The sequence below is a fragment of the Streptomyces sp. NPDC059852 genome (genome assembly GCF_042731455.1).
Taxonomy (GTDB): domain Bacteria; phylum Actinomycetota; class Actinomycetes; order Streptomycetales; family Streptomycetaceae; genus Streptomyces.
The window spans coordinates 114310-171660 of sequence record NZ_JBHWJK010000016.1 but is presented as its reverse complement, the minus strand read 5'-3'; the positions used below and the strand labels follow the sequence as shown (position 1 = coordinate 171660).

General features: G+C 71.7%; 54 protein-coding genes (2 of these 54 cut by a window edge). 38 read left to right on the top strand and 16 right to left on the bottom strand.

Annotation, left to right across the window (positions count from 1 at the left end):
* From ACFV46_RS21610 to ACFV46_RS21595, 4 genes are all read right to left on the bottom strand, one after another.
* Positions 1 to 146: the beginning of a DUF3488 and DUF4129 domain-containing transglutaminase family protein gene (locus ACFV46_RS21610; protein WP_385499269.1), read on the bottom strand. The gene continues 2239 nt to the left of window position 1, outside the view; 146 of the gene's 2385 nt are visible here — the first part of the coding sequence; it begins with the start codon at positions 144 to 146; its stop codon lies beyond the left edge, outside the window.
* A complete protein-coding gene (locus tag ACFV46_RS21605; RefSeq protein WP_361930259.1) occupies positions 143 to 1510 on the bottom strand; it encodes a DUF58 domain-containing protein in 1368 nt (455 codons plus the stop codon). The genes ACFV46_RS21610 and ACFV46_RS21605 overlap by 4 nt, the downstream gene beginning before the upstream one ends.
* Complete coding sequence (locus ACFV46_RS21600) at positions 1507 to 2550, bottom strand: AAA family ATPase (RefSeq protein WP_376729538.1); 1044 nt, start codon at positions 2548 to 2550, stop codon at positions 1507 to 1509. Before ACFV46_RS21600 ends, ACFV46_RS21605 begins: the two co-directional genes overlap by 4 nt.
* Before the next feature lie 281 nt (positions 2551 to 2831).
* Positions 2832 to 3380 carry a beta-class carbonic anhydrase gene (locus ACFV46_RS21595; protein WP_376729539.1) on the bottom strand — a complete coding sequence of 183 codons (549 nt, stop codon included), beginning with the start codon at positions 3378 to 3380 and terminating at the stop codon, positions 2832 to 2834.
* A gap of 421 nt (positions 3381 to 3801) precedes the next feature.
* Here ACFV46_RS21595 and rsmH point away from each other — a divergent pair, with 421 nt between their 5' ends.
* From rsmH to ACFV46_RS21515, 16 genes are all read left to right on the top strand, one after another.
* Positions 3802 to 4797, top strand: coding sequence for a 16S rRNA (cytosine(1402)-N(4))-methyltransferase RsmH (rsmH, locus tag ACFV46_RS21590; protein ID WP_361930252.1), 996 nt, complete (start codon positions 3802 to 3804; stop codon positions 4795 to 4797).
* 76 nt (positions 4798 to 4873) lie between these two features.
* On the top strand, positions 4874 to 5422 hold the full coding sequence (locus ACFV46_RS21585) for a septum formation initiator family protein (protein WP_376729540.1): 549 nt from the start codon (positions 4874 to 4876) through the stop codon (positions 5420 to 5422).
* Between the two features lie 5 nt (positions 5423 to 5427).
* On the top strand, positions 5428 to 7389 hold the full coding sequence (locus ACFV46_RS21580; protein ID WP_361930247.1) for a penicillin-binding protein 2: 1962 nt from the start codon (positions 5428 to 5430) through the stop codon (positions 7387 to 7389).
* A gap of 171 nt (positions 7390 to 7560) precedes the next feature.
* Complete coding sequence (locus ACFV46_RS21575) at positions 7561 to 9090, top strand: UDP-N-acetylmuramoyl-L-alanyl-D-glutamate--2,6-diaminopimelate ligase (RefSeq protein ID WP_361930244.1); 1530 nt, start codon at positions 7561 to 7563, stop codon at positions 9088 to 9090.
* Between the two features lie 4 nt (positions 9091 to 9094).
* On the top strand, positions 9095 to 10510 hold the full coding sequence (murF, locus tag ACFV46_RS21570; RefSeq protein ID WP_361930242.1) for a UDP-N-acetylmuramoyl-tripeptide--D-alanyl-D-alanine ligase: 1416 nt from the start codon (positions 9095 to 9097) through the stop codon (positions 10508 to 10510).
* Positions 10507 to 11580, top strand: a complete 1074-nt coding sequence (gene mraY / locus ACFV46_RS21565) for a phospho-N-acetylmuramoyl-pentapeptide-transferase (protein ID WP_062674947.1) — start codon at positions 10507 to 10509, stop codon at positions 11578 to 11580. The genes murF and mraY overlap by 4 nt, the downstream gene beginning before the upstream one ends.
* Complete coding sequence (murD, locus tag ACFV46_RS21560; RefSeq protein ID WP_361930239.1) at positions 11562 to 12986, top strand: UDP-N-acetylmuramoyl-L-alanine--D-glutamate ligase; 1425 nt, start codon at positions 11562 to 11564, stop codon at positions 12984 to 12986. The genes mraY and murD overlap by 19 nt, the downstream gene beginning before the upstream one ends.
* Positions 12987 to 13089: 103 nt before the next feature.
* Positions 13090 to 14451, top strand: a complete 1362-nt coding sequence (gene ftsW / locus ACFV46_RS21555) for a putative lipid II flippase FtsW (protein WP_385499266.1) — start codon at positions 13090 to 13092, stop codon at positions 14449 to 14451.
* 6 nt (positions 14452 to 14457) lie between these two features.
* Positions 14458 to 15552, top strand: a complete 1095-nt coding sequence (gene murG, locus ACFV46_RS21550; RefSeq protein WP_361930234.1) for an undecaprenyldiphospho-muramoylpentapeptide beta-N-acetylglucosaminyltransferase — start codon at positions 14458 to 14460, stop codon at positions 15550 to 15552.
* Positions 15553 to 15575: 23 nt separating this feature from the next.
* A complete protein-coding gene (locus ACFV46_RS21545) occupies positions 15576 to 16373 on the top strand; it encodes a cell division protein FtsQ/DivIB (RefSeq protein WP_376729544.1) in 798 nt (265 codons plus the stop codon).
* 287 nt (positions 16374 to 16660) lie between these two features.
* Positions 16661 to 17869 (top strand): cell division protein FtsZ, encoded by a 1209-nt coding sequence (gene ftsZ, locus ACFV46_RS21540; protein WP_151783585.1) that lies wholly within the window; start codon positions 16661 to 16663, stop codon positions 17867 to 17869.
* 10 nt (positions 17870 to 17879) lie between these two features.
* Entirely contained in the window at positions 17880 to 18608 is a 729-nt protein-coding gene (gene pgeF / locus ACFV46_RS21535; RefSeq protein WP_385499264.1) for a peptidoglycan editing factor PgeF, read from the top strand.
* 6 nt (positions 18609 to 18614) lie between these two features.
* Positions 18615 to 19334 carry a YggS family pyridoxal phosphate-dependent enzyme gene (locus ACFV46_RS21530; protein ID WP_385499263.1) on the top strand — a complete coding sequence of 240 codons (720 nt, stop codon included), beginning with the start codon at positions 18615 to 18617 and terminating at the stop codon, positions 19332 to 19334.
* Between the two features lie 129 nt (positions 19335 to 19463).
* Positions 19464 to 20105, top strand: a complete 642-nt coding sequence (locus ACFV46_RS21525) for a cell division protein SepF (RefSeq protein WP_055621612.1) — start codon at positions 19464 to 19466, stop codon at positions 20103 to 20105.
* Positions 20106 to 20164: 59 nt separating this feature from the next.
* Positions 20165 to 20452 carry a YggT family protein gene (locus ACFV46_RS21520; RefSeq protein WP_361930226.1) on the top strand — a complete coding sequence of 96 codons (288 nt, stop codon included), beginning with the start codon at positions 20165 to 20167 and terminating at the stop codon, positions 20450 to 20452.
* A gap of 55 nt (positions 20453 to 20507) precedes the next feature.
* Positions 20508 to 21653, top strand: coding sequence for a DivIVA domain-containing protein (locus ACFV46_RS21515; protein WP_361930224.1), 1146 nt, complete (start codon positions 20508 to 20510; stop codon positions 21651 to 21653).
* A gap of 206 nt (positions 21654 to 21859) precedes the next feature.
* On the opposite strand, the gene ileS is transcribed toward ACFV46_RS21515, so the two are convergent.
* Entirely contained in the window at positions 21860 to 25000 is a 3141-nt protein-coding gene (ileS, locus tag ACFV46_RS21510; protein WP_385499261.1) for an isoleucine--tRNA ligase, read from the bottom strand.
* 613 nt (positions 25001 to 25613) lie between these two features.
* Between ileS and ACFV46_RS21505 the strand changes: the two genes are divergently transcribed.
* From ACFV46_RS21505 to ACFV46_RS21480, 6 genes are all read left to right on the top strand, one after another.
* The gene (locus ACFV46_RS21505) at positions 25614 to 26558 is read left to right on the top strand and encodes a TraR/DksA family transcriptional regulator (RefSeq protein ID WP_385499260.1); all 945 of its coding nucleotides are present in this window, start codon (positions 25614 to 25616) and stop codon (positions 26556 to 26558) included.
* A 70-nt stretch (positions 26559 to 26628) separates the two neighbouring features.
* Positions 26629 to 27228 (top strand): signal peptidase II, encoded by a 600-nt coding sequence (gene lspA, locus ACFV46_RS21500; protein WP_283290415.1) that lies wholly within the window; start codon positions 26629 to 26631, stop codon positions 27226 to 27228.
* A 110-nt stretch (positions 27229 to 27338) separates the two neighbouring features.
* Positions 27339 to 28283 (top strand): RluA family pseudouridine synthase, encoded by a 945-nt coding sequence (locus ACFV46_RS21495; RefSeq protein WP_151783577.1) that lies wholly within the window; start codon positions 27339 to 27341, stop codon positions 28281 to 28283.
* Positions 28280 to 28756, top strand: coding sequence for a GNAT family N-acetyltransferase (locus ACFV46_RS21490; protein WP_385499257.1), 477 nt, complete (start codon positions 28280 to 28282; stop codon positions 28754 to 28756). The genes ACFV46_RS21495 and ACFV46_RS21490 overlap by 4 nt, the downstream gene beginning before the upstream one ends.
* An 81-nt stretch (positions 28757 to 28837) precedes the next feature.
* Positions 28838 to 30424 carry a Na+/H+ antiporter gene (locus ACFV46_RS21485; RefSeq protein ID WP_385499256.1) on the top strand — a complete coding sequence of 529 codons (1587 nt, stop codon included), beginning with the start codon at positions 28838 to 28840 and terminating at the stop codon, positions 30422 to 30424.
* 38 nt (positions 30425 to 30462) lie between these two features.
* The gene (locus ACFV46_RS21480) at positions 30463 to 31203 is read left to right on the top strand and encodes an SDR family oxidoreductase (RefSeq protein ID WP_361930210.1); all 741 of its coding nucleotides are present in this window, start codon (positions 30463 to 30465) and stop codon (positions 31201 to 31203) included.
* A 5-nt stretch (positions 31204 to 31208) separates the two neighbouring features.
* On the opposite strand, the gene ACFV46_RS21475 is transcribed toward ACFV46_RS21480, so the two are convergent.
* Entirely contained in the window at positions 31209 to 32330 is a 1122-nt protein-coding gene (locus tag ACFV46_RS21475; protein WP_376729551.1) for a mechanosensitive ion channel family protein, read from the bottom strand.
* A 93-nt stretch (positions 32331 to 32423) separates the two neighbouring features.
* On the opposite strand from ACFV46_RS21475, the gene ACFV46_RS21470 reads away from it, so the two are divergent.
* Entirely contained in the window at positions 32424 to 32993 is a 570-nt protein-coding gene (locus ACFV46_RS21470) for a dienelactone hydrolase family protein (RefSeq protein ID WP_361930205.1), read from the top strand.
* Positions 32994 to 33000: 7 nt separating this feature from the next.
* On the opposite strand, the gene ACFV46_RS21465 is transcribed toward ACFV46_RS21470, so the two are convergent.
* From ACFV46_RS21465 to ACFV46_RS21450, 4 genes are all read right to left on the bottom strand, one after another.
* Entirely contained in the window at positions 33001 to 34662 is a 1662-nt protein-coding gene (locus ACFV46_RS21465; protein WP_361930203.1) for an alkaline phosphatase D family protein, read from the bottom strand.
* Positions 34663 to 34776: 114 nt separating this feature from the next.
* Positions 34777 to 35616, bottom strand: coding sequence for a thioredoxin domain-containing protein (locus tag ACFV46_RS21460; protein ID WP_361930201.1), 840 nt, complete (start codon positions 35614 to 35616; stop codon positions 34777 to 34779).
* A 79-nt stretch (positions 35617 to 35695) separates the two neighbouring features.
* Positions 35696 to 36388 (bottom strand): hypothetical protein, encoded by a 693-nt coding sequence (locus tag ACFV46_RS21455; RefSeq protein ID WP_376729553.1) that lies wholly within the window; start codon positions 36386 to 36388, stop codon positions 35696 to 35698.
* A gap of 90 nt (positions 36389 to 36478) precedes the next feature.
* Complete coding sequence (locus tag ACFV46_RS21450) at positions 36479 to 37804, bottom strand: DUF2252 domain-containing protein (RefSeq protein ID WP_361930195.1); 1326 nt, start codon at positions 37802 to 37804, stop codon at positions 36479 to 36481.
* Positions 37805 to 38006: 202 nt separating this feature from the next.
* Here ACFV46_RS21450 and dnaE point away from each other — a divergent pair, with 202 nt between their 5' ends.
* Positions 38007 to 41546, top strand: a complete 3540-nt coding sequence (gene dnaE / locus ACFV46_RS21445) for a DNA polymerase III subunit alpha (protein ID WP_361930193.1) — start codon at positions 38007 to 38009, stop codon at positions 41544 to 41546.
* A gap of 90 nt (positions 41547 to 41636) precedes the next feature.
* On the opposite strand, the gene ACFV46_RS21440 is transcribed toward dnaE, so the two are convergent.
* Complete coding sequence (locus tag ACFV46_RS21440; RefSeq protein ID WP_192806081.1) at positions 41637 to 41804, bottom strand: hypothetical protein; 168 nt, start codon at positions 41802 to 41804, stop codon at positions 41637 to 41639.
* Positions 41805 to 42051: 247 nt separating this feature from the next.
* On the opposite strand from ACFV46_RS21440, the gene ACFV46_RS21435 reads away from it, so the two are divergent.
* From ACFV46_RS21435 to ACFV46_RS21420, 4 genes are all read left to right on the top strand, one after another.
* Positions 42052 to 43266, top strand: a complete 1215-nt coding sequence (locus ACFV46_RS21435; RefSeq protein WP_376729555.1) for an NYN domain-containing protein — start codon at positions 42052 to 42054, stop codon at positions 43264 to 43266.
* A 163-nt stretch (positions 43267 to 43429) separates the two neighbouring features.
* Positions 43430 to 44404, top strand: coding sequence for an ABC transporter ATP-binding protein (locus ACFV46_RS21430; RefSeq protein ID WP_361930188.1), 975 nt, complete (start codon positions 43430 to 43432; stop codon positions 44402 to 44404).
* Between the two features lie 88 nt (positions 44405 to 44492).
* Positions 44493 to 45317 carry an ABC transporter permease gene (locus tag ACFV46_RS21425; protein ID WP_385499251.1) on the top strand — a complete coding sequence of 275 codons (825 nt, stop codon included), beginning with the start codon at positions 44493 to 44495 and terminating at the stop codon, positions 45315 to 45317.
* 34 nt (positions 45318 to 45351) lie between these two features.
* Entirely contained in the window at positions 45352 to 46098 is a 747-nt protein-coding gene (locus tag ACFV46_RS21420; RefSeq protein ID WP_361930182.1) for an AAA family ATPase, read from the top strand.
* A 49-nt stretch (positions 46099 to 46147) separates the two neighbouring features.
* Here the strand turns inward: ACFV46_RS21420 and ybaK are convergent, their stop codons facing one another.
* The 4 genes from ybaK to ACFV46_RS21400 form a co-directional block, all read right to left on the bottom strand.
* Positions 46148 to 46648 (bottom strand): Cys-tRNA(Pro) deacylase, encoded by a 501-nt coding sequence (gene ybaK, locus ACFV46_RS21415; RefSeq protein ID WP_361930180.1) that lies wholly within the window; start codon positions 46646 to 46648, stop codon positions 46148 to 46150.
* Positions 46649 to 46674: 26 nt separating this feature from the next.
* Positions 46675 to 47412, bottom strand: coding sequence for an LON peptidase substrate-binding domain-containing protein (locus ACFV46_RS21410; protein WP_385499250.1), 738 nt, complete (start codon positions 47410 to 47412; stop codon positions 46675 to 46677).
* A gap of 11 nt (positions 47413 to 47423) precedes the next feature.
* A complete protein-coding gene (locus ACFV46_RS21405; RefSeq protein ID WP_361930176.1) occupies positions 47424 to 48470 on the bottom strand; it encodes a hypothetical protein in 1047 nt (348 codons plus the stop codon).
* Between the two features lie 169 nt (positions 48471 to 48639).
* Entirely contained in the window at positions 48640 to 50217 is a 1578-nt protein-coding gene (locus tag ACFV46_RS21400; protein WP_361930174.1) for an oxidoreductase, read from the bottom strand.
* 177 nt (positions 50218 to 50394) lie between these two features.
* Here ACFV46_RS21400 and hisD point away from each other — a divergent pair, with 177 nt between their 5' ends.
* From hisD to hisF, 8 genes are read left to right on the top strand one after another with little or no spacing between them, the layout of a single operon-like run.
* A complete protein-coding gene (gene hisD / locus ACFV46_RS21395; RefSeq protein ID WP_385499247.1) occupies positions 50395 to 51720 on the top strand; it encodes a histidinol dehydrogenase in 1326 nt (441 codons plus the stop codon).
* Positions 51717 to 52823 (top strand): histidinol-phosphate transaminase, encoded by a 1107-nt coding sequence (locus tag ACFV46_RS21390; protein WP_385499245.1) that lies wholly within the window; start codon positions 51717 to 51719, stop codon positions 52821 to 52823. Before hisD ends, ACFV46_RS21390 begins: the two co-directional genes overlap by 4 nt.
* Entirely contained in the window at positions 52820 to 53413 is a 594-nt protein-coding gene (gene hisB, locus ACFV46_RS21385) for an imidazoleglycerol-phosphate dehydratase HisB (protein WP_037623339.1), read from the top strand. Before ACFV46_RS21390 ends, hisB begins: the two co-directional genes overlap by 4 nt.
* 4 nt (positions 53414 to 53417) lie before the next feature.
* Positions 53418 to 53582: a hypothetical protein gene (locus ACFV46_RS21380; RefSeq protein WP_062675010.1), complete on the top strand. Its 165-nt coding sequence runs from the start codon at positions 53418 to 53420 to the stop codon at positions 53580 to 53582.
* The gene (hisH, locus tag ACFV46_RS21375) at positions 53579 to 54217 is read left to right on the top strand and encodes an imidazole glycerol phosphate synthase subunit HisH (protein ID WP_385499243.1); all 639 of its coding nucleotides are present in this window, start codon (positions 53579 to 53581) and stop codon (positions 54215 to 54217) included. The genes ACFV46_RS21380 and hisH overlap by 4 nt, the downstream gene beginning before the upstream one ends.
* A 4-nt stretch (positions 54218 to 54221) precedes the next feature.
* Positions 54222 to 54947 (top strand): bifunctional 1-(5-phosphoribosyl)-5-((5-phosphoribosylamino)methylideneamino)imidazole-4-carboxamide isomerase/phosphoribosylanthranilate isomerase PriA, encoded by a 726-nt coding sequence (gene priA, locus ACFV46_RS21370; RefSeq protein ID WP_385499240.1) that lies wholly within the window; start codon positions 54222 to 54224, stop codon positions 54945 to 54947.
* The gene (locus tag ACFV46_RS21365) at positions 54944 to 55348 is read left to right on the top strand and encodes a RidA family protein (RefSeq protein ID WP_361930162.1); all 405 of its coding nucleotides are present in this window, start codon (positions 54944 to 54946) and stop codon (positions 55346 to 55348) included. The genes priA and ACFV46_RS21365 overlap by 4 nt, the downstream gene beginning before the upstream one ends.
* Positions 55345 to 56100 carry an imidazole glycerol phosphate synthase subunit HisF gene (gene hisF, locus ACFV46_RS21360; RefSeq protein WP_361930159.1) on the top strand — a complete coding sequence of 252 codons (756 nt, stop codon included), beginning with the start codon at positions 55345 to 55347 and terminating at the stop codon, positions 56098 to 56100. Before ACFV46_RS21365 ends, hisF begins: the two co-directional genes overlap by 4 nt.
* Before the next feature lie 18 nt (positions 56101 to 56118).
* Here the strand turns inward: hisF and ACFV46_RS21355 are convergent, their stop codons facing one another.
* A complete protein-coding gene (locus tag ACFV46_RS21355; protein ID WP_376729562.1) occupies positions 56119 to 56754 on the bottom strand; it encodes a TIGR03085 family metal-binding protein in 636 nt (211 codons plus the stop codon).
* A gap of 73 nt (positions 56755 to 56827) precedes the next feature.
* On the opposite strand from ACFV46_RS21355, the gene hisI reads away from it, so the two are divergent.
* Entirely contained in the window at positions 56828 to 57235 is a 408-nt protein-coding gene (hisI, locus tag ACFV46_RS21350; RefSeq protein WP_376729566.1) for a phosphoribosyl-AMP cyclohydrolase, read from the top strand.
* A gap of 11 nt (positions 57236 to 57246) precedes the next feature.
* Positions 57247 to 57351 carry the start of an anthranilate synthase component I gene (locus tag ACFV46_RS21345; RefSeq protein WP_385499238.1) on the top strand. Its footprint extends 1371 nt past the window's final position, so only the first 105 of its 1476 coding nucleotides appear in the window; the start codon lies at positions 57247 to 57249; its stop codon lies beyond the right edge, outside the window.

Below are 57351 nucleotides of genomic sequence, written 5' to 3'. Positions count from 1 at the left end.
GTCAGCATGCCCACACCGGTCTGGATCGCCAGCAGCAGCGCGGACTGCACCAGCCAGCTCACCGACGTGACCAGCGGCAGCAGCGCGCAGGACGCCATCAGGGTGGCCGCCGCGGCGCACAGCGCCATCCGTGTCCGCCCGCTCATCGCCATGCCTCCCCGCCGCCGGCCGCGGTGAGCCCGCCGCGCTCCCGGTCCGCCTGCCGCCACATCTCTTCCAGCGAGACGCCGCGCGGCACGCCCAGCACTGTCCAGCCGGCGTCGCGCAGCAGATGCAGCCGCTCCTCCTGCCGGGAGGTCAGGGGCCCGGGGACGTCCGTCGCCTCCCGCATCCACGTCCCGCTGTCCAGTACGAAGGCGATCGCGCCGCCGCTGCGCTGCCGCATCCGGGCGGCCACCGCCGCCTGCTCCTCGTCGAGGTCCCCGAAGAAGGCGACCAGCAGTCCCTCGTTGCCGCCGCGCAGTACGTCGTACGCGCGCGACAGGCCGCTGCCGTCGGAGTGGTCGACCACCGCCAGGGTGTCCATCATCAGCCCGGCGGCGTCCGCCGACTCCTGGCTGGCACCGGCGAACCCGTCCGCGCCCTCGCCGGGCACCGACGAGCCGGTGTCGGTCAGCAGCCGTACGGAGAAGCCCCGCTCCAGCATGTGCACCAGCACGGAGGCCGCGCCCGAGACGGCCCACTCGAACGCCGAGTCGGGGCCGGCGCCCTGGTAGGCGTCGCCCCGGGTGTCCAGCAGCACGGTGCAGCGGGAGCGCTGCGGCTGCTCCTCGCGGCGCACCATGAGTTCGCCGTAGCGTGCGGTGGAGCGCCAGTGCACCCGGCGCAGGTCGTCGCCGTAGCGGTAGCCGCGCGGGATCACGTCGTCCTCGCCGGCCAGCGCCAGGGAGCGCTGCCGTCCGTCGCCGTAGCCCTTCGCCTCGCCGCCGAAGCGGACCGGCGGCAGCGGCTCCACGCGCGGGACGACGGTGAGGTCGTCGTACGCCGAGAAGGAGCGGGTCAGCTCGCACATGCCGAACGGGTCGCTCAGACGCAGCTGCAGCGGTCCCAGCGGATAGCGGCCGCGCAGGTCCGAGCGCACCCGGTAGGACACCTCGCGCCGCCCGCCCGCCTCCACCCGGTCCAGCACGAAGCGGGGCCGGGGCCCGAGGACGTACGGCACCCGGTCCTGGAGCATCAGCAGTCCGGTGGGCAGCCGGGAGACGTTCTCGATGCCCAGGTGCACCCGGGCCTCGCTGCCCGCCGGCACGCGCGCGGGGGACAGGCGCCGGCTGGCCGCGACCCGGTAGCGGGTGCGGTACAGCACGGTCGCGCAGACCAGCGGCAGCACGGCGAGCAGCAGCCCGACGCGCAGCAGATCGCTCTGGCCGAGCACATAGGCGCAGACGGCGGCCGCGACGCCCGCGGCGAGGAACGACCGCCCGCGCGTCGTCAGACCGGCCAGTGCCGTGCGGACCCCGCTGTGGTCACCGCGGTCCGCGTCGGCCGGGCCGGCCTCGCCGGAGGTCATCCCAGCCTCCGCGGCGGCTGCTGGCCGTACGCGGCGGCGCCGCGGCCGAGACCGCCGAAGCCGCTCTGCTGGTGGGGCGCCGCGGGCACCGGGGTGCGCTGCAGGATCTCCTGGACGACCTGCTCGGAGGTGCGGCGGTTGAGCTGCGCCTGGGCCGTGGGCAGCAGGCGGTGGGCCAGGACGGCAGCGGCGAGGGCCTGGACGTCGTCCGGCAGCGCGTAGTCCCGGCCGTGCAGAGCCGCGGACGCCTTCGCCGCGCGCAGCAGGTGCAGCGTCGCGCGCGGGGAGGCGCCGAGTCTGAGGTCCGGGTGGATGCGCGTGGCCGCGACCAGCTCCACCGCGTACCGGCGCACCGGCTCGGCCACGTGCACACCGCGCACGGCGTCGATGAGCTTGACGATGTCGTGCGCGTGGGCCACCGGCTGCAGGTCCTCCAGCGGGGACACCCCGCCGTGCACGTCCAGCATCTGCAGCTCGGCCTCCACGCTGGGGTAGCCGACGGACACCCGGGCCATGAAACGGTCGCGCTGGGCCTCGGGCAGCGGGTAGGTGCCCTCCATCTCGACCGGGTTCTGCGTGGCCACCACCATGAAGGGGCTGGGCAGCTCGTAGGTCTGCCCGTCGATGGTGACCTGGCGCTCCTCCATGGACTCCAGGAGCGCGGACTGGGTCTTCGGCGAGGCGCGGTTGATCTCGTCGCCGATCACGATCTGCGCGAAGATCGCGCCCGGTTTGAACTCGAAGTCCTTGCGCTGCTGGTCCCAGATGGACACGCCCGTGATGTCGGACGGCAGCAGGTCGGGCGTGAACTGGATGCGCCGCACCGAACAGTCGATGGAACGCGCCAGCGCCTTGGCCAGCATGGTCTTGCCCACGCCGGGGACATCCTCGATCAGAAGATGCCCCTCGGCGAGCAGTACGGTCAGCGAAAGCCGTACGACCTCGGGCTTGCCCTCGATCACACCCTCCACCGAACTGCGGACACGCTCCGCTGTGGCGGTCAGATCTGTGAGGCTCGCTCGATCGTCATAGGTCGTCACCCGGCCCTCCTCGGCCCGTTCTTCCCGGGCCGACACAAAGGCGGACCGGCCCTCCCCTGGAACACGGGCACCACGCGTGAAACGTTCCGCGTGCTGCCACACTCGCATTCTTGCTGCCGTTACCGATTCGTGTCACTCGACTGTGGACAACTGCCTGCGTTATGTCGGTCTTAGGGGGGTTTGTACGCGCCGAAGCGCGAAATCGACAGTGGAACGACAGGTGAAACCGATGGTCACCAGGGGTGCCCGCGGAATCACCGCGAGGTGGGCCGGGAGCCGGCTCAGGCCGCGTCGACCTCGCGCAGCAGGCCCGTCTTCACGTCGAAGACGAAGCCGCGCACGTCGTCGTTGTGCAGCAGGAACGGCGAGGTGCGCACCCGCTGCATCGACTGGCGGACGTCCTGGTCGACGTCCCGGAAGGACTCCACCGCCCACGCCGGGCGCTGGCCGACCTCCATCTCCAGCTCGTGCCGGAACTCCTCGGTCAGGGACTCCAGACCGCAGTTGGTGTGGTGGATCAGGACGATGCTGCGGGTGCCGAGCGCCCGCTGGCTGATGGTGAGCGAGCGGATCACGTCGTCGGTGACGACGCCGCCCGCGTTGCGGATGGTGTGACAGTCACCGAGCTCCAGGCCCAGCGCGGCGTGCAGGTCGAGACGGGCGTCCATGCAGGCCACGACGGCCACGTGGAGGACCGGTCGCGCGTCCATGCCCGGGTCGGTGAACTCGGCCGCGTAGCGCGCGTTGGCGTCGACGAGCCGGTCGGTGACCGTCCCGCTGCGGTCTATCGCGTCGTCGGAGCCGGCAGGTACCGATGCAGAAGTCGTCATACCCATGACGTTACTGGTCACCTCGGCGCCGGTCCTGTCGTGAGAGGGGACAAAGAACGCCATCGAGGCTTGTTGTGAGCTAACCCACAGGGGTGGTGTGAGTGCCCCCATACGGGCGGTTTCGCCGCCCGTGCGGCGCCACCCCGACCTGGGGCGGCGACGCGCAGGCCGGTTGATTGACCGCGCGACACCGTGGACTAAAGTGACGCGAAGCGGGAGGCGAGACTCCCCCTGCTGGACAGCAAACCCCGGAGGCTCCGGCGACTTTCCGGAGACCTCCCCGCGTGCGCGGCGCGTACGTACGGCTCGGCCTCCTCCCGCTCCCGGTCGGCTGACGCTCCAGGCGCCGGCAGACCTCCCCTTCATGAGCGGCGGGAGACCCGGCGGTGCGTGCGCCGCCGGATCTGAGAGGGCCCCAAGAGTGACAGGGCGCGAAGCGCTTCCGAACACGGACGGCGGGCGACGGGAGGACCGGCACGTCCCGGTCATGCTCCAGCGGTGCCTCGACCTGCTGGCCCCCGCCCTGGAGGAGCCGGGAGCCGTCGTCGTCGACTGCACCCTCGGGCTCGGCGGGCACAGCGAGGCCCTGCTCCGGCGCTTCCCCGAAGCCCGGCTCGTCGCGCTCGACCGGGACACCGAGGCGCTGCGCCTGTCCGGCGAACGGCTCGCGCCCTACGGCGAGCGCGCCCGCCTGGTGCACGCCGTCTACGACGAACTCCCGGACGTCCTCGCCCGCCTCGGCATCCCGCGCGTGCAGGGCGTCCTGTTCGATCTCGGCGTCTCCTCCATGCAGCTCGACGAGGCCGACCGCGGCTTCGCCTACGCCCAGGACGCCCCGCTCGACATGCGCATGGACCAGACCACCGGGATCAGCGCCGCGGAGGTCCTGAACACCTACCCGCCCGGCGAGCTGGTCCGCATCCTGCGCGCCTACGGCGAGGAGAAGCAGGCCAAGCGGATCGTGGCCGCCGTCGTGCGCGAACGCGACAAGGAGCCGTTCACCAACAGCGCCCGGCTCGTGGAGCTCATCCGCGACGCGCTGCCGCAGGCCGCCAAGCGCACCGGCGGCAACCCGGCCAAGCGCACCTTCCAGGCGCTGCGCATCGAGGTCAACGGCGAGCTGTCCGTCCTGGAGCGGGCGATCCCGGCCGCCGTGGAGGCCCTCGCCGTGGGCGGACGGATCGCCGTACTGTCGTACCACTCGCTGGAGGACCGGCTCGTCAAGCAGGTCCTCGCGGCCGGCGCCGCCAGCACCGCCCCGCCCGGGCTGCCCGTCGTGCCCGAGCGCTACCAGCCCCGGCTCAAGCTGCTGACACGCGGTGCCGAACTTCCCACGGAGGAAGAGGTCGCCGAGAACCGCCGTGCCGCACCGGCGCGGCTGCGCGGCGCCGAGCGCATCAGGGAGTCCATCGAATGACGGACGGCAGGCAGGAGCGGACGCCCGGTCCCGGACGGCACGCCGCCCGGCCGGAGCACCGCAGCGGGGAGGGCGCGTGAGCAGGAAACCCCAACTGAGGGGCCGGGCGGCCCGGCTCGCCCGGCTCCTGCCCGCCGGGGCCGGGCGGGCCGCCCGCGCCCCCTTCGTCCTGCTCGTCGTCCTCCTCCTCGGCGGCGGACTCATCGGGCTGCTCGTGCTGAACTCCGCCCTCAGCGAAGGCGCGTTCCGGCTGGACGACCTCGAACGGGAGACGAAGTCCCTCACCGACGAGGAGCAGTCCCTGCAACGCGACATCGACGCCTACTCCGCGCCCGACGCCCTCCAGCGCCGGGCCCGTGAACTCGGCATGGTGCCCGGCGGCGACCCGGCGTTCCTCGGCCCCGACGGCACCGTCAAGGGCGTCCCCAGCCCCGCCGCCGTCGATCCCGCCGCCGCCCGCGACCCGCTCGTACTCGCCCCCGAGGCCCTCGCCGGCGACCCCGCGACACCCGGCGCGGCACCCACCGAACCCGGCCCGGCGGACACCTCGCCGCAGGGCACGACCACCCCGGCCCCGTACCCCTTTGACGCACAGCCCTCCCCGTACCCGACCCCCGGCAGGTGACGGAAGTGTCCGACAGGGAACCACCGCGCCGCCGTGTGCCCGGACCCGCGAAGCCCGCCCGCTCCGGCGGCGCCCAGCGGCGCCCGGGGCCCGGCGGGCGCCCGGCCCGCCGCCCGGCCCGGCCCCGCCCCGGCGCCCAGGGCACCATCCGGCTCGGCAGCCCCCGGCCCCGGCTGCGCATGGTCGGCCTGGCCCTGACCCTCGTGCTGAGCGCCTTCGTGGTGCGCCTGCTCCAGGTGCAGGGCGTCGACGCGAGCACGTACGCCGCCAAGGCCCAGAAGAACCGCTACGTCGGCTACACCCTGGCCGCCGAGCGCGGCGGCATCACCGACCGCAACGGCGTGGCCCTCGCCACCAGCGTCGACGCCTACGACATCACGGCCGACCCCACCCTGTTCACCCGCGAGCAGCTCGGCGTCGACGACGGCCCCGAGCAGGCGGCCGCCCTGCTCGCGCCGATCCTCGGCCAGGAGCAGGACGCGATCGTCAAGAAGCTCCGGCCCGCGAACAGGAACCTGCGCTACACCCTCCTGGCCAGCCGTCAGACCCCGCAGGTCTGGAAGCAGATCAAGGACCTGAAGACCGCGCTGGCCACCAAGTCCGAGGCCGACAAGGCCACGGTGAACGTCCTCGGCGGCGTCCTGTCGGTCGCCAGCAGCAAGCGCGTGTACCCCAACGGCGACCTCGCCGCCGGGATACTGGGCTGGGTCAACGCCGACGGCAAGGGCGGCGGCGGGGTCGAGCAGCAGCTGAACGGGGAGCTGTCCGGCAAGGACGGCGAGATCCGCTACGCCCAGTCAGGCGGGCGTCAGGTCCCCACCGTCAACGCCACGGAGACGCCGGCCGTGCCCGGCAGCGACGTCGAGCTCACCATCGACCGCGACATCCAGTGGGCCGCGCAGAACGCGATCACCGAACAGGTCGCGAAGTCCAAGGCCGACCGCGGCTACGTGATCGTCCAGGACACCCGTACCGGCGAGGTCCTCGCCATGGCCAACGCGCCCGGGTTCGACCCCAACGACCTGTCCGAGGCGAGCGGCGCCAACATGGGCAACGCGGCCCTGCAGGACGCCTACGAGCCCGGCTCCACCGCGAAGATCATGTCGATGGCCGCCGTGCTGGAGGAGGGCGTCGCCACCCCCGGCACCCACGTCGTCGTACCCAACCGGCTGCACCGCGGCGACCGCCTCTTCAAGGACGACATCGACCACGAGACCTGGCACCTCACGCTCAACGGCGTGCTCGCCAAGTCCAGCAACATCGGCACGATCCTCGCCACCGGCCAGCTCGGCAGGACCCAGCCGCAGGCCAACAAGGTCCTCTACGACTACCTGCGCAAGTTCGGCCTCGGCAGCTACACCGGGCTCGGCTTCCCCGGCGAGACACCGGGCATCCTGGCCGCCCCCGGCAAGTGGTCGACGTCGCAGCAGTACACGATCCCTTTCGGCCAGGGCCTCTCCCTCAACGCCATGCAGGCGGCGTCCATCTACTCGACGATCGCCAACGGCGGCGTCCGCGTCGAACCCACGCTCGTCCGCGGCACCAAGGGCCCCGACGGGCAGTTCACCGAGGCGCCCGAGCCCAGGAAGACCCGGGTGATCAGCGCGAAGACGGCGAAGACGCTCGCCCGGATGCTGGAGTCCGTCGTGGACGACCGCGAGGGCACCGGCACCAAGGCGCGCATCCCCGGCTACCGCGTCGCGGGCAAGACCGGTACGGCGAACCGAGTGGATCCGGCCACCGGCAAGTACCGCGGCTACACGTCGTCGTTCGCCGGCTTCGCGCCCGCGGACAAGCCCCGGATCACCGTCTACTGCGCCATCCAGAACGCCACCCAGGGCAACTACTTCGGCGGCCAGATCTGCGGCCCCATCTACAAGCAGGTCATGGAGTTCGCGCTGAAGACCCTCCAGGTCCCGCCGACCGGGGCCAAGCCCGCCAGCCTTCCGGTCTCCTACAAACCCTGACCATCTGATCAGCACCGAGCAGCCAGGAACCGCCCCGTGACAACGATCACCCCCGACCCCGGGAACCACGGCACCCCCCGCCCCTCACTTCGCCCGCAAGGGGGTACGCCCGGTACGCTCACCGCCGTGCCACACGCTGATCAGTCCCAAACCACCCAGAAGGGGCACCCCGTGACGTATCCGGGACCGCCCAGGCCGGTACAGGTCGCCGCCACACCCCTGGCGGAACTCGCCGATCAGCTGGGTGCCGCCACGCCGGCACAGCAGGACGGCTCCGTCGAGATCACGGGCATCACCCATGACTCGCGTGCCGTCCGCCCCGGCGACCTGTACGCCGCCCTCCCGGGCGCCCGCCTGCACGGCGCCGACTTCGTGACCCAGGCCGCCGGCCTCGGCGCGGCCGCCGTGCTGACCGATCCGACCGGCGCCGAACGCGCCGCCGCGACCGGCCTGCCGGTCCTCGTCGTCGACGATCCGCGCGGCCTGATGGGCGAACTCGCGGCCACCATCTACGGCCACCCGGGCCGCGATCTGCTCCAGATCGGCATCACCGGCACCTCGGGCAAGACCACCACCGCCTACCTCGTCGAGGGCGGCCTCAGGACGGCCCGCTCGACCGGCCTGATCGGCACGGTCGAGATGCGCATCGGCGACGAGCGGATCAAGTCCGAGCGCACCACCCCGGAAGCCACCGACCTGCAGGCCCTGTTCGCCGTCATGCGCGAACGCGGCGTCGAGGCGGTCGCCATGGAGGTCTCCAGCCACGCCCTGGTGCTCGGGCGGGTCGACGGCTGCGTCTTCGACATCGCCGTCTTCACCAACCTCAGCCCGGAGCACATGGAGTTCCACTCCGACATGGAGGACTACTTCCAGGCCAAGGCGCAGCTGTTCACCCCGGCGCGCAGTCGGCTCGGCGTGGTCAACCTCGACGACGAGTACGGCCGCCGGCTCGTGAAGGAGGCCGGTGTCCCGGTCGTCACCTTCTCCGCCGAGGGGCACCCGGACGCCGACTGGCGTGCCGAGGACGTCCGGATCGGCCCCATGGACGCCCGGTTCACCGTGATCGGCCCGAAGGACGAACGGATCGCGGCCACCTCGCCGCTGGCCGGCCCCTTCAACGTGGCGAACACCCTCGCCGCGATCGTCGCCCTCGCCGCGGCCGGCCTCGACCCGCAGACCGCCGCCGACGGCATCGCCGCCGTACCGGGCGTGCCGGGTCGGCTGGAGCGGGTGGACGAGGGGCAGCCGTACCTCGCGGTCGTGGACTACGCCCACAAGACCGACGCCGTCGAGTCCGTCCTCAAGGCCCTGCGCAAGGTCACCGAGGGCAAGGTGCACGTGGTGCTCGGCTGCGGCGGTGACCGGGACAGGACGAAACGGGAGCCGATGGGCGCGGCCGCCGCGCGGCTCGCCGACACCGCCGTCCTGACCTCCGACAACCCCCGCTCCGAGGACCCCCTCGCGATCCTCGCGGCCATGCTCCGGGGCGCCGCCTCGGTGCCGGCGCACGAGCGCGGCGAGGTGCAGGTCTTCGAGGACCGGGCCGCCGCGATCGCCGCCGCCGTCGCCCGCGCCCGGCCCGGGGACACCGTGCTGATCGCGGGCAAGGGCCACGAGCAGGGCCAGGACATCGCCGGGGTGGTCCGTCCCTTCGACGACCGCCAGGTGCTGCGCGAAGCCATCAAGAAGACCCAGGGATGAACTTGTGATCGCCCTCTCTCTCGCCGAGATCGCAGAAGTCGTCGGCGGGCAGACGTACGACATACCGGATCCGTCGGTCGAGGTCACCGGATCCGTCGTCCGGGACTCCCGTGAGGTGGAGCCCGGCAGTCTCTTCGTCGCCTTCGTCGGCGAGCGCGCCGACGGCCACGACTACGCCGAGGCGGTGGTGGCGGCCGGCGCCGCCGCCGTCCTCGGCTCACGCCCGGTGGGCGTGCCCGCGATCGTCGTACCGGACGTCCAGAAGGCCCTCGGCGCCCTCGCCCGCCATGTCGTCCGCCGGCTGGGCGCGACCCTCGTCGCCCTGACCGGCTCCGCCGGCAAGACCAGCACCAAGGACCTCATCGCCCAGGTGCTCCGCCACAAGGCGCCGACCGTGTTCACGCCGGGCTCGCTCAACAACGAGATCGGGCTGCCCCTCACCGCTCTCAGCGCCACCGAGGAGACCCGCTTCCTGGTCCTGGAGATGGGCGCGCGGGGCATCGGCCACATCCGCTACCTGACCGAACTGACCCCGCCGAAGGTCGGCCTGGTGCTCAACGTCGGCACCGCGCACATCGGCGAGTTCGGCGGGCGCGAGCAGATCGCCCAGGCGAAGGGCGAACTGGTCGAGAGCCTCCCCCCGGCCGAGGAGGGCGGCACCGCGGTCCTCAACGCCGACGACCCCCTCGTGCGGGCCATGGCCTCCCGTACGAAGGCGAAGGTGGTCCTTTTCGGAGAGTCCGACGAAGCGGACGTTCGCGCCGAGAACGTGCGACTCACGGACAGCGGACAGCCCTCCTTCGTCCTTCACACACCCTCCGGGTGCAGCGATGTGACCATGCGCCTGTACGGTGAGCACCACGTGTCGAACGCGCTCGCCGCGGCCGCCGTCGCCCATGAGCTGGGCATGTCCGCGGAAGAGATCGCCACCGCGCTCTCCGAGGCGGGCTCCCTCTCCCGCTGGCGGATGGAGGTCACCGAGCGCCCGGACGGCGTGACGGTCGTCAACGACGCCTACAACGCGAACCCCGAGTCCATGCGAGCCGCTCTGCGCGCCCTCGCGGCGATGGGCAAGGGGCGTCGTACGTGGGCGGTGCTCGGCAAGATGGCCGAGCTCGGGGACGAGGCGCTCGCCGAGCACGACGCGGTCGGACGGCTCGCCGTCCGGCTCAATGTCGGCAAGCTCGTCGCGGTCGGGGGCAGGGAAGCGTCCTGGCTGCAACTGGGCGCATATAACGAGGGTTCGTGGGGTGAGGAGTCGGTGCACGTGTCCGACGCACAGGCGGCGGTCGACCTGTTGCGCAGCGAGTTGCGCCCAGGGGACGTCGTGCTCGTGAAGGCGTCCCGTTCGGTCGGTCTGGAGAGCGTCGCCGAGGCGCTGCTCGCGGGCGGTACCGAGGGTGAGGTCGCCGCCCGATGATGAATCAGATCCTGTTCTCGGGTGTCATCGGTCTGTTCCTGACCCTGGTCGGCACTCCGCTGCTGATCAAGCTGCTGGCCCGCAAGGGCTACGGCCAGTACATCCGGGACGACGGCCCGCGCGAGCACCACAGCAAGCGCGGTACGCCGACCATGGGTGGTATCGCGTTCATCCTGGCGACGATCGCCGCGTACTTCCTGTCGAAGCTGATCACCGGCAAGCCGCCGACGTTCTCCGGCATCCTCGTGATCGGCCTGATGGCCGGCATGGGCCTGGTCGGCTTCCTCGACGACTACATCAAGATCGTCAAGCGCCGTTCGCTGGGTCTGCGGGCCAAGGCGAAGATGGCGGGCCAGCTGCTCGGCGGTATCGCCTTCGCCGTCCTGTCGCTGCAGTTCGCGGACAACCGGGGCAACACCCCGGCGTCCACCAAGCTCTCCTTCGTGCAGGACTTCGGCTGGTCCATCGGCCCGGTGCTGTTCGTCGTCTGGGCGCTGTTCATGATCCTGGCCATGTCCAACGGCGTGAACCTGACCGACGGTCTGGACGGCCTCGCCACCGGCGCCTCCGTGCTCGTCTTCGGCGCCTACACGTTCATCGGCGTCTGGCAGTTCCAGGAGTCCTGCGCCAACGCGGGGACCCTCACCAACCCGGGCGCCTGTTACGAGGTGCGCGATCCGCTCGATCTCGCCGTCGTCTCCTCGGCGTTGATGGGCGCCTGCCTCGGCTTCCTGTGGTGGAACACGTCACCCGCCAAGATCTTCATGGGCGACACCGGTTCGCTGGCCCTCGGTGGCGCGCTCGCCGGTCTCGCCATCTGCTCGCGCACCGAGCTGCTGCTCGCCATCCTCGGCGGCCTGTTCGTGCTCATCACCATGTCGGTGGTCATCCAGGTCGGTTCGTTCCGCCTCACCGGCAAGCGCGTCTTCCGTATGGCGCCACTGCAGCACCACTTCGAACTCAAAGGCTGGTCCGAAGTCCTTGTCGTGGTCCGTTTCTGGATCATCCAGGGCATCTGTGTGATCGTCGGACTGGGTCTCTTCTACGCGGGATGGGCAGCGGACAAGTGACCGACTGGCAGGGGAAGAACGTCACCGTCGCCGGGCTCGGCGTCTCCGGCATCCCGGCGGCCAAGGTGCTGCACGGCCTCGGCGCGCACGTCACCGTCGTCAACGACGGCGACGACGACCGGGCCCGTGCCCAGGCCGCCGAACTGGAGGCGCTGGGCGTCACCGTGCGGCTCGGCGACGGGGCGACCCTGCCCGACGGCACCGAACTGGTCGTCACCGCGCCCGGCTGGAAGCCGGACAAGCCGCTGTTCGAGGCGGCCCGCGCGGCCGGCGTGGAGATCTGGGGCGACGTCGAACTCGCCTGGCGGCTGCGGGGCCCGGACGCGGCCCCCTGGCTCGCCGTCACCGGCACCAACGGCAAGACCACCACCGTCCAGATGCTCGCCGCCATCCTGCGCGCGGCCGGCCTGCGCACGGCGGCCGTGGGGAACATCGGGGTGTCCCTGCTGGACGCGGTCCTCGGTGACGAGGAGTACGACGTCCTCGCGGTCGAACTCTCCAGCTACCAGCTGCACTGGGCGCCGTCCCTGCGCGCCCACTCCGCCGCCGTGCTGAACCTGGCTCCCGACCACCTCGACTGGCACGGCTCCATGGAGGCGTACGCCGCCGACAAGGGCCGTGTCTACGAGGGCAATCGGGTCGCCTGCGTCTACAACGCCGCCGACAAGGCCACCGAGGACCTGGTGCGCGAGGCGGACGTCGAGGAGGGCTGCCGGGCCATCGGCTTCACCCTCGGCACCCCGGCCCCCTCCCAACTCGGCGTCGTCGAGGGCATCCTCGTCGACCGCGCGTTCGTGGAGGACCGGCACAAGAACGCCCAGGAGCTCGCCGAGGTCTCCGACGTCGATCCGCCCGCGCCGCACAACATCGCCAACGCCCTCGCGGCGGCGGCCCTCGCCCGCGCCTTCGGGGTGCCCCCGCAGGCCGTACGGGACGGGCTGCGGGCCTTCACCCCGGACGCCCACCGGATCGCGCACGTGGCGGACGTGGACGGCGTCGCGTACGTCGACGACTCCAAGGCCACCAACACCCACGCCGCGGAGGCGTCGTTGGCGGCGTACGAGTCCATCGTCTGGATCGCGGGCGGGCTCGCCAAGGGCGCCGAGTTCGAGGAACTGGTCGCCAAGTCCGCGCCGCGGCTGCGCGGCGCCGTGCTCATGGGCGCCGATCGAGCCCTGATCCGCGAAGCCCTGGCGCGACACGCGCCGGAAGTACCCGTCGTCGACCTCGAACGGACCGACACTGGGGCGATGCTCGCGGCAGTCCAGGAGGCGCGGCGGCTCGCACAGCCCGGCGACACGGTGCTCCTCGCTCCGGCGTGTGCCTCGATGGACATGTTCGCCAACTACAACCAGCGCGGTGACGCGTTCGCGGCGGCGGTCCGCGAACTCGGCGCGGGCGCCTGACGGCGGGTCTCGGCCACAGCGGGTGCTTCGGGACCCTTGGAGGGACGCGTGACTCGGATGTGGCCGGACAGGACGTACGCCCTTGACGAGGCGGTGAGCGCCGATGCCCGGTAGCCGTACCGGACGGCCCCCCGTCCAGCGGACCGTGCGGCGCCCGGCCGCGGCGCACCCGGTGCGCGACAACGCCGTACGACGGCTCGTCCTGCGGCTGCGCCGGGCCTGGGACCGGCCGCTGACCGCCTACTACCTGATCTTCGGCGGCAGCCTCCTGATCACCGTGCTGGGTCTGGTGATGGTCTACTCGGCCTCCCAGATCACCGCGCTGCAGATGTCGCTGCCCGGCTCGTACTTCTTCCGCAAGCAACTGCTGGCCGCGGCGATCGGCGCCGGGCTGCTGTTCGCCGCCTCCCGGATGCCGGTGAAGCTGCACCGCGCGCTGGCCTACCCGATCCTCGCGGGCGCCGTCTTCCTGATGGCGCTGGTGCAGGTGCCCGGGATAGGAGTCGCGGTCAACGGCAACCAGAACTGGATCGCCCTCGGCGGCTCCTTCCAGATCCAGCCCAGCGAGTTCGGCAAGCTGGCGCTGGTGCTGTGGGGCGCCGACCTGATCGCCCGCAAGCAGGACAAGAAGCTGCTGGCCCAGTGGAAGCACATGCTGGTGCCGCTGGTGCCGGTCGCCTTCATGCTGCTCGGGCTGATCATGCTCGGCGGCGACATGGGCACCGCGATCATCCTGTCCGCGATCCTGTTCGGTCTGCTGTGGCTGGCGGGGGCGCCGACCCGGCTGTTCGTCGGGGTGCTGTCCGTCGCCGGCGCGATCGGCCTGCTGCTGATCAAGACCAGCGCGAACCGGATGGCCCGCCTGCAGTGCCTCGGCGCGACCGAGCCCCAGGCCGGGCCCGTCGACTGCTGGCAGGCCGTGCACGGCATCTACGCGCTCGCGTCCGGCGGGATCTTCGGTTCCGGACTCGGGGCGAGCGTGGAGAAATGGGGCCAACTCCCCGAAGCCCACACGGACTTCATCTTCGCCGTCACCGGTGAGGAACTGGGCCTGGCGGGGACGCTGTCGGTGCTGGGCCTGTTCGCGGCTCTAGGCTATGCGGGTATCCGCGTGGCCGGACGCACGGAGGACCCCTTCGTCAGGTATGCCGCGGGAGGTGTGACCACCTGGATCACCGCGCAAGCCGTGATCAACATCGGTGCGGTGCTCGGCCTGCTGCCGATCGCCGGTGTCCCCCTCCCGCTGTTCTCCTACGGAGGATCCGCCCTGCTGCCGACCATGTTCGCCATCGGGCTGCTGATCGCGTTCGCGCGCGACGAGCCCGCTGCGCGGGCAGCGCTTTCCGTACGGCAACCACGCTTTGGTAAAAAGCGTGCGGGAGGCGCCGGGCTTGTTCAGGGGCCTCGGAGATGGAACACGATGCGACGGCGTGCCTCGGCGGCGCGCTCGTCCGGAGAGCGGTGAATTTCGGTGCATGTCGTACTCGCCGGTGGGGGGACCGCCGGCCACATCGAGCCCGCGCTCGCCCTCGCGGACGCCCTGCGCAGGCAGGACCCGACCGTGGGGATCACGGCCCTGGGCACGGAACGCGGTCTGGAGACCACGCTCGTACCGCAGCGGGGCTATGAGCTGGCGCTGATCCCCGCCGTGCCGCTGCCGCGCAAGCCGACGCCCGAGCTGATCACCGTCCCGGGCCGGCTGCGCGGCACGATCAAGGCGACCGAGCAGATCCTGGAGCGCACCAAGGCGGACGCCGTCGTCGGCTTCGGCGGCTATGTCGCCCTGCCCGGCTACCTCGCCGCCAAGCGCCTCGGCGTGCCGATCGTCATCCACGAGGCCAACGCCCGCCCCGGTCTGGCCAACAAGATCGGCTCGCGCTACGCCGCCCAGGTCGCCGTCGCCACCCCGGACAGCAAGCTGCGCAACTCCCGCTACATCGGCATCCCGCTGCGCCACACCATCGCCACACTCGACCGGGCCGCCGCCCGCCCCGAGGCCCGCGCGATGTTCGGGCTCGACCCCAACCTGCCGACACTGCTGGTCTCCGGCGGCTCGCAGGGCGCCCGCCGCCTCAACGAGGTCGTCCAGCAGGTCGCGCCCTACCTCCAGCAGGCGGGCATCCAGATCCTGCACGCGGTCGGCCCGAAGAACGAACTGCCGCAGGTGCAGCAGATGCCGGGGATGCCCCCCTACATCCCGGTAAGTTACCTGGACCGGATGGACCTCGCGTACGCCGCGGCCGACATGATGCTCTGCCGCGCGGGCGCGATGACCGTCGCCGAACTCTCCGCCGTCGGACTCCCGGCCGCCTACGTCCCGCTGCCCATCGGCAACGGCGAACAGCGGCTGAACGCCCAGCCGGTGGTCAAGGCCGGCGGCGGCCTGCTGGTCGACGACGCGGAACTCACCCCCGAGTGGGTGCAGCAGAACGTGCTGCCCGTGCTCGCCGACCCGCACCGGCTGTACGAGATGTCCCGCGCGGCAAGCGAGTTCGGCCGCCGGGACGCCGACGACCTGCTCGTCGGCATGGTGTACGAGGCGATCGCCTCGCACCGCCGCCAGTGACCGTATGACGGAGGGTAGGGAGCGTGGCCGGATCGACGACCGCCGAGCGCGGTGAACGCCAGCAGGAGTCGTCCGACCCGCCCCTCACCCGGCGGCGGTTGAGGCTGCCCCGCCTTCGTACGATCATCATTCTTTCCGTCGTCCTGGTGCTCCTCGGCGCCGGTTCCGTCTGGCTGCTCTACGGTTCGTCGTGGCTGCGGGTCGAGCGGGTGCCGGTGTCCGGGACCCGGGTCCTGACGCCGGAGCAGGTGCGCGAGACGGCCGACGTGCCCGTGGGCGCACCGCTCGTCTCGGTCGACACCGGGGCGATCGAGGCGCGTCTGCGCCGTGAACTCCCGCGGATCGACGAGGTCGACGTGGTGCGCGACTGGCCGCACGGAATCGCCCTGAACGTGGTGGAACGCACTCCGGTCCTCATTGTGCGAAGCGGCGGAAAGTTCGTCGAAGTGGACAAGGAAGGCGTCCGGTTCGCCACGGTCCCCGAGGCCCCGGAAGGCGTCCCCGCGCTGGAATTGACGGTCTCCCGGTCGAGTTCCGCCGCGGCGAGCCTGCGGCGCTTCGGCGAGGCCCGGCTGGTGCGGGAGGCGGTGCGGGTCGCGGGCGCCCTCCCGGCGTCCGTCGCACGGGGCACCCAGGTCGTCAAGGTCCGTTCCTACGACGACATCTCGCTCGTCCTGACCGGGGGCACGACCGTGGCCTGGGGCAGCGGCGAGAACGGCGCGGCGAAGGCTCGCACACTCCACGCTCTCATGAAAGCCTCCCCGCGTGCGCGGCACTTCGACGTCAGCGTCCCCACGGCCCCGGCGTCATCAGGGAGTTGACGCACATCCGCGCAGGCCAGCACCCTGGTTGGGCAGCGACACGGCTGATCACATAGGGTGAAAAGAAAAACGGGAGGTTCGGCGTGTTCGTTGAACGTGCGCCACTTGTCGACTTAGTGTCCTGTTCAGAAGACTTCAGGGAACAGACACACTGGTAACCCTAAACTTCAGGGTTAGGGTTCGGGTCGGCGCTATGGACCGTCCCATTCGGCATCAGTCACCGGGTTCGCGAAGCGCACCGCTTCCGTCATCCGGTGACCCGTAACTCGAGGCGAGAGGCCTTCGACGTGGCAGCACCGCAGAACTACCTCGCAGTCATCAAAGTCATCGGTGTCGGCGGCGGTGGTGTCAATGCCATCAACCGGATGATCGAGGTCGGTCTCAAGGGCGTCGAGTTCATCGCCATCAACACCGACGCGCAAGCTCTGTTGATGAGCGACGCCGACGTCAAGCTCGACGTCGGCCGCGAACTCACCCGCGGACTCGGCGCCGGAGCGAACCCGGCCGTGGGCCGCAAGGCCGCCGAGGACCACCGCGAGGAGATCGAGGAGGTCCTCAAGGGGGCCGACATGGTCTTCGTGACGGCCGGTGAAGGCGGCGGCACCGGCACCGGCGGCGCGCCCGTCGTGGCCAACATCGCCCGCTCCCTGGGCGCGCTCACCATCGGCGTGGTCACCCGCCCGTTCACCTTCGAGGGCCGGCGCCGCGCCAACCAGGCCGAGGACGGCATCGCGGAGCTGCGCGAAGAGGTCGACACCCTCATCGTCATCCCGAACGACCGTCTGCTGTCCATCTCGGACCGCCAGGTCTCCGTCCTGGACGCCTTCAAGTCGGCCGACCAGGTCCTGCTCTCCGGTGTCCAGGGCATCACCGACCTGATCACCACGCCGGGCCTCATCAACCTCGACTTCGCCGACGTCAAGTCGGTCATGTCCGAGGCCGGTTCGGCCCTCATGGGCATCGGCTCGGCCCGCGGCGACGACCGCGCGGTGGCCGCGGCCGAGATGGCGATCTCCTCGCCGCTGCTCGAGGCGTCCATCGACGGCGCCCGCGGCGTCCTGCTCTCCATCTCCGGCGGCTCCGACCTCGGTCTGTTCGAGATCAACGAGGCCGCCCAGCTGGTCAGCGAGGCCGCCCACCCCGAGGCCAACATCATCTTCGGCGCGGTCATCGACGACGCCCTCGGCGACGAGGTGCGGGTCACCGTGATCGCGGCCGGCTTCGACGGCGGCCAGCCGCCGGCCCGCCGGGACAACGTCCTCGGCTCGGCCTCGTCGTCCCCGGCGCGCCGTGAGGAGCCCGCCCCGGTTCCCGCCCGGCCGCAGCCCGAGAGCCGTCCGTCCTTCGGCTCCCTCGGCAGCGTGACGCCGAAGGAGGAGCCCGAGCCGGCGCCGGAGCCCGTGGCCGACGTCCCGGTCGCCCCGCCGGTCCCGCCGTCGCGGACCTACGCCGACAGCGCGGCGGAAGAGCTGGACGTCCCGGACTTCCTCAAGTGATCCTTCTGACGTGATAGGACAGCGCGACACAGTGAGCGGCGCCCACTTCGCCTTCACCGACCGGTGGGGCGGGGTGAGCGCCGCTCCGTATGAGGAGCTCAACCTCGGCGGGGCGGTCGGCGACGACCCGGAGGCCGTCCGGGGCAACCGGGAGATCGCCGCGAAGTCGCTCGGGCTCGGCCCGGCGGACGTCGTCTGGATGAACCAGGTGCACGGGACGGACGTCGCCGTGGTCGACGGACCCTGGGGCGACGCCCCGGTGCCCGAGGTCGACGCGATCGTGACGGCTCGGCGCGGACTCGCCCTCGCCGTCCTCACCGCCGACTGCGTGCCGGTGCTGCTGGCCGACCCGGTCGCCGGGATCGCCGCCGCGGCCCACGCCGGACGGCCCGGCATGGTCGCCGGGGTCGTCCCGGCGGCGGTGCGCGCGATGACGTCGCTGGGTGCCGACCCCGCCCGGATCGTCGCCCGCACCGGACCCACGGTGTGCGGCCGGTGCTACGAGGTGCCCGAGGCGATGCGCGCCGAGGTGGCCGCCGTCGAGCCGGCGGCGCACGCCGAGACGAGCTGGGGCACCCCCGCGGTGGACGTCGCCGCCGGAGTGCACGCCCAGCTCACCCGGCTCGGGGTGAGCGACCGGGAGCAGTCGCCGGTGTGCACACGGGAGTCGGCCGATCACTTCTCGTACCGCCGCGACCGCACCACGGGGCGACTCGCGGGATATGTCTGGCTGGACTGAGTGGACATGACGGACCGAAAGCATGAACTCGCCGGGAATCTGGCGAAAGTGGAGCGTCGGATCGAGGCCGCCTGCGCGGCCGCCGGGCGCTCCCGCGACGAGGTGACCCTGATCGTGGTCACCAAGACCTACCCCGCCGACGACGTGCGGATCCTGGCGGAACTCGGTGTGCGGCACGTCGCCGAGAACCGCGACCAGGACGCGGCCCCCAAGGCCGCCGCCTGCGCGGACCTGCCCCTCACCTGGCACTTCGTGGGCCAGTTGCAGACCAACAAGGTCCGTTCCGTGGCCGGTTATGCCGATTTCGTGCAGTCCGTCGACCGTGCCCGTCTGGTGACGGCACTGTCGAAGGAGGCCGTACGGCAGGAGCGCGAGCTGGGCTGTCTGATCCAGGTGGCGCTGGACGCGGGCGAGAGCGAGCGAGGCGAGCGCGGCGGAGTGGCGCCGGGCGGTATCGGGGAGTTGGCCGCTTCGGTGGCCGCGGCTCCGGGGCTGCGGCTGGCGGGGCTCATGACCGTCGCCCCGCTGACCGGCGAGTACGCCGGGCGTCAACGGGCGGCGTTCGAGCGGTTGATGGATTTGTCGACTGACCTGCGCCGAGCCCATCCGGCTGCGAACATGGTGTCGGCAGGGATGAGCGCGGACCTCGAGGAGGCCGTGGCGGCCGGTGCGACACATGTGCGCGTCGGCACTGCGGTACTCGGAGTCCGCCCCAGGCTCGGGTAACGTCGCCAAGAAGTCGGACCACAGCAGAAAATATGGTCAATGTCGCCGAAAGGCGGACGTGACGACCGCGTGGATCGAAGGCACTTGGCAGTCGTCAGCCGATCCACCACAGAGCGGAGGACTCAGAGAATGGCCGGCGCGATGCGCAAGATGGCGGTCTACCTCGGCCTCGTGGAGGACGATGGGTACGACGGCCGGGGGTTCGACCCCGACGACGACTTCGAGCCCGAACTGGACCCGGAGCCGGAGCGGGACCACCGACGGCATGAGCCGTCCCACTCATCTCACAGTGCACATCAGTCCCAAAGGGACGAAGAGGTGCGAATCGTGCAGCCGCCCGCGCCCCGCGAACCGGTGGCCCGGTCGGCTTCGCTGTCCGCGGAATCCGGGCGTCCGGCGCGCATCGCGCCCGTGGCGTCCATCACACAAGAACGCGCAAGCCTGGAGAAGAACGCACCGGTGATCATGCCCAAGGTCGTGTCGGAACGAGAGCCGTACCGGATCACCACACTTCACCCGCGGACCTACAACGAGGCCCGTACCATCGGGGAACACTTCCGTGAAGGCACCCCGGTGATCATGAATCTGACTGAGATGGATGACACAGACGCGAAGCGACTTGTCGACTTTGCGGCCGGTTTGGTGTTTGGTCTTCACGGCAGTATCGAGCGGGTGACGCAGAAGGTGTTCCTGTTGTCTCCTGCTAACGTCGATGTCACGGCGGAGGACAAGGCCCGCATCGCAGAGGGCGGGTTCTTCAACCAGAGCTGAGACGCACCACCGGAACGAGCAGTACCCGACAGGGAACAGGGGAGAGGGAAACACCAGTCATGAGCGTGGTCATGCAGGTTCTCTACATCGCGCTGATGGTGTTCCTCATCGTGCTCATCTTCCGGTTGGTCATGGACTACGTCTTCCAGTTCGCCCGCTCATGGCAACCCGGCAAGGCGATGGTGGTCGTTCTGGAGGCCACCTACACTGTCACCGATCCACCGCTGAAGCTTCTGCGGCGGTTCATCCCGCCGCTGCGTCTCGGGGGCGTGGCGCTCGACCTGTCCTTCTTCGTACTGCTGATCATCGTCTACATCTTGATCACGCTCGTGCAGAACGGGATGTGAGCGATGTGACAGATACGGTCTTGCCGACTGCCGACGACTACGTTGAGGTGAAGAGATGCCGTTGACCCCCGAGGACGTGCGGAACAAGCAGTTCACGACCGTCCGCCTCCGAGAAGGCTATGACGAGGACGAGGTCGATGCCTTCCTCGACGAGGTCGAAGCCGAACTGACCCGCCTGCTCCGCGAGAACGAGGACCTGCGCGCCAAGCTGGCCGCGGCGACGCGTGCTGCTGCCCAGAACCAGCAGAACATGCGCAAGCCTCCGGAGGGGCCGGGCGGCCCGCAGGACCAGCAGCAGGGCGGCATGCCCCAGCAGGGCGGTATGCCGCAGCAGGGCATGCGCGGTCCCGGGGGACCCGTCCCCGCCGGGATATCGGGCCCGCCGCAGCAGCAGATGGGTGGCCCCATGGGTGGTCCGCCCCAGCTGCCGAGCGGTGCCCCGCAGCTGCCCGCCGGCCCCGGCGGTCAGGGTGGCCCTCAGGGTCCCGGTCCGATGGGCCAGGGTCCGGGGCCGATGGGCCAGCCCCCCATGCAGCAGATGGGCGGCCCCATGGGCGGTCCGATGGGTGGCCCGATGGGCGGTCCCGGTCAGGGCGGCCCCGGCGGCGACAGCGCCGCGCGCGTCCTGTCGCTCGCCCAGCAGACCGCCGACCAGGCGATCGCGGAGGCCCGTTCCGAGGCCAACAAGATCGTCGGCGAGGCGCGTTCGCGTGCCGAGGGTCTCGAGCGTGACGCCCGTGCCAAGGCCGACGCCCTGGAGCGGGACGCGCAGGAGAAGCACCGCGTCGCGATGGGCTCCCTGGAGTCCGCCCGCGCCACGCTGGAGCGCAAGGTCGAGGACCTGCGCGGCTTCGAGCGCGAGTACCGCACGCGGCTGAAGTCCTACCTGGAGTCCCAGCTGCGCCAGCTGGAGACCCAGGCGGACGACTCGCTCGCCCCGCCGCGCACTCCGGCCACGGCGTCCCTGCCGCCGTCCCCGGCGCCCTCGATGGCTCCGGCCGGCGCGAGCGCCCCGTCGTACGGCGGCAACCAGACGATGGGCGGTGCCCCGTCCCCGGCTGGCCCGTCCTACGGCGGTCAGCAGCAGATGTCCCCGGCGATGACCCAGCCGATGGCTCCGGTCCGGCCGCAGGGCCCGTCCCCGATGGGACAGGCTCCGTCGCCGATGCGCGGGTTCCTCATCGACGAGGACGACAACTGACGGACGGCGGTACGCCTCAGGCGTCGGCAGCGTTCAGGGCGAGGCCCCGGATTTGGTTCCGGGGCCTCGCCCTTTGCTACGCGTGTTCACGGTGTATACGGCGTTTGTTCGGGACTGGGTGTGATGTCCGACGCACACCACGCCGAAGGCCCGGCACCACCAGGATTCCTGGCGGGCCGGGCCTTCGTGTTCCTCAGCGGGCCGTGTCACGCCTTCCGCAGGCGGAACGTCAGGGTCAGGCCCTCGTCGGTGAACGGCTCCCCGTAGCCGGAGCCGTCCGCCTCGCCCTGGGCGAAGTCCGTGGCCAGGACCTCGTCGGCGATCAGGCCGGCGTGCCCCTCGAGGGCCGCGACCGTGGCCGGGTCCGTCGCCGTCCAGCGCAGGGCGATCCGGTCGGCCACGTCCAGGCCGCTGTTCTTGCGGGCCTCCTGGATCAGGCGGATCGCGTCACGGGCCAGACCGGCCCGGCGCAGCTCCTCCGTGATCTCCAGGTCCAGCGCGACCGTGGCACCGGCGTCGGACGCCACCGACCAGCCCTCGCGCGGCGTCTCCGTGATGATCACCTCGTCCGGGGCCAGGGCGACCGTCTCGCCGTCGACCTCCACCGAGGCCGTGCCCTCGCGCAGGGCCAGGGACAGCGCGGCGGCGTCCGCGGCGGCGATGGCCTTCGCCACCTCCTGGACGCGCTTGCCGAACCGCTTGCCCAGGGCGCGGAAGTTGGCCTTGGCGGTGGTGTCCACCAGGCTGCCGCCCACCTCGGACAGCGACGCCAGCGACTCGACGTTCAGCTCCTCGGTGATCTGCGTGTGCAGCTCGGGGTGCAGGGCGTCGAAGCCGCCGGCGGCGATCAGCGCGCGGGACAGCGGCTGGCGGGTCTTGACGCCCGACTCCGCGCGCGTGGCGCGGCCGAGCTCCACCAGACGGCGGACCAGGACCATCTGCTGGGACAGCTCCGGGTCGATCGCCGACAGGTCGGCCTCCGGCCAGGACGCCAGGTGCACCGACTCCGGCGCGTCCGGGCTCACCGGCACGATCAGGTCCTGCCACACCCGCTCGGTGATGAACGGGGTGAGCGGGGCCATGAGCTTCGTCACCGTCTCCACGACCTCGTGCAGGGTGCGCAGCGCGGCCTTGTCGCCCTGCCAGAAGCGGCGGCGCGAACGGCGGACGTACCAGTTGGACAGGTCGTCGACGAACGCCGAGAGCAGCTTGCCGGCGCGCTGGGTGTCGTAGCCCTCCAGCGCCTGGGTGACCTGGTCGGTGAGCGCGTGCAGCTCGGACAGCAGCCAGCGGTCGAGGACCGGGCGGTCGGCGGGGGCCGGATCGGCCGCGGACGGCGCCCAGTTCGACGTACGGGCGTACAGGGCCTGGAAGGCGACCGTGTTCCAGTACGTCAGGAGCGTCTTGCGGACGACCTCCTGGATGGTGGTGTGGCCGACGCGGCGGGCCGCCCAGGGGGAGCCGCCGGCCGCCATGAACCAGCGCACCGCGTCCGCGCCGTGCTGGTCCATCAGCGGGATCGGCTGCAGGATGTTGCCCAGGTGCTTGGACATCTTGCGGCCGTCCTCGGCGAGGATGTGACCGAGGCAGACGACGTTCTCGTACGACGACTTGTCGAAGACGAGCGTGCCGACGGCCATCAGCGTGTAGAACCAGCCGCGGGTCTGGTCGATGGCCTCGCAGATGAACTGCGCCGGGTAGCGGGCCTCGAACAGTTCCTTGTTCTTGTACGGGTAGCCCCACTGCGCGAACGGCATGGAACCCGAGTCGTACCAGGCGTCGATGACCTCCGGCACGCGCGTGGCCGTCTTCCGGCAGGTCGGGCAGGCGAAGGTGACCTCGTCGATGTACGGGCGGTGCGGGTCGAGGCCGGACTGGTCGGAGCCGGTCAGCTCGCTGAGCTCCGCGCGGGAGCCGACGCAGGTGAGGTGGTCGTCCTCGCAGCGCCAGATGGGCAGCGGAGTGCCCCAGTAGCGGTTGCGGGACAGCGCCCAGTCGATGTTGTTGTCGAGCCAGTCGCCGTAGCGGCCGTGCTTGACCGTGTCCGGGAACCAGTTGGTGCCCTCGTTCTCCTCGAGGAGACGGTCCTTGATCGCCGTGGTGCGGATGTACCAGGACGGCTGCGCGTAGTAGAGCAGCGCGGTGTGGCAGCGCCAGCAGTGCGGGTAGCTGTGCTCGTACGGGAGGTGCTTGAAGAGCAGGCCGCGCTCGTCGAGGTCCGCGGTCAGCTTCTCGTCGGCCTTCTTGAAGAAGACGCCGCCGACCAGCGGGACGTCCTCCTCGAAGGTGCCGTCCGGGCGGACCGGGTTCACGACCGGGAGGCCGTAGGAGCGGCAGACCTTGAGGTCGTCCTCACCGAAGGCGGGGGACTGGTGGACCAGACCCGTGCCGTCCTCGGTGGTCACGTACTCGGCGTTGACCACGTAGTGGGCCTCGGCGGGGAACTCCACCAGCTCGAAGGGGCGCTGATACGTCCAGCGCTCCATCTCGGCGCCGGTGAAGGACTGCCCGGTGGTCTCCCAGCCCTCGCCGAGGGCCTTCTCGACCAGCGGCTCGGCGACGACCAGCTTCTCCTCGCCGTTCGTGGCGACCACGTACGTGACGTCGGGGTGGGCGGCGACCGCGGTGTTGGAGACGAGCGTCCAGGGGGTCGTCGTCCAGACCAGCAGGGCGGCCTCGCCGGCCAGCGGGCCGGAGGTGAGCGGGAAGCGGACGTAGACGGACGGGTCGACGACCGTCTCGTAGCCCTGGGCCAGCTCGTGGTCGGACAGGCCGGTGCCGCAGCGGGGGCACCAGGGGGCGACGCGGTGGTCCTGGACCAGCAGGCCCTTGCCGAAGATCTCCTTCAGCGACCACCAGACGGACTCCACGTACTCCGGGTCCATCGTCCGGTAGGCGTCGTCGAGGTCGACCCAGTAGCCCATGCGGGTCGTCAGCTCGGCGAAGGCGTCGGTGTGGCGGGTCACCGACTCACGGCACTTGGCGTTGAACTCGGCGATGCCGTACGCCTCGATGTCCTGCTTGCCGGAGAAGCCGAGCTCCTTCTCGACCGCCAGCTCCACGGGCAGGCCGTGGCAGTCCCAGCCGGCCTTGCGGGCCACGTGGTAGCCGCGCATGGTGCGGAAGCGGGGGAAGACGTCCTTGAAGACGCGGGCCTCGATGTGGTGGGCACCCGGCATGCCGTTGGCGGTGGGCGGGCCCTCGTAGAACACCCACTCGGGGCGCCCCTCGGACTGCTCCAGGCTCTTGGCGAAGATCTTCTGCTCGCGCCAGAAGTCGAGCACCGCGTGCTCGAGCGCGGGCAGGTCGACCTGGGCGGGCACCTGGCGGTACGTCGGCTGTGTCATCAGCGAGCTTCCTCCGGCGGACTTGCTGCCTTCCGTCCGGAGGGACGAGAGCTGGGTCTTTCCGTGCGCCGTCCGGCGCGCTCCCGCGGTACCACCCTCCTTGGCCCTCCGGTGCGGGGTGTGCGCCGGTGAGCCCCCTCATTGGGGTCGCGATACCGGTTCTACTCGCCGCTGCGGTGGTCTGCTGCGGCTTTCTTCCGGCGGCTCCGGGGTGATCTTCACGTCGCGCTCGCCCCCGGGCTCACACCGTCCCCGGGTCGCTCTGGGCTGCTTACGCCGCTACTCGTCCCCATCCACGCTTTTCGCTCCGTCCAGTGTACGGCGCCGCGGGGGCGGCGGCCGACCGGATTTTTGGTGCGGGAGGCGGGGGCGCGGGGGCGGGCGGGCACCGCGCGCGGTGACTCGAATGGCGCGGCACGCCTGTTCGGATCCCGGGACGTTCTTCCCGGCGGCATACCCCGCGGGGAGCTGGGCACAACGGATGCAAGTCCGGCGCGCTCCCCGCACGGGGCGGGCGAATCGGGCGGTGTGCCCCGTTGCCGCGGGACTCGAGTCGATTTATCGTCCCAGCACGATGCGCCAGCAAGATCATAAAATGTGAAGGGGCCGCGGCATGGTGGCGAAGAAGACCGCCGTACAGCAGTCGGCGTCGAGCGGTTCGACCCGTGCCGGTGGCTCCGGCCGTGCGGCCTCCGGGGGCGCGGCGAAGGACGTGGACGGCGGGAAGAGCGTCAAGGGGGGCGGGAGCGCGAAGAAGGCGGCCACCGGGACCGCCGCAGGGGGGAAGGGCGGCGCGGCTTCGCGCGCGGGAGGCGGCGCCACGAAGAAGGCGGCGTCCCGCGCGGGCCGGACCGAGGCCGTGGCCGACGGGGCCGCCGCGCCGCGGACGGCCGGGACGCGCGAGGCGGCCGGGAAGCAGGGCACCGGGAAGGGCGCCGCCGTGAAGAAGACCGGCACGGCGGGCCGGACCGGGAAGAAGACGGTGGACGCGGGGCGGGCGGCCGGGGAGCGGCCGGCCACCCGGAGCAGGGCCAAGAAGGCGGGCGCGGCGCAGGCCGCGGAGCAGACGGGAGCCACGACAGTGGTTGCGAAGAAGACTCCTGGCACGGCCACGGCGGCCAAGACCGCCGTTCCCAAGGCGCGGATCGCCGCGGCGGACCCCGGCGACCTGGCCGTACGGCCCGGCGAGGACCCCTGGACCCCCGAGGAGGTCGAGGAGGCCCGCGCCGAGCTCCAGGCGGAGGAGACGCGGCTGCGCGACGAGATCACCTCCTCGGAGCGGGCCCTCGCCGGCCTGATGCGGGACTCCGGGGACGGGGCCGGCGACGACCAGGCGGACACCGGCGCGAAGAACATCACGCGCGAGCACGAGCTCGCCCTCGCCGCCAACGCGCGCGAGATGCTCACCCAGACCGAGCACGCCCTGGAACGGCTGGACGCCGGGACCTACGGCCTGTGCGAGAACTGCGGCAACCCGATCGGCAAGGCCCGGATGCAGGCGTTCCCGCGCGCGACCCTGTGCGTGGAGTGCAAGCAGAAGCAGGAACGCCGGTACTGACCGGCAGGCGGGTGACGCGGGACGTGCCGTACTCTCGTCCTCAGTCAGGTACCTAGGTCGAGGGACTCACGTGGCAGAGGCGGAGCGCATCATCGGTACGCCGGACACCCCGGAGGCGGGGGACGCCGGGCCGGAGCAGTCCGACCGGCGGGCGAAGGACGCGGCGGCGGCCGAGCGGCCCCGGGGCAGGCGCCGGATCGCCGTGCTCTTCGGCGTGGCCGCGTTCGCGTACGTCCTCGACCTGCTCAGCAAGATGTGGGTGGTCGCGGAGCTGGAGCACCAGCCGCCCATCGAGATCATCGGGGACTGGCTGAAGTTCGAGGCGATCCGCAACGCGGGCGCCGCCTTCGGCTTCGGCGAGGCCTTCACCGTGATCTTCACGGTGATCGCCGCCGCCGTGATCGTGGTGATCGCCCGCCTCGCCCGCAAGCTGTACAGCCTGCCCTGGGCGATCGCACTCGGACTGCTGCTCGGCGGGGCCCTCGGCAACCTCACCGACCGGATCTTCCGGGCGCCCGGAATCTTCGAGGGCGCCGTCGTGGACTTCATCGCGCCCAAGCACTTCGCCGTGTTCAACCTCGCGGACTCCGCGATCGTGTGCGGCGGCGTCCTGATCGTGCTGCTGTCGTTCCGGGGCCTGGACCCGGACGGGACCGTCCACAAGGACTGACCGTCCACAAGGGCAGGCCGCCCGCGGCGGGTGGCCGCGGGTTGTCCACAGGCCCGTGCCCGTCCCCAGGCCCGTGCGGGTCCGTCCGCCCCGTCCGGCATACTCGACGGGTGAGCACGATTCCCGAGATCCGTACCCTGCCCGTGCCGGACGGCCTGGAGGGCGAGCGCGTCGACGCCGCCATCTCCCGCATGTTCGGCTTCTCCCGTACGAAGGCGGCCGAGCTGGCCGCGGCGGGGAAGGTCACGGTCGACGGGTCGGTGGTCGGGAAGTCCGAGCGGGTGCACGGCGGTGCCTGGCTCGAGGTCGAGATGCCGCAGGCCCCCGCCCCCGTCCAGGTCGTCGCCGAGCCCGTCGAGGGCATGGAGATCGTCCATGACGACGACGACGTCGTCGTGATCGTCAAGCCCGTCGGTGTCGCCGCCCACCCCTCGCCGGGCTGGAGCGGGCCGACGGTCATCGGCGGTCTCGCCGCCGCCGGCTACCGCATCTCCACCTCCGGCGCCGCCGAGCGCCAGGGCATCGTGCACCGGCTCGACGTGGGCACCTCCGGCCTCATGGTCGTCGCCAAGTCCGAGTACGCGTACACCTCGCTCAAGCGCCAGTTCAAGGAGCGCACGGTCGACAAGCGGTACCACACGCTCGTGCAGGGCCACCCCGACCCGACCAGCGGGACCATCGACGCGCCGATCGGCCGCCACCCGAACCACGACTACAAGTGGGCGGTCACCGCCGAGGGCAAGCCGTCCGTCACGCACTACGACCTCATCGAGGCGTTCCGGGCGGCCTCGCTGCTCGACGTGAAGCTGGAGACCGGCCGCACCCACCAGATCCGCGTCCACATGGCCGCGCACCGGCACCCCTGCGTCGGCGACCTCACCTACGGCGCCGACCCGACGCTCGCCAAGCGGCTGCGGCTGACCCGCCAGTGGCTGCACGCGGTGCGCCTCGGCTTCGAGCACCCCGGGGACGGGCAGTGGGTGGAGTTCGCCAGCGACTACCCGGCCGACCTCCAGCAGGCCCTCGAGCAGGTGCGCGAGGAGACCTGGGCATGAGCACCCCCGCGTACACCGTGCGGGTCGCCGAGGACCCCGCCGACCGCGAGGCGGGCTTCGCGGTGCGCAAGGAGGTCTTCGTCGCCGAGCAGGGCGTCCCGCCGGAGATCGAGTACGACGCCTACGACGCCGGCGCGGTCCATGTGCTGGCGGTCCGCGAGGACGGGCTGCCGCTCGGGACCGGCCGGCTGCTGTACGGCGAGGCGGCCGCCGCCAAGACCGGCGGGGACCCCCTCGTGGGATCGCTGGGCCGGCTCGCCGTGACCAAGGAGGCCCGGGGCCTCGGCGTCGGCGCTGCCCTCGTGCGCGCCGTCGAGGACGCGGCCCGTGTGAGGGGGCTCACGGCCGTCGACCTGCACGCGCAGACCCACGCCCTGGGTTTCTACGAGCGTCTGGGGTACCTGGCGTACGGACCCGAGTTCCCCGACGCCGGAATACCCCACCGCGCGATGCGGCGCGCCCTGACGCGGTAGGGCGCGAACGCGCTGGTGGGGCGCGCCGCGTGGCAGGCTTGAGGTCTGTCCCGTGGACGCCTATCCGTCGGAGCGCTGACCGTGGATCAGTTGGCCCTGCTGTTCGTGCTGTTGCTCGGGGCCCTGGTGAGTGTCCCGGTCGGAGACCGGGTCGGTCTGCCGGCGCCCGTGCTGATGACCCTGCTCGGGATCGCCCTCGCGCTGCTGGAGTTCGTCCCCAACGTGGACGTCCCGCCCGACCTGATCCTGCCGCTGCTGCTGCCACCGCTGCTCTACGCCGCCGTACGGCGCACGTCCTGGCGGCAGTTCGCGGCGAACGTACGGCCGATCTTCCTGCTCGCCGTGGCCCTGGTGTTCGTCACCACCCTCTGCGTGGCCGCGGTCGCGCAGGCGATCGTGCCGGGTCTGCCCCTCGCGGCGGCCGTGGCGCTGGGCGCTCTCGTCGCGCCGCCCGACCCGGTCGCGGCCACCGCCGTGGCGGGACAGCTCGGGCTGCCGCGCCGCCTGGTGTCCATCCTGGAGGGCGAGGGCCTGTTCAACGACGTCACGGCGATCGTGCTGTACCACGTGGCGATCGCCGCCGCCGTGAGCGGCACCTTCTCCCCGTGGCAGGCCGGGCTCGACCTGGTCCTGTCCGCCGTGGTCGCGCTGGCCGTCGGGCTCGCCCTCGGCTGGGGCGCCTACAAGCTGATGGACCTGCTGGACGAGCCCACCCTGCAGATCGGGCTCTCCCTCCTGGTGCCGTACGCCTCCTATGTGATGGCCGAGGAGCTGCACGGCTCCGGGGTGCTGGCGGTGCTCGTCACCGCGCTGTTCCTCGCCGAGTACGCCACCGACGCCGACGACGTGATGACCCGGCTCGCCGGGCACACCTTCTGGGACATCGTCGACACACTGGTCACCGGTGTCGCCTTCGGCCTGGTCGGACTCGAACTGCACAACGCGGTCAGCACCGCGGCCGGGCACTGGGGCGAGATGCTCACCTGGGCCGGCGCGGTGGTCGGCGTCGTCGTGCTCGTACGGCTGCTGTACCTGCTGCCGGCCAGCTGGCTCGCCAAACGGATGCACGCCGGACGGGACGTCGAGGAGGAGATCCCGATGACCTGGCGCGAGACCGTCGTCATGTGGTGGTCGGGGATGCGCGGCGTGGCGTCCGTCGCGCTGGCGCTGGCCATCCCCCTGGAGACCGACGCGGGCTCCCCCTTCCCGGACCGGGACGAGATCGTCTTCATCGCGTTCGGAGTGATCATGGCGACGCTCGTCCTCCAGGGACTGACCCTGCCGTGGCTGGTCAGACGGCTCGGAGTGGAGGCCGACAGCGAGTGGGAGAAGGAGTACGAACGGTCCCTGGCGACCCGCGCGGCCAAGGCGGCCAAACGCCGACTGCGGGAGATCGAGGCCGTCGAGGACCTGCCCGACGAGCTGTCCGAGCAGATGATGCGCCGGGCGCTGGACATCGGCGTGCGGATCAGCCCCGACCTGGGCGAGGAGGAACGCCGGGAGGCCCACCACCAGCGGGCCAAGCGGCTGAAGCGGGTGCGGCGCATCCAGGGTGAGCTGCTGAGCGCGGCCCGCCACGAGATCCTCGCCGCCCGCACCGAGCCGGGGGCCGACCCCGAGGTGGTGGACCGGGTGCTGCGGCATCTGGACGTGCGCAGTCTGCGGTGATCCGCCCGCCGGGGCCCCGGGCTTCGTACCATCTGATCATGGCTCGCAACGTTGTCATCAGTGGAGGCGGTACGGGGATCGGGCTCGCGACGGCCCGGTTGTTCGCCGCGGACGGCGACCAGGTGCTGCTGCTCGGGCGGCGCGCCGAGGTCCTGGAGCAGGCCGGGGTGCCCGGCGCCCTGACCTTCGCGGCGGATCTGAGCAGACCGCGCGGGGCGCGCGCGGTGGAGCGCTTCGTCGCCTCCGAGTTCGGCACCGTGGACGTGCTGATCCACAGCGCCGGCGGCTCGGGCGGCCTGGAACCCCGGGTGGAGAGCGACGAACCGCTCGACGTCGTCCTGCACGACTGGACCCTGAACTTCGGCCTGAACACGCTGACCGCCGCCCTGCTCACCGAGGCCCTCAAGGACCGGCTCGCCGACCCCGGCGGGCGGGTGCTCTTCCTCAGCTCCATCGCCGCCCACCGCGGCTCGGGCAGCGGGGCGTACGCGGCGTCCAAGGCGGCGCTGCACCCGTACGCCCACGACCTCGCCCGGCAGTTGGGGCCGCGCGGGATCACCGTGAACGTCGTCGCCCCCGGATACGTCGAGGACACCGAGTTCTTCGGCGACGCCATGAGCGAGGAGCGGCGCGCCCGGCTCATCGCCGAGACGTCCAACGGGCGGGCCGGGACGCCCGGCGACGTGGCCGCGACACTGCACTGGCTGGCGTCGCACGGCGCCGCCCACATCACCTCACAGATCATCCAGGTCAACGGCGGCGCGGAGCGCGGGCACTGAGTCCGTCAGGCGCGCTCGGAGCGTGCCGAGGGCTGCTGGCCGCGGGGGAGGGTGCGGCGGGCCGGCGGAACCCGGCCGGGGACCGGGAAGCCGGGCGGCAGGACCGCGTCCGCCGCGTTGACGCGGGGCAGCGCGTACGGGTGCCGCTCGGTCAGCCAGCGGATCAGCTGCTCGCGCACCGTGACCCGGATCGTCCACAGGTCGTCGGCGTCCTTCGCGGTGACCAGGGCGCGGACCTCCATGGTGGAGGGCGTGGAGTCGGTGACGACCAGGCCGTAGTCGCGGCCGTCCCAGGCGGGGCACTCGCGCACGATGTCGCGGAGCTTCTCGCGCATCGCGTCCAGCGGCGCCGAGTGGTCGACGTGCAGGTAGACGGTGCCGGTCATCTGGGCGCCGCCGCGCGACCAGTTCTCGAACGCCTTCGCCGTGAAGTACGACACCGGCATGGTGATCCGGCGCTCGTCCCAGGTCCGTACGGTCAGGAAGGTCAGGGTGATCTCCTCGACCGTGCCCCACTCCTCGTCCACGACGACCGTGTCGCCGATGCGCACCATGTCGCCGAAGGCGATCTGCAGGCCCGCGAACATGTTGCTCAGCGTGGACTGGGCCGCCACACCGGCGACGATGCCGAGGATGCCGGCCGAGGCCAGCAGCGAGGCGCCGGCCGCGCGGAACGCGGGGAACGTCAGCAGCATCGCGGCCCCCGCCACCACGCCGACGACCGCGGACACCACCCGCATGATCAGCGTCACCTGGGTGCGGACCCGGCGGACCCGTGCCGGGTCGTGGTGCGCGCGGGCGTAGCGGCTGTACGAGGTCTCCACGACCGCGGCGGCTATGCGGATCGCCAGCCAGGCCGCCGCGCCGATCAGCACGAGGGTGAGGACCCGGCCCACGGCGACGTGGTGCTCCTGGAGCAGCCGGGACTCGTCGTAGGACCCTCTGAGCAGGGCCGCGCACAGCACGACCTGCCAGGGCACGCGGGCGCGGCGCAGCAGCCCCCACAGCGGGGTCTCGCCGTGTCGGTCGTCGGCCTTGCGCATCAGGCGGTCGGTGGCCCACCCGATGAGCAGGGTGAGCAGCACCGAGCCGCCGATCACGAGCAGTGGTCGGAGTATGGTCTCCATCCCTCGAACGTAACCAGCCTTCGGGGGGCCTGAACATCGCGGCCGGTGAGGCGCTGGTCACGGCGTCGCCGGACCGGCTGGCACCATGGGCTCATGAACATCATGCTGTTTCACTCGACCTATGGCCTCAGGCCCGCGGTGCGGCAGGCCGCGGACCGGCTGCGTGCCGCCGGACACGAGGTGTGGACGCCGGACCTGTTCGAAGGGCGCACCTTCGAGACGGTCGAGGACGGCATGGAGTTCAACACGTCGATCGGCAAGGACGAGCTGCTGAAGCGGGCCGTGCTGGCCGCGGCCCCCTACTCGGAGCGGGGGCTGGTCTACGCCGGGTTCTCGCTCGGCGCCTCGATCGCGCAGACGCTGGCGCTCGGCGACGACAAGGCCCGCGGACTGCTGCTCCTGCACGGCACCTCGGACATCGCGGTGAACGCCTCCGTGGACGACCTGCCGGTGCAGCTGCACGTGGCCGAGCCGGACCCGTTCGAGACGGACGACTGGCTGAGCGCCTGGTACCTCCAGATGGGCCGGGCCGGCGCCGACGTCGAGGTCTACCGGTACGCGGGCGCCGGGCACCTCTACACCGACCCCGACCTCCCGGACTACGACGAGGAGGCGGCCGAGGCCACCTGGCGGGTGGCCCTCGGCTTCCTGGAAACCCTCTAGATCCCGGTCACACCGGGTCGTACGTGCGCTCGACCTTCTGGGTGCCGTTGCGGGTGCGGTAGGAGCGGGTCCACCGGGAGGTGGCGTCCTGCTTGGCGCGGTCGGACGTGACGTAGTAGTCCATCTGCGCGCGGTCGGCCGTGATGTCCAGGACCCCGTAGCCGTGGCGGTCGGTGTCGACCCAGTGGACGTGCCGGTTGGCGGCGCGGATGACCGGGGCGGCGATCGCCGAGACGGTGCCCTCGGGGACCTTCACGATGTCGTCCAGGTTGTCCGACGTCACCGAGGTGACGACGAACTCCGTGGCGGCGGAGGCCGACAGAGGGTAGGTGCCGGCGTCCACGGGGACGTCGTTCGCCCACGCCATGTGGATGTCGCCGGTGAGGAACACCGTGTTGCGGATCGCGTTCGACCGCAGGTGGGCGAGGAGTTCACGCCGGTCGTCGGTGTAGCCGTCCCACTGGTCGGGGTTGAGGGCGAGCCCCTCCTGCGGCAGGCCCAGCAGCTTGGCGAGCGGCTTGAGCAGGTCGGCGGAGAGGGAGCCGACCGCGAACGGCGAGATCATCACCGAGTTGCCGACCAGCCGCCAGGTGGTGTCCGAGGACTTCAGGTTCGCCTTCAGCCAGTCCAGTTGGGCGCGTCCGGTGAGCGTGCGGTCGGGGTCGTCGACCTCGCCGTTGCCGACGGAGACCTGCTGGGAGCGGAACGAGCGCAGGTCGAGCAGGGACAGGTCGACGAGCTTGCCGAAGCGCAGCCGGCGGTAGGTGGTGCCGGCGATCGCCGGGCGCACCGGCATCCACTCGAAGTACGCCTGCTTGGCGGCGGCCTGCCGAGCAGCCCACGCCCCCTCGGCACCCTCGGTGTGGTTCTCGGCGCCGCCCGACCAGGTGTCGTTGGCGAACTCGTGGTCGTCCCAGATCGCGATGACCGGGGCCTTGGTGTGCAGGGCCTGGAGGTCGGGGTCGGTCTTGTACGTGGCGTGCCGGACGCGGTAGTCGGCGAGGGTGACGATCTCGTGGGTGGGGGCGTGCGGGCGCACGACCTTGCCGCGGGTGCCGTAGTCGCCGGAGCCGTACTCGTAGATGTAGTCGCCGAGGTGGAGCCATGCGTCGAGGTCGCCGCGGGCCGCGAGGTGGCGGTACGCCGAGAAGTAGCCGGCCTCCCAGTTGGCGCAGGAGACGACGCCGAAGCGCAGGTTGGCCACGGGTGCGTCCGCCGCCGGCGCGGTGCGGGTGCGCGCCGCCGGGGAGTCGGTGCCGCCGGCCGAGAAGCGGAACCAGTAGTCGGTGGCCGGTGACAGGCCGCGGATGTCGGCCTTGACGGTGTGGTCGGAGGCCGCGGTCGCGGTGGTCGAGCCCTTGGCGACGACGTTCATGAACGCCTTGTCCAGGGCGACGGTCCAGCTGACCTCGACGTCCGGGCCGATCCCGGAACCGGGGACGGCGTCGGGCGTCGGCGTCACCCGGGTCCACAGCAGGACGCCGTCGGGCAGCGGGTCGCCGGAGGCGACACCGTGCAGGAAGGCGGGGGCCGCGTCGACGGCGCGGGCGGGCAGGGCGCCGGCGAGCGGGCCGGCCAGGACAGCCGTCGCCGCCGCGGCCTTGACGACCGAACGGCGGCGTGGACTGAGCGCGTTGTACTGATCGGATGATCTGTATCGACTGGTCACAGCCGATCAGGTTACTGAGCGGTACAAGCACGGGCGGGCGAATTCCAGGAAATTCGCCCGCCCTTCACACGGAGGTCCGGCTTCCTTGCGGTCATGGGCGCCGGAAGGCGGACGTCAGCCCTTCAGCGCCGCGTCCACGGCCTTGGTGTACTCGGCCACCGTCCAGGGCTGGTTGGCGTCGGACTTCTCCAGGATCTTGCCGTTCATCACCAGGCTCGGCGTGCCCGTCACACCGTCCTTGTTGGTGTCGAAGGTCTTCGACATGGCGAGGGCCCAGGCGTCGTACGTGCCCTTCTTGACCGCGTTCTGGAACGCGGCGTTGCCCTTCAGGGCGGGGACGCTGTCCGCCACCTTGATCAGGTACGAGTCGTCCTTGAACTTGTCCTCGGACTCCAGCGGGTGGAACTTCTCCGAGTACAGGGCGCTCTTGTAGGCGAGGAACGCGTCGGGGCTCACGTTCAGCGCGGCGCCCAGGGCGCTCATCGCGTTCTTCGACCCCTCGCCGTTGGCCCCGATCTCGCTGTCCTTCATCTGGTCGCCGTCGAGGAAGGTGCCGCCGACGAACTGCAGCTTGAACTTGCCGGCCTCGATGTCCTTCTCGACGGTCGGGCCGACGGTCTGCTCGAAGGAGGCGCAGACGGGACAGCGCGGGTCCTCGTAGAGCTTGAGGGTCTTCTTGGCGCTGTCCTTGCCGATGACGACCGTCGTGCCGTCGGCGCCGGTGGTGTGGGACGGGGCCGTGACCTTGGCGTCGGTCAGCGACTCCCAGTAGCTGGGCTTGTTCGCCTGGACGACCGCGTAGCCGATGCCGCCCGCTGCCGCCAGGACGCCGACGACCGAGGCGGCCACGATGATCTGGCGCCTGACCTTGGCGCGCTTGGCCTCGCGTTCGCGTTCGGCGCGCAGGCGCTCTCGGGCCGCCGACTTCGCCGCCTGGCTGTTCCGCTTGCTCATTGGGTGATCTCCATGCATGGGGACGCGCACACGTCGTGTGCGGGATACGTACGGGTGGGCCGTATTGCTCAGAAGGCGTTCACGCGAACGCGGGCGAGCACGGCGGTCCACGCCGTCCCAGGGAGTGCACGAGGAGCAGAAGGCGCGCGGAGGCCGCCCGGTGGGCCGGGCGCGGCAGACGCCGGGCCGGTGCGGTCAGGCGGACGGTCACCGCCGCGACCGCCAGCAGCAGCGGCCGGAACGTGGTCGCGCCGACCGCACGCAGCAGCTGGGCCAGTGCCCGCTCGCCCCGGCGCAGCCAGGCCGCGGCGGCGAGGCCCACACCCACGTGGGCGGCGAGCAGGAACCAGGCGGTGGCCGGGTCCGCGTGGGCGAGGAGCCCGCCGAGCCGGTCCGGGTCGGTGCCGGTGACCTGGGCCAGCGGGGCGCCGACCCGGGTGCCGTCGCCGCACAGCACGTCCCAGCCGACGGAGGCCAGGGGGCCCGCGACCGGGCCGCCCGCCCTGCCGTAGCAGACGTGCTGCCCGGTGGTGAGGATCGTGTCGGCGGCCAGCTCCAGCGGGATCAGCAGGGCGGCGATCCGCCCGAAGCCGCGCTCCCGGCCGGCCAGGGCGTAGGCCAGGGCGAACACTGCGGCCGCCAGCAGGGCCACCGTGTTCAGCGGCAGGGGTGCCCGGGACAGCAGGACGTGCGACGCCGTGCTCAGCGTCACCACGAGTGACGTGAACAGCGCCGCGCGTACCGCTCGGAGCTGGGTCCCGGAGATGTCCATAACGAGAGAAGAGTGTGGCACGAAGGGCTGTAAGGGACCCCTAAAGGGTGCCTGTGAGGGGCCCTGAGAGGATGGTGGGTGACCCCTTCGTCACAGACCCGGGATCCGGCCGTTGCGGAACAGGTCCACGAAGATCTGGTGGTCGGTACGCGCGCGTGCGCCGTAGTCGTGCGCGAAGGAGACCAGCAGCTCGGCGAAGCTCTCCTCGTCGGCGGCGATCGCCGCGTCGATGGCGCGCTCGGTGGAGAACGGCACCAGCGACTCCCCGGACGTGTCGTCGGCCGCCGCGTGCATCGCCGCCGTGGCCCGGCCGAGGTCCGCGACGACCGCCGCGATCTCCTCGGGGTCGTCGATGTCGCTCCAGTCCAGGTCCACGGCGTACGGCGACACCTCCGCGACCAGCTGGCCCGCGCCGTCCAGCTCGGTCCAGCCGAGCCAGGGGTCGGCGTGCGCCTGGAGGGCGCGCTGGGAGATCACCGTGCGGTGGCCCTCGTGCTGGAAGTACCCGGCGATCGCCGGATCCGTGATGTGCCGGGAGACCGCCGGGGTCTGGGCCTGCTTGATGTAGATCACCACATCGTTCTCCAGGGCGTCGCTGTGGCCCTCCAGCAGGATGTTGTACGACGGCAGCCCCGCCGAGCCGATCCCGATGCCGCGCCGCCCCACGACGTCCTTCACGCGGTAGGAGTCGGGGCGGGCCAGCGAGGCGTCCGGCAGCGTCTCCAGATAGCCGTCGAAGGCCGCGAGCACCTTGTACCGCGTGGCCGCGTCCAGCTCGATGGCACCGCCGCCGGGGGCGAAGCGGCGCTCGAAGTCGCGGATCTCCGTCATCGAGTCCAGCAGCTCGAAGCGGGTCAGCGAGCGGGCGGCGCGCAGGGCGCCCAGCAGCGGGCCCTCGGCGCTGTCCAGCGTGAAGGGCGGCACCTCGTCGCTCTTGGCGCCGGTCGCGAGGGCGTGGATACGCGCGCGGTAGGCGTCCGCGTAGACCCGCACCAGCTCGCTGATCTGGTCGTCGCTGAGCGCCTTGGCGTAGCCGATGAGGGCGACGGATGCGGCGAAGCGCTTGAGGTCCCAGGTGAACGGGCCGACGTAGGCCTCGTCGAAGTCGTTGACGTTGAAGACCAGGCGGCCGTTGGAGTCCATGTAGGTGCCGAAGTTCTCCGCGTGGAGGTCGCCGTGGATCCACACGCGCGAGGTGCGCTCGTCCAGGTACGGGCCGCCCCGCTTCTCCGCGGCCAGGTCGTGGTAGAAGAGGCACGCGGTGCCCCGGTAGAACGCGAAGGCCGAGGCCGCCATCTTCCGGAACTTCACGCGGAACGCGGCCGGGTCGGCGGCCAGGAGCTCGCCGAAGGCGGTGCCGAAGACGGCGAGGATCTCGTCGCCGCGCTGCTCGTCGTTGAGCTGGGGGACCGACATCGCTGGGTGCCTCCTGGTGCATGTGTACGACAGCGCTTCTGTCGTATCGAACGGGCGGGCCCGCCGGAAAGTGCCCGCGGGCCCTCGCTGTGAAGGTACGCGGGGCAGACCCGTACGTGTCAGTCCCGAGGCATAGACTTCGACGCTGTCCCCGGAAGTGTCCGCCCGCCTGTCACCGAGTGTTTCCCATGGAGGCCACGTCGTGTCGAAGCCGCCGTTCACGCACCTGCACGTCCACACCCAGTACTCGCTGCTGGACGGTGCCGCGCGGCTGAAGGACATGTTCAACGCGTGCAACGAGATGGGCATGACCCATATCGCCATGTCCGACCACGGCAACCTCCACGGGGCGTACGACTTCTTCCACTCCGCGCAGAAGGCCGGGATCACCCCGATCATCGGGATCGAGGCGTACGTCGCCCCCGAGTCCCGGCGCAACAAGCGCAAGATCCAGTGGGGCCAGCCCCACCAGAAGCGCGACGACGTCTCCGGTTCCGGTGGCTACACCCACAAGACGATGTGGGCCGTGAACAGCAAGGGGCTGCACAACCTCTTCCGCCTCTCCTCCGACGCGTACGCCGAGGGCTGGCTCCAGAAGTGGCCGCGGATGGACAAGGAGACCATCTCCCAGTGGTCCGAGGGGATCGTCGCCTCCACCGGCTGCCCCTCCGGCGAGGTCCAGACCCGGCTGCGGCTCGGTCAGTTCGACGAGGCGCTCAAGGCCGCCGCCGACTACCAGGACATCTTCGGCAAGGACCGGTACTTCCTGGAGCTGATGGACCACGGCATCGACATCGAGCACCGGGTCCGCGACGGCCTGCTGGAGATCGGCAGGAAGCTCGGCATCCCGCCGCTGGTCACCAACGACTCGCACTACACGTACGCGCACGAGGCGACCGCCCACGACGCCCTGCTGTGCATCCAGACCGGCAAGAACCTCTCCGACCCGGACCGCTTCAAGTTCGACGGCACCGGCTACTACCTGAAGTCCACGGACGAGATGTACGCCATCGACTCCTCGGACGCCTGGCAGGAGGGCTGCGCCAACACCCTGCTGGTCGCCGAGATGGTCGACACCACGGGCATGTTCGAGAAGCGCGACCTCATGCCCAAGTTCGACATCCCCGAGGGCTACACCGAGGTCACCTGGTTCAAGGAGGAGGTCCGCCGCGGCATGGAGCGCCGCTTCCCGGGCGGCATCCCCGAGGACCGGCAGAAGCAGGCCGACTACGAGATGGACGTCATCATCTCGATGGGCTTCCCCGGCTACTTCCTCGTCGTGGCCGACTTCATCATGTGGGCGAAGAACAACGGCATCGCGGTCGGCCCCGGCCGAGGCTCCGCGGCCGGTTCGATCGTCGCGTACGCCATGGGCATCACCGACCTCGACCCCATCCCGCACGGCCTGATCTTCGAGCGGTTCCTCAACCCCGAGCGCATCTCCATGCCCGATGTCGACATCGACTTCGACGAGCGCCGGCGCGTCGAGGTGATCCGGTACGTGACGGAGAAGTACGGCGCCGACAAGGTCGCCATGATCGGCACCTACGGCACCATCAAGGCCAAGAACGCGATCAAGGACTCCGCGCGCGTGCTGGGCTACCCGTACGCGATGGGCGACCGCATCACCAAGGCGATGCCCGCCGACGTCCTCGGCAAGGGCATCCCCCTCTCCGGCATCACGGACCCGAACCACCCCCGGTACTCGGAGGCGGGCGAGGTCCGCGCGATGTACGAGAACGAACCGGACGTGAAGAAGGTCATCGACACCGCGCGCGGCGTGGAGGGCCTGGTCCGGCAGATGGGTGTGCACGCCGCCGGCGTGATCATGTCCAGCGAGACCATCACCGAGCACGTGCCCGTCTGGGTCCGGCACACCGACGGCGTGACCATCACGCAGTGGGACTACCCGAGCTGTGAGTCGCTCGGCCTGCTGAAGATGGACTTCCTCGGCCTGCGGAACCTGACGATCATGGACGACGCCGTGAAGATGGTGAAGTCCAACAAGGGGATCGACATCGATCTCCTGAGCCTCCCGCTGGACGACCCCACGACCTTCGAACTGCTCCAGCGCGGCGACACCCTCGGCGTCTTCCAGTTCGACGGCGGCCCCATGCGCTCCCTGCTGCGCCTGATGAAGCCGGACAACTTCGAAGACATCTCCGCCGTGTCGGCCCTGTACCGCCCGGGCCCCATGGGCATGAACTCCCACACGAACTACGCGCTGCGCAAGAACGGGCAGCAGGAGATCACGCCCATCCACAAGGAGCTCGAGGAGCCCCTCAAGGAGGTCCTGGACGTCACCTACGGCCTGATCGTCTACCAGGAGCAGGTGCAGAAGGCCGCCCAGATCGTCGCCGGATACTCGCTCGGCGAGGCCGACATCCTCCGCCGGGTGATGGGCAAGAAGAAGCCCGAGGAACTGGCGAAGAACTTCACGATCTTCCAGGCCGGGGCCCGCAAGAACGGCTACAGCGACGAGGCCATCCAGGCCCTGTGGGACGTGCTGGTCCCGTTCGCCGGCTACGCGTTCAACAAGGCGCACTCGGCCGCGTACGGCCTGGTGTCGTACTGGACCGCCTATCTCAAGGCGAACCACCCGGCCGAGTACATGGCCGCGCTGCTCACGTCCGTCAAGGACGACAAGGACAAGTCGGCGATCTACCTCAACGAGTGCCGCCGCATGGGCATCCGCGTGCTCCCGCCGAACGTGAACGAGTCGGTGCACAACTTCGCCGCCCAGGGCGACGACGTGATCCTCTTCGGCCTGGAGGCCGTCCGCAACGTCGGCACCAACGTCGTCGAGTCGATCATCAAGAGCCGCAAGGCGAAGGGGAAGTACTCCTCCTTCCCCGACTACCTCGACAAGATCGACGCCGCCGCCTGCAACAAGCGGACCACCGAATCGCTGATCAAGGCGGGCGCGTTCGACAGCCTCGGGCACACCCGCAAGGGCCTCACCGCCCACTTCGAGCCGATGATCGACAACGTCGTGGCGGTCAAGCGCAAGGAGGCCGAGGGCCAGTTCGACCTCTTCGGCGGGATGGGCGAGGAGCAGAGCGACGAGCCCGGCTTCGGACTCGACGTGCAGTTCACCGACGAGGAGTGGGACAAGACCTATCTGCTCGCCCAGGAGCGGGAGATGCTCGGTCTGTACGTCTCCGACCACCCGCTCTTCGGTCTGGAGCACGTGCTGTCCGACAAGGCGGACGCGGGCATCTCCCAGCTCACCGGTGGTGAGCACGCGGACGGCGCGGTCGTCACCATCGGCGGCATCATCTCGGGCCTGCAGCGCAAGATGACCAAGCAGGGCAACGCCTGGGCGATCGCCACGGTCGAGGACCTCGCGGGGTCCATCGAGTGCATGTTCTTCCCGGCGACCTACCAGCTCGTCTCGACCCAACTCGTCGAGGACGCGGTCGTGTTCGTCAAGGGCCGGCTCGACAAGCGCGAGGACGTACCGCGGCTCGTCGCGATGGAGCTCCAGGTCCCCGACCTGTCCAACGCGGGCGCCAACGCGCCGGTGATCCTCACCATCCCGGCCACCCGGGTCACCCCGCCGATGGTCAGCCGGCTCGGCGAGATCCTCAGCCACCACAAGGGCGAGAGCGAGGTCCGCATCAAGCTCCAGGGCCCGACGAAGACGACCGTGCTGCGGCTCGACCGGCACCGGGTGAAGCCCGATCCGGCGCTGTTCGGCGATCTCAAGGTGCTGCTCGGCCCGTCCTGCCTGGCCGGCTGAGCGGTCACCCGCGGCCGTACGAAAGGGGCGCCTCCCGCACGGGACGCGCCCCTTCGTCGTATCCGGGTCTCAACAACCCTTACGCAGATCTCAGTTGTGACCGAAGCGCTTCTGCCGGCCCTTGCGGGCGATGTCGCCGGGGCCGGCCTGCGCGAGAGCGGGCTCGGCCGGGGGCTCCATCACCGTGGTGGTCTCGTTCTGCCGGGCACCACGCGCGGACTGGGGCTGCTTACGGTCCTGCTTCTTGTTCTTGGCCATGGTGATCTGCCTCCTGTGGGGGATCTAGGGGCCAGGGCCGGGACCAGATTCACATAGGCTGACAAAGAGTGCATGTCGGATAATTACCCTGTGTAGTGGCGGTTGTCGGGGCGCCCGCCCCGCCAAGGCGCCGACCCGATACGCCGAAACGCCACGCCGAAGATCGAGTTCGGCCCGTTAACCCCCGCACGGTCGGGCAGACTCGAAGGAAGCCTGAAGCAAACCTCCCGGGAAGAGGGTGAGTCGTGTGGACCGCTGCATCGTCCTGGTGGACGCCGGGTATCTGCTGGGGGCCGCCGCCAGCCTGCTCGCCGGGGAACCCTCCCGGTCGCGGATCAGCGTCGACCACGCCGCCCTCATCCAGGCGTTGCGCACCTGCGCCGAGTCGGACACCCAGCAGCCCCTGCTGCGCATCTACTGGTTCGACGGGGCCCCCGACCGCGTGCCCCAGCCCGAACACCGCCGGCTGCGCGTGATGCCGCGGGTCACCGTCCGGCTGGGCGCCCTGACCCGCAGCGACGGCCGCTGGGCGCAGAAGGGCGTGGACGCCGCGATGCACGCCGAACTCACCGAGCTCGCCCGCAACCGCGCCTGCTCCGACGTCGTGCTGGTCACCGGCGACGGCGACCTGCTCCCCGGCATGATGGCCGCCAAGGAGCACGGGGTCGCCGTCCACCTGTGGGCCGTGCAGGCCGCCGACGGCGACTACAACCAGTCCGAGGACCTGGTCGCCGAGGCGGACGAACGCCGCGTCCTCGACCGCGCCTGGATCACCCAGGCCGTCCGCGCCAAGGAACTGACCGGCGTCTGCGCGCCGCCGCCGGTGCCCCGCCCGGAGATCGCCGCCATCCTGTCCGCGCCGCTGCCGGACTCCGCGCTCGGCGCGCGGACGGAGCGCCCCTCCGAGGAGCCCGAGCACGCCCCGGCCGCCGGCGCGGACACCGGCGCCCCCGAGCGGGTCCCGGCGCCCAAGGGCGTCCCCACGCCGAAGGACCTCGCCGCCCTGCGCGCGCCCGGTGTCCAGCACCCCCAGCCCCCGGCGAACGCGACCCTTCGCTGGTCCTCGGACAAGGGGTGGGTCGACCGTCCCGGCACCGCGTCCGAGCCGCCGGAGATCGCCTCCATGCCGACCCTCGCGCAGCTCACCACCGCAGAGCAGCGCTGGGCCGACCGCGAGGAGGACATCACGACGGTCGGCGGCGACCCGTACGAGGTCGGACAGGTCTTCGCGCGCCGCTGGATGGGACGGCTGGGGGAGCAGGGGCACCTGCAGAAGCTCTCGTCGATGTACCCGCGCATCCCGCACCGCATCGACGGCGAGCTGCTGCGGTACGCGGCCCGCTTCGGGCTGCTCGCCCACAAGGACGACCAGATCGACGAGCACGACCGGTATGCGATCCGGGCCGGTTTCTGGCGCGAGATCGACGTCCGCACGGCGGAGCACGCGTCCGCGGCGGACTGACCCCCGCCCCGCCGTGCCGCGCGCCCGGCGTGCCGACGCGGGCGGCGAGCAGGCGATTCGCCGTGACCGGCCGCCCCGGGGACGGATCGGGCATCCGGACCCCGTACCCTCGTGCCTTGTGAGTACGCGCGCGGGACAGGCACTTCGGCACGGTGGTGACGTCGTGTGTGCCGTGCGCGGGCTGACCAAGACCTACCCGGAGGTCCGGGGGCGCCGCGGAGCGCCCGGCACGCCCGCGGTGCGGGCCACCGACGACGTCCGGCTCGACATCGCCCAGGGCGAGATCTTCGGGCTGCTCGGGCCCAACGGCGCCGGCAAGACCACCCTGGTACGGCAGCTGACCGGGCTGATGCGGCCCGACTCCGGCAGCGTCGAGATCCTCGGGCACGACATCGTGCGCCACCCCGAGCGGGCCGCGCGCATCCTCGCCTACCTCGGCCAGGAGTCGTCGGCCCTGGACGAGCTGACCGTGTCCCTCGCCGCCGAGACCACCGGACGGCTGCGCGGCCTGGACGTGCGGCGGGCCCGGGCCGAGCGGGACGCCGTCCTCGACGAACTGGGGCTCGCCCCGATCGCCGGACGCCCCCTGAAGAAGCTCTCCGGGGGACAGCGGCGGCTGGCCTGCTTCGCCGCCGCGCTGGTGGGGGAGCGGCCGCTGCTCGTCCTGGACGAGCCGACCACCGGCATGGACCCGGTCGCCCGGCGGGCCGTGTGGTCCGCCGTGGACCGCCGGCGGGCCGAGCGGGGCACCACCGTGCTCCTCGTCACCCACAACGTCATCGAGGCCGAGACCGTCCTCGACCGGGTCGCCGTCCTCGACCGGGGCCGGGTCATCGCCTGCGACTCGCCGTCCGGCCTCAAGGAACACGTCGCCGGTGAGGTCCGTGTCGAGCTGCTGTGGCGGGAGCGGGCGCCCCTGGAGGTGCCCGAGGTCGCCGCGCTGCGGGACCGCGCCCTCGAGTCCGGGCGCCGCTGGACCCTGCGGCTCGCCCCCGAGGAGGCCCGCACGGTCGTCGCCACCGTCACCGGCGGAGCGGCCTTCGCCGCGCTGGACGACTTCACGCTCGCCACGCCCAGCCTGGAGGACGTCTACCTGGCGCTGGGCGGTGCCGCGCAGAAGGGGCTGGTGAAGGCGTGAGCACGCGGACCGCCGGATCCGTACTGGACGCCGTACGGAGCAGGGCCACCGTTGTCTCGATCCCCCGTGCGAAAGGGAGCAGCGCCACGTGAGTGTCGTACCCGCCGAGGTTCTGCCGGGCGGCGCCCTGGCCGCGGACGAGACGTCCGGCCGGGCCCCGGCCGAGCTCGGGCCGCGCGCACGCCTGTGGCCGTCGCTGTGCGCCGTGTACCGGGCCCAGCTGTCCCGGGCGCGGGTCGCGCGCATCCCGCTGCTGTTCGTGGCGACCTTCCAGTCGGTCGGCATCATGATCCTGATGCGCGGCGTCGTCGACGGCGGGGCCGAGGCGCAGGCCGTGGTGGCCGGCTCGTCGGTGCTGGTCGTCGCCTTCGTCGCGCTGAACCTCCTCGCCCAGTACTTCGGGCAGCTGCGCGCCAGCGGCGGGCTCGACCACTACGCGACGCTCCCGGTGCCGCCCGCGGCCGTGGTGCTCGGCGCGGCCGGGGCGTACGCCTCCTTCACGGTGCCCGGGACCGTGGTGACCGCCGTGTCCGGCTGCCTGCTGTTCGGCCTGCCGATGACCCACCTGTGGATCCTTCTCGCGGTGATCCCGCTCGCCGGAGCCGCGCTCGCCGGGCTCGGCGCCGCCCTCGGCCTGCTCGCGCCGCGCCCCGAGCTCGCCACGCTGCTCGGGCAGCTCGGGATGTCGGCGGCGCTGCTGCTGGGCGTCCTGCCCGCCGCCCGGATGCCCGAGGTGGTCCGGTTCGCCCGCGACCTGCTGCCCTCGACCTACGGCGTGGAGGCGTTCGCGCGGACCTTCGGGGAGCGGCCCGCCTGGGGGTTCGTCCTCGGTGACCTGGCCGTGTGCGCGGTGGTCGGCGTCGTCTCGCTGGCCGTCGCCACCTGGGCCTACCGCCGGGCGGCCGTCCGGTGACGCGCCGCACGGGGCGGCCTGGCACGATGGCAGGGTGACCGCTCCGCTGACTCCTCCTCCGCCGCCGCGTGACCCGTCCTCCCCCGGGGGGTGGCAGCCGCCCGCTGCCGGGTACACGGCCGCCGTGCCGCACGACGCCATATCCGACGCCGCCGGGAGTCCGCAGGGCTCGCCCGGCCCGTACGGTGCGCCGGGCTCGTACGGACAGGACGGTCCCGGTATGAAGACCGAACTGCGCGAGGGCGCGGTGATCACCGTGGTGGTCGCGCTCCTCGGCGCGCTGCTCGGGGTGCTGTGGTGGCGGCTGGCGCCCAGCGTGCCGCTCGTGGGGGACGTCGTCGACGACGGCTGGGTCGTCTACTTCAAGGACTCCGAGGGCGAGCAGGCCATCGGGGTGGACGGAACGTTCACGCTGCTCGCGCTCGCGTTCGGCCTGGTCAGCGCCGTGGCCGTGTTCCTGTGGCGGCGGCGCGGCGGTGTGCCGCTGGTGGTGGGGCTGGCCCTGGGCGGCTTCCTCGGGTCGCTGCTGGCCTGGCGGATCGGGGTCTGGCTCGGCCCCACGGAGAACGTCATCGCCCACGCCAAGGCGGTGGGCAAGGGCGTCACCTTCCCGGCGCCGCTGAAGCTCGGCGCGAAGGGCGCCTGGCTGGCCTGGCCGCTCGCGGCCCTGGTGGTGCACCTCGGGCTGACGGCGCTGTTCGGCCCGCGGGAGCCGGACACGTACCAGCAGCAGCCGCCGCAGGACCGGGCGAAGGACACGTACGGCCCCCCGAAGGGCTGAGCCCGGGGAACACGCCGGGCCGAGGGTTCACACACGCAGGGCCGAGGGTTCACACCCGCCCGACGGGAGCGAGGACCGCGCCCGTGAGCGTCGCCAGATCGCCGGGGGAGAGCTCGACCTCCAGGCCCCGGCGGCCCGCCGAGACACAGATCGTGTCGTGGTCCGAGGCGGAGGCGTCCAGGACCGTGGGCAGCTTCTTGCGCTGGCCCAGCGGGGAGATGCCGCCCCGCACATAGCCGGTCGTGCGCTCGGCGAGCGCCGGGTCCGCCATGGCGGCGCGCTTGCCGCCGACCGCCGCAGCGAGCGCCTTGAGGTCCAGCTGGCCCGCCACCGGGACGACCGCGACGGTCAGGGCGCCGTCCACGTCCGCGACCAGTGTCTTGAAGACGCGGTCCGGTGAGACACCCATCGCCTGCGCGGCCTCCTCGCCGTACGAGGGGTGCGCGGGGTCGTGCTCGTAGGAGTGGACGGTGTACGCGACACCGGCCGCGGTCAGCGCGACGGTGGCCGGCGTGCCGCCCGGCTGCTGCTTCTTCGACTTCTTCGCCATTGGTGGCCGTTCCCCAGGGTGGTGCGTCAGTTGAGGCTGGTCGGTCCGCGGGTCAGGTCCGACGCCGGGAGCGAGGGCAGGGTACGGATGATCGAGGTCTCGGCGCGAAGGAGTTTCAGCTCGTCGCGCAGCCGTGACGCGGTGTCCGGGGCCTGGAGCAGCCGTTGCTTCGTCGGCGTGTCCAGCATCATCGCGGCGGCCACCAGGTAGGACACGACGGACGGCTGGTCCGGCAGGTCGGCGGTGGTGGACACGGACCGCTCGCGGGCGCCGGCGAGACGCTTCTGGTACTGCCGGAAGGCCCGCAGCACCCCTTCGGCGAGCGCTCCCGCCTCGTCGCCCGGCTCCTCGGTCAGCTCCTCCAGTTCGGCCGTCAGGAACGGGCCCGAGGCGTCCACGGAGACCAGCCGCACCCGGGTCGTGCCCGTCGCCAGCACCTCGAAGGTGCCGTCGGCCCGCTCCCGGATCGTCGCCGCGTCCGCGACGCACCCCACGGAATGGAAGGCGTTGAGCGGGTCGGGGCCGAATCCGGCGGCCGGACCGCGCTCGGGCACGGCGGTGGGATCGGGCATCCCGGGGGCGCTCGCGGCCACCTCGTGGCCGTCGCGGATGGCGACCACGGCGAAACGGCGCGGATCCTCCTCGGGGGTCTTGAGGAGGTCGCGCATCATGGCGCGGTACCGCTCCTCGAAGACGTTCAGCGGCAGGACGAGCCCGGGGAAGAGCACCGAGTTCAGGGGGAAGAGCGGAAGGCGGACGGTCACGGCGCCACAGCCTAGTGGTCGTGCCGTCCGGCGCGTCCGGCGCGCCCACCTGGTGGATGTCCGGAGCGCCCCCGGGCCGGGGCGGAGCCCACGTGCCGCCGGACCTGGTGCCGCACCTCCAGGAACCGGCTCAGCGGATCCTCCGCGAACCGGCTCCACGGGTAGGACGTGGCGTACGGCCCGATCAGCCGCAGCTGCTCCAGGGCGTCCTCCCAGCGGCCGAGCTCGACCAGGACGTACGTCAGCTTGTTGCGCACCGCGGCGGGCCACGGGTCGGCCGCGGGGAAGCGGGCCGACAGCGCGACCGCCCGGTCGGCCGCCGCGTGCAGCCGCTCCGGGGGCACGCCGGGGCCGCATCCGTCGTCGAGGTAGGCCAGCGCCGCCCGGGCCGGCAGCGCCTGGACGAGGGAGTCGGCGGGGGAGTCCTGGGCGGCCCGGTCGGCGAAGTCCAGGCACTCCCGGTGGGAGCCGTGCCAGGAGGAGGCCAGGTAGCGCAGGGCGGCGACATGGCAGCCGTAGTGCAGCGGGGCGCGGCGCAGGGCCGCCTCCCACAGCTCGCCGAAGTACGTGTGGCCGGCGCGGGAGCCGCGCGCGTGGTCCAGGGCGAGGCGCCAGGGCACCGGGTCGCGGTCGTCGGCCCGGGCGGCGGCGGTGATCAGCGGGCTCACACCGCGCAGCAGCTCGGCCCGGGCCGGGGAGCGCCAGGCGTGGTCCACGGCGAGCTGGGCGCGCAGCAGCAGGACGTCCGGGTCGTCGGGCGCGGCCGCGTACCACGCCTGCACCCACTCCGGCCGGGAGCGGGCGAAGGCGGCCAGCCGCAGGACGTACCGGTCGCGGTCCTCCCACCGCCCGTGCGCGCGGGTGGCGGCGAGCAGGTCCGCCGCGGCGCGGTGGGATCCCTGCCCGGCCGCGACCAGAGCGGGGCCCAGGCGGTCGTCGGGCGCGTCGAGGAGCACCTCGTCGTCGGCGGGGAGCCCGGCGGCGGGGTGCTGCGCTGGGGGCCGGGGCGTCCGGGACGCCCGGCCGAACGGGAGCAGCAGAGCCATGGTGTCGACCATTGAAGGTCCGCAGGTCACGCCCGCGCCAGAGGGAACGGCGAAGACGGCGAAAGTTGTATCCCCGTCGGTCAAGAACCGGTAAAGGTCAACTGTTCAACAACAGTCGGACATCCATGAAATCAGCTCATGGGTCACACAGATCCCCACATCATCAAAAGCCCCACGAGCCTCAGTTCCGCCGCAGCGTCCGGGTCGCCCCCGCCGCCACCGTCGTCGCGAGGATCCAGCCCAGCAGGATCATCGCCGCCGCCAGCCACTGCCAGACCCCGCTGAACTGCCAGAACCCCACCTGTCCCAGATCGATCACCGGCAGGAGCAGGTCCAGTGCGAACAGCGTCGGATTCCACGTCGGATGCTCACTGCCCTTGATCGGCGGATGGTCGGCGTACCCGAAGGCCACCGAGCCCGCCGCCCAAAGGATCGCCATCCACACCGCGGCCCGCCCGGGCCGATAGCCGTAGGCGACCATCCAGTCCTGGACGTACCCCCACAGCTTCCCGGCCGGGGGCAGCGTCTCGCGCCGCCGGCGCTGCTTGGCGAGCAGCACCTCGCGCGCGTCCTCGTCCTCCCCGCCCGCCCGCAGCACGGAGGCCAGCAGCTCGTACGGCTCCGGGTTGTACTCGGCGGTCGCGGCGGCCACCCACTCCAGCCGCCGCTCCAGCGGAAACGGGCCGCGCGGCACCAGGTTCTCGTAGCCGAAGCCGCCCATGTGCAGCAGCCCCGGCCCCGGCCAGGCGTCCGCCCGGTCCATCAGGTTGACCACCCGCGCCCCCGACAGCACCACCCGGCCGCGCTCCATCCGCTCCCCGAGGAAGCGCAGCTCCGGCGTCTGGACGCGGCGCATCGACAGCTCCTGCTCGTCAGTGAAGACGAACCGGGCCCGCTCCAGGTCGACCGCGTCCCCGAACCGCCCGTCGTCCAGCCGCACCCCGCCCCGGCACTCGAACCGCTGGACCCGCGTCCCGCGCGCGGGGGTGCGCCCGCTCAGCAGCGGACTGCCGACCCCCGCCGGGGTCAGATACAGGGTCCGCCCGACGGTCAGCTGCGGTGCGTTCAAAGCGAGCCGGGTGTACGGGTTGACCAGCCGGGCCCCGCGCAGGCTCAGTGACACGCCGATGCTCGCGCCGCGCAGACTCAGTTCGCCGTGCGACTCCAGCATCTCGGCCTGGAGGTCCTGGCCGACGCTCATGCCGTCCCCGGCGATCGAACGGCCGCTGCGGTCCCGGTACACCACCGCCTGGCTGAGCAGCAGATCCGTGCCGATGTGGGCGTCCGTGATCCGCACCCCGTTGTGGAAGCGGCAGCGCGGCAGATGCAGATCGCCCTCGGTGTGCACCCGCGCCGCCTCCAGGCGCGGCACCGAGCAGTCCACCAGCCGCAGCGTCGTGAACCGGGCCTCCGGCAGCAGGACCTCCCGCTCGAAGCGGCAGCCCCGCATCTCGACGTACGGCTCCACGGTGCCGCCCGCCAGATCCAGCGCGCCGCTGACCTGCACGCCCACCAGCTTCAGCGAGGAGACCCGGCCCGCGAGCGGTGGCGGCCCGTCCAGCAGCAGCCAGCACACGATGCGGGCCCGCACGGTCCGCTCGTCGCCCCAGGGATGCCCGCCGTGCGGATCGTCGACGACCGTGTCGCCGCTGCTCAGGTCGTACACGCTGCCGTTGCGGAACGCCTGCCACATCCCGGCCTCGGCGGCGGTCAGATCGTCCGGCAGGTCCCCGTCCCGGATGCCGGCCCCCTCGGTCACGTCCTTCTCATCCTCCTCGGCTACTCGCGAGTCGGTGGCCCCGTACCACCGTCATGCCCGCTGAGTGACGCCCCGAACGCAAGACGTGAAGAGGATCTTCCGGGTTCCCGGGACGCTCTGTATCAGCCATTGATACGCGTCCACGGTGCCGGACGCGGGTCTGAGAGAATTGGGTACGTGATCTCCCGAATCGATCTGCGCGGCGACGCCCTCCCCGAGGGCCCCGCCCTGCGCGACCTGCTGCCCCGAGCCGACTTCGACGTCTCGGCCGCCCTGGAGAAGGTGCGTCCGATCTGCGAGGCCGTGCATCATCGGGGCGACGCGGCGCTGATCGACTTCGCCGAGAAGTTCGACGGGGTCAAGCTCGACCAGGTGCGGGTCCCCGCCGAGGCCCTGGACAAGGCCCTCGCGGAGCTCGACCCGGCCGTGCGCGCGGCCCTGGAGGAGTCCGTCCGCCGGGCCCGGCTCGTCCACCGCGAGCAGCGCCGCACCGCGCACACCACCCAGGTCGTCCCCGGCGGCTCGGTCACCGAGAAGTGGGTGCCCGTCGACCGCGTCGGCCTGTACGCGCCCGGCGGCCGCTCGGTCTACCCGTCGTCCGTGATCATGAACGTCGTCCCGGCCCAGGAGGCCGGCGTCGAGTCGATCGCGCTCGCCTCCCCGGCCCAGGCCGAGTTCGGCGGACTGCCGCACCCCACGATCCTCGCCGCCTGCGCGCTGCTCGGCGTCGACGAGGTGTACGCCGCCGGCGGCGCCACCGCCGTCGCGATGTTCGCGTACGGCACCGAGTCCTGCCCGCCCGCGAACATGGTCACCGGCCCCGGCAACATCTGGGTCGCCGCCGCCAAGCGCTACTTCACCGGCAAGATCGGCATCGACGCCGAGGCCGGCCCCACCGAGATCGCGGTCCTCGCGGACTCCACGGCCGACCCGGTGCATGTCGCCTCCGACCTGATCAGCCAGGCCGAGCACGACCCGCTGGCCGCCGCCGTCCTCGTCACCGACTCCGTGGAGCTCGCGGACGCGGTGGAGAAGGAGCTGGAGCCGCAGGTCGCGGCCACCAAGCACATCGACGACCGGATCGTGCCCGCCCTCAAGGGCAAGCAGTCCGCGATCGTCCTCGTCGACGGCGTCGACGAGGGCCTGCGCGTCGTCGACGCGTACGGCGCCGAGCACCTGGAGATCCAGACGGCCGACGCCGCCGCCGTGGCGGACCGCGTACGCAACGCCGGCGCGATCTTCATCGGCCCCTGGGCGCCGGTCTCCCTCGGCGACTACGCGGCCGGTTCCAACCACGTCCTGCCCACCGGCGGCTGCGCCTGCCACTCCTCCGGCCTGTCCGTCCAGTCCTTCCTGCGCGGCATCCACATCGTGGACTACACCCGCGACGCGCTCGCCGAGGTCGCGCACCACGTGGTGACGCTCGCGGAGGCGGAGGACCTGCCGGCCCACGGCGCGGCGATCAAGGCACGGTTCGGCTGGAAGGTACCCGAGAGCAAGTGACCCGCATCGACGACCTGCCCGTCCGGGACGAGCTGCGCGGCAAGTCCCCCTACGGGGCGCCCCAGCTGGACGTCCCCGTCCGGCTCAACACCAACGAGAACCCCTACCCGCTGCCCGAGGCCCTGGTCGAGCGGATCGCCGAGCGCGTCCGCGAGGCCGCCCGTGACCTCAACCGCTACCCCGACCGGGACGCGGTCGAGCTGCGCACCCGGCTCGCCGCGTACCTGACCGACACCTCCGGCCACCCGGTGGGCCTCGCCAACGTCTGGGCGGCCAACGGCTCCAACGAGGTCATCCAGCAGCTGCTGCAGACCTTCGGCGGCCCCGGCCGTACCGCGATCGGCTTCGAGCCGTCGTACTCCATGCACGCGCTCATCGCGCGCGGCACCGGCACCGGCTGGATCTCCGGCCCGCGCGACGACGACTTCACGATCGACCTCGCCGCCGCCGAGAAGGCGATCGCCGAGCACCGGCCCGACGTCGTTTTCATCACCACGCCCAACAACCCCACCGGCAGCGCGGTCCCGACCGAGACCGTCCTCGCCCTGTACGAGGCCGCGCAGGCGGCGAAGCCGTCGATGGTCGTCGTCGACGAGGCGTACGTCGAGTTCAGCCACGGCGACTCACTGCTGCCGCTGCTCGACGGACGGCCCCACCTCGTCGTCTCCCGGACCATGTCCAAGGCGTTCGGCGCCGCCGGCCTGCGCCTCGGCTACCTCGCCGCCGACCCCGCCGTGGTCGACGCCGTCCAGCTGGTCCGGCTGCCGTACCACCTGTCGGCCGTCACCCAGGCGACCGCCCTGGCCGCCCTGGAACACACCGGCACGCTGCTCAAGTACGTCGAGCAGCTGAAGGCCGAGCGCGACCGACTGGTCACCGAACTGCTCGCCATCGGCTACGAGGTCACCGCCTCGGACGCCAACTTCGTGCAGTTCGGGCGCTTCGACGACGCGCACGCCGTCTGGCAGAAGATCCTCGACCGGGGCGTCCTGGTCCGGGACAACGGCGTACCCGGCTGGCTGCGGGTCACCGCCGGCACCCCCGAAGAGAACGACGCGTTCCTCGACGCGGTCCGTGAACTGAAGAAGGAGCAGAGCGCATGAACCGCGTAGGACGTGTGGAGCGGGTGACGAAGGAGACGTCGGTCCTCGTCGAGATCGACCTCGACGGATCCGGCAAGGTCGACGTGGCGACCGGCGTCGGCTTCTACGACCACATGCTCGACCAGCTCGGCCGCCACGGCCTGTTCGACCTCACCGTCAAGACCGAGGGCGACCTGCACATCGACTCCCACCACACCATCGAGGACACCGCCCTCGCGCTGGGCGCCGCCTTCAAGCAGGCCCTCGGCGACAAGGTGGGCATCTACCGCTTCGGCAACTGCACGGTCCCGCTGGACGAGTCCCTCGCCCAGGTCACCGTCGACCTCTCCGGCCGCCCCTACCTCGTGCACACCGAGCCCGAGAACATGGCGCCGATGATCGGCGAGTACGACACCACGATGACCCGGCACATCCTGGAGTCCTTCGTGGCGCAGGCGCAGATCGCGCTGCACGTGCACGTGCCCTACGGCCGCAACGCCCACCACATCGTGGAGTGCCAGTTCAAGGCCCTCGCCCGCGCCCTGCGCTACGCCTCCGAGCGCGACCCGCGCGCGGCCGGCATCCTGCCGTCGACGAAGGGCGCGCTGTAACCCCATGAACGGGCTGTCCACCATCCTGATCGTCGTCGGCCTCTTCCTGGTCGGCGGCATCATCTCCTTCGCCAAGCAGCAGATGCCCAAGAGCCTCATCGTGCTGCTCTCCATCAGTGCCGCGCTGTGCCTCGTCGCCGGCGTCTTGAGGCTGGAGGTGTGGAATTGACCGCCAAGAACGTCGTGGTCTTCGACTACGGCTTCGGCAACGTACGTTCCGCCGAGCGGGCCCTCGCCCGCGCCGGGGCCGACGTCGAGATCACCCGTGACTTCGACAAGGCCATGAACGCCGACGGGCTGCTCGTGCCCGGCGTCGGCGCCTTCGCCGCCTGCATGCAGGGGCTCACCGACGCCCGCGGCGACTGGATCATCGACCGGCGGCTGTCCGGTGGACGCCCCGTCATGGGCATCTGCGTCGGCATGCAGATCCTCTTCGCGCGCGGCATCGAGCACGGCGTCGAGGCCGAGGGCCTCGGCGAGTGGCCGGGCTCGGTCGAGCCGTTGCAGGCCGACATCGTGCCCCACATGGGCTGGAACACCGTCGAGGCGGCGGGCGGCAGCGAGCTGTTCGCCGGCCTGGACGCCGACGCGCGTTTCTACTTCGTGCACTCCTACGCCGTGCACGACTGGAGCTTCCAGACCGAGAACCCGCTGATGACCGCCCCCAAGGTCACCTGGTCGACGCACGGCAAGCCGTTCGTGGCCGCCGTGGAGAACGGCGCCCTGTGGGCCACGCAGTTCCACCCGGAGAAGTCCGGCGACGCCGGTGCCCAGCTCCTCACCAACTGGATCGGAAGCCTGTAGAGACATGGCCAAGCTCGAACTCCTCCCCGCCGTCGACGTCCGCGACGGCCAGGCCGTCCGCCTCGTGCACGGCGAGTCCGGCACCGAGACCTCCTACGGATCCCCGCTGGAGGCCGCCCTCGCCTGGCAGCGGTCCGGCGCCGAGTGGCTGCACCTGGTCGACCTCGACGCGGCGTTCGGCACCGGCGACAACCGCGAGCTGATCGCCGAGGTCGCGGGGGCCATGGACATCAAGGTCGAGCTGTCCGGCGGCATCCGCGACGACGACACCCTCGCCGCCGCGCTCGCCACCGGCTGCACCCGCGTCAACCTGGGCACGGCCGCCCTGGAGAGCCCCGAGTGGGTCGCCAAGGTGATCGCCGAGCACGGCGACAAGATCGCCGTCGGCCTGGACGTCCGCGGCACCACGCTGCGCGGCCGCGGCTGGACCCGTGACGGCGGCGACCTCTACGAGACGCTGGAGCGCCTGAACAAGGAGGGCTGCGCGCGGTACGTCGTCACCGACATCGCCAAGGACGGCACCCTCCAGGGCCCCAACCTGGAGCTGCTGAAGAACGTCTGCGCGGCCACCGACCGCCCCGTCGTCGCCTCCGGCGGCGTGTCCTCGCTGGACGACCTGCGGGCCATCGCCGAGCTCGTCCCGCTCGGCGTCGAGGGCTCCATCGTCGGCAAGGCGCTGTACGCGAAGGCGTTCACGCTGGAAGAGGCGCTGGAGGCCGTGGCGTCATGACGTCCGAGCCCGTGCGGCGCGTGCAGAGCGGAAGCCCCTGGGAGGAGCCCTTCGGATTCGCGCGCGCCGTCGCGGCCGGCGACCGCGTCCTGGTGGGCGGCACCACCGCCTTCCGGGGAACGGCCCTGTACGGGGAGGGCGACCCGTACGAGCAGGCCAAGGTGGCCTTCACCGCCGCGCTGGAGGCGATCGCGGAGTTCGGGCTCGGCCCCGAGTCGGTCGTGCGCACCCGGATGTACCTGAGCCACCCGCGGGACGTGGACGAGGTGGGCCGCGCCCACAAGGAGATCTTCGACCAGGTGCGCCCCGTCACGACCCTGCTGGTCGTGGAGGGGTTCGTCGACCCGCGCATCCTGGTCGAAGTGGAGCTAGAGGCATACAGAGGAGCCGTGGATCAATGACCCTGGCGGTCCGAGTCATCCCCTGCCTGGACGTGGACAACGGCCGGGTCGTCAAGGGCGTCAACTTCCAGAACCTGCGCGACGCGGGCGACCCCGTCGAGATGGCCAAGGTGTACGACGCCGAGGGCGCCGACGAGCTGACGTTCCTGGACATCACCGCCTCCTCGGGCAACCGGGAGACGACCTACGACGTGGTGCGCCGCACCGCCGAGCAGGTGTTCATCCCGCTGACCGTCGGCGGCGGCGTCCGCACCGCCGAGGACGTGGACAAGCTGCTGCGCGCGGGCGCGGACAAGGTGGGCGTGAACACGGCCGCCATCGCCCGCCCGGACCTCATCCGGGAGATCGCCGAGCGCTTCGGCCGTCAGGTCCTGGTCCTCTCGGTGGACGCCCGCCGCACCCCCGCGGGCACCTTCGAGGTCACCACGCACGGCGGCCGCAAGGGCACCGGCATCGACGCCGTGGAGTGGGCGCACCGCGCGGCCGAGCTGGGCGCCGGCGAGATACTGCTGAACTCGATGGACGCCGACGGCACCAAGGACGGCTACGACCTGGAGATGATCCGGGCCGTGCGCAAGCACGTCACGATCCCGGTGATCGCCTCCGGCGGCGCGGGGAGGCTCGCCGACTTCACCCCGGCCGTCGAGGCGGGCGCCGACGCGGTCCTGGCGGCGTCGGTCTTCCACTTCGGCGACCTCAGGATCGGCCAGGTCAAGGACGCGCTGCGGGACGCGGGACACCCGGTCCGCTGACCCGGCGCCCCCCAGGGCTCAGATCCCGAGCTGCTTCGTCTCGTGCAGCTTGGCGATCGCGTCCTCGTCCCCGTCCAGCTCCACCTTCGCGGCGCTCTGACGGCCGTAGGCGAAGAGCAGCAGCTCGGAGGGGTCGCCGGTCACCGTGACCACCGGGGTGCCCCGGTGGGCGACCACCGTCTGGCCGTCGGGGCGGCGCAGCACCAGGCCCGTCGGCGCGCCCCGGCCCATCAGCCGGGCGGCGCGCTCCAGGCGGGACCACAGGGCGTCCTGGAAGACCGGGTCCAGCTCGCGAGGCGTCCAGTCCGGCTGCGCGCGGCGGACGTCCTCCGTGTGGACGTAGAACTCGATGGTGTTCGACGCCTCGTCGATCTGCTTGAGCTGGAAGGGCGAGAAACGCGGCGGGCCCGTCCGGATGAGCTGGATCAGCTCCTCGTACGGCTTCGCCGCGAACTCCTCCATCGCCTTGTCCAGGCGCGGCCCCAGCTGCTTGATCAGCATCGCGGCGGCCGCGTCGGGCCGGCGCTCGCGCACCACCACGTGCGCCGCGAGATCACGGGTGCGCCAGCCCTCGCAGAGCGTCGGGGCCTCGGGGCCCTCGGCCTCCAAGAGGTCGGCGAGGAGGAGTCGTTCACGCTGTGCGAAGGTCGACATGCTGTCAGCCTACGACCGCGTACCGGGTCCGCCCAGTGGACGCCGCCCGGAGCAGCCCGCCGCGCGCGGCACAATGGCAGGCATGACCACCAGCACGCCCCGCACGCCCAGTGGGCTGGACCCCGAGATCGCCGCACGCCTCAAGCGCAGCGCGGACGGGCTCCTGCCCGCCATCGCCCAGCAGTACGACACCCGTGAGGTGCTGATGCTCGGCTGGATGGACGACGAGGCGCTGCATCGCACGCTCACCACCGGCCGGTGCACCTACTGGTCGCGCAGCCGCCAGGAGTACTGGGTCAAGGGCGACACCTCCGGTCACGTCCAGTGGGTGAAGTCGGTCGCCCTGGACTGCGACGCCGACACGCTGCTCGTCCAGGTCGACCAGGTCGGCGCCGCCTGCCACACCGGAGCCCGGACCTGCTTCGACGCGGACGTGCTCCTCGGCGACGCCGCCACCGCCGCGCCCGCCGCGGATCAGTAGGGCCGGCCGCCATGGACCTCGAGACGTTCCGCAAGCTGGCCACCGACCGACGGGTCATCCCGGTCACCCGCAAACTCCTCGCCGACGGCGACACCCCGGTCGCCCTCTACCGCAAG

Bases quoted from the DNA above. Each gene is read 5' to 3' on its own strand.
- ACFV46_RS21460 (WP_361930201.1), bottom strand. From the start codon at position 35,616: ATGAGCAAGCGGAACAGCCAGGCGGCGAAGTCGGCGGCCCGAGAGCGC.
- ACFV46_RS21525 (WP_055621612.1), top strand. From the start codon at position 19,464: ATGGCCGGCGCGATGCGCAAGATGGCGGTCTACCTCGGCCTCGTGGAG.
- ACFV46_RS21355 (WP_376729562.1), bottom strand. From the start codon at position 56,754: ATGTCGACCTTCGCACAGCGTGAACGACTCCTCCTCGCCGACCTCTTG.
- mraY (WP_062674947.1), top strand. From the start codon at position 10,507: ATGATGAATCAGATCCTGTTCTCGGGTGTCATCGGTCTGTTCCTGACC.
- ACFV46_RS21530 (WP_385499263.1), top strand. From the start codon at position 18,615: ATGACGGACCGAAAGCATGAACTCGCCGGGAATCTGGCGAAAGTGGAG.
- ftsW (WP_385499266.1), top strand. From the start codon at position 13,090: ATGCCCGGTAGCCGTACCGGACGGCCCCCCGTCCAGCGGACCGTGCGG.
- ileS (WP_385499261.1), bottom strand. From the start codon at position 25,000: ATGACACAGCCGACGTACCGCCAGGTGCCCGCCCAGGTCGACCTGCCC.
- ACFV46_RS21455 (WP_376729553.1), bottom strand. From the start codon at position 36,388: ATGGACATCTCCGGGACCCAGCTCCGAGCGGTACGCGCGGCGCTGTTC.
- ACFV46_RS21380 (WP_062675010.1), top strand. From the start codon at position 53,418: ATGAACGGGCTGTCCACCATCCTGATCGTCGTCGGCCTCTTCCTGGTC.
- ACFV46_RS21470 (WP_361930205.1), top strand. From the start codon at position 32,424: ATGAACATCATGCTGTTTCACTCGACCTATGGCCTCAGGCCCGCGGTG.
- ACFV46_RS21490 (WP_385499257.1), top strand. From the start codon at position 28,280: ATGAGCACCCCCGCGTACACCGTGCGGGTCGCCGAGGACCCCGCCGAC.
- ACFV46_RS21595 (WP_376729539.1), bottom strand. From the start codon at position 3,380: ATGACGACTTCTGCATCGGTACCTGCCGGCTCCGACGACGCGATAGAC.
- ACFV46_RS21475 (WP_376729551.1), bottom strand. From the start codon at position 32,330: ATGGAGACCATACTCCGACCACTGCTCGTGATCGGCGGCTCGGTGCTG.
- ACFV46_RS21405 (WP_361930176.1), bottom strand. From the start codon at position 48,470: ATGGTCGACACCATGGCTCTGCTGCTCCCGTTCGGCCGGGCGTCCCGG.
- ACFV46_RS21440 (WP_192806081.1), bottom strand. From the start codon at position 41,804: ATGGCCAAGAACAAGAAGCAGGACCGTAAGCAGCCCCAGTCCGCGCGT.
- hisI (WP_376729566.1), top strand. From the start codon at position 56,828: ATGGCAGGCATGACCACCAGCACGCCCCGCACGCCCAGTGGGCTGGAC.
- ACFV46_RS21365 (WP_361930162.1), top strand. From the start codon at position 54,944: ATGACGTCCGAGCCCGTGCGGCGCGTGCAGAGCGGAAGCCCCTGGGAG.
- ybaK (WP_361930180.1), bottom strand. From the start codon at position 46,648: ATGGCGAAGAAGTCGAAGAAGCAGCAGCCGGGCGGCACGCCGGCCACC.
- priA (WP_385499240.1), top strand. From the start codon at position 54,222: ATGGCCAAGCTCGAACTCCTCCCCGCCGTCGACGTCCGCGACGGCCAG.
- hisB (WP_037623339.1), top strand. From the start codon at position 52,820: ATGAACCGCGTAGGACGTGTGGAGCGGGTGACGAAGGAGACGTCGGTC.
- ACFV46_RS21520 (WP_361930226.1), top strand. From the start codon at position 20,165: ATGAGCGTGGTCATGCAGGTTCTCTACATCGCGCTGATGGTGTTCCTC.
- ACFV46_RS21605 (WP_361930259.1), bottom strand. From the start codon at position 1,510: ATGACCTCCGGCGAGGCCGGCCCGGCCGACGCGGACCGCGGTGACCAC.
- ACFV46_RS21450 (WP_361930195.1), bottom strand. From the start codon at position 37,804: ATGTCGGTCCCCCAGCTCAACGACGAGCAGCGCGGCGACGAGATCCTC.
- ACFV46_RS21515 (WP_361930224.1), top strand. From the start codon at position 20,508: ATGCCGTTGACCCCCGAGGACGTGCGGAACAAGCAGTTCACGACCGTC.
- murD (WP_361930239.1), top strand. From the start codon at position 11,562: ATGGGCAGCGGACAAGTGACCGACTGGCAGGGGAAGAACGTCACCGTC.
- hisF (WP_361930159.1), top strand. From the start codon at position 55,345: ATGACCCTGGCGGTCCGAGTCATCCCCTGCCTGGACGTGGACAACGGC.
- ACFV46_RS21505 (WP_385499260.1), top strand. From the start codon at position 25,614: ATGGTGGCGAAGAAGACCGCCGTACAGCAGTCGGCGTCGAGCGGTTCG.
- ACFV46_RS21480 (WP_361930210.1), top strand. From the start codon at position 30,463: ATGGCTCGCAACGTTGTCATCAGTGGAGGCGGTACGGGGATCGGGCTC.